The sequence below is a fragment of the Williamsia sp. D3 genome (assembly GCF_000506245.1).
Classification (GTDB): Bacteria; Actinomycetota; Actinomycetes; order Mycobacteriales; family Mycobacteriaceae; genus Williamsia; species Williamsia muralis.
The window spans coordinates 113,995-155,370 of sequence record NZ_AYTE01000015.1 but is presented as its reverse complement, the minus strand read 5'-3'; the positions used below and the strand labels follow the sequence as shown (position 1 = coordinate 155,370).

30 protein-coding genes and 5 pseudogenes (1 of these 35 only partly in view) are annotated in these 41,376 nt (G+C 64.9%); 24 read left to right on the top strand and 11 right to left on the bottom strand.

Going from position 1 to position 41,376, the window contains the following annotated elements; translation table 11 throughout:
* Window positions 1-44: 44 nt before the first annotated feature.
* Together W823_RS40790 and W823_RS59265 are read right to left on the bottom strand one after the other, a co-directional pair.
* Window positions 45-404, bottom strand: coding sequence for a hypothetical protein (locus tag W823_RS40790; protein ID WP_023957360.1), 360 nt, complete (start codon window positions 402-404; stop codon window positions 45-47).
* Between the two features lie 13 nt (window positions 405-417).
* Window positions 418-1,640: pseudogene (locus W823_RS59265) on the bottom strand (Rieske 2Fe-2S domain-containing protein).
* A gap of 226 nt (window positions 1,641-1,866) precedes the next feature.
* Between W823_RS59265 and hsaA the strand changes: the two are divergent.
* The 8 genes from hsaA to W823_RS40745 all read left to right on the top strand — a co-directional run bounded on the left by hsaA (window position 1,867) and on the right by W823_RS40745 (window position 10,050).
* On the top strand, window positions 1,867-3,048 hold the full coding sequence (gene hsaA / locus W823_RS40780; RefSeq protein WP_023957358.1) for a 3-hydroxy-9,10-secoandrosta-1,3,5(10)-triene-9,17-dione monooxygenase oxygenase subunit: 1,182 nt from the start codon (window positions 1,867-1,869) through the stop codon (window positions 3,046-3,048).
* A 103-nt stretch (window positions 3,049-3,151) separates the two neighbouring features.
* Window positions 3,152-4,072, top strand: coding sequence for an iron-dependent extradiol dioxygenase HsaC (gene hsaC, locus W823_RS40775; RefSeq protein WP_023957356.1), 921 nt, complete (start codon window positions 3,152-3,154; stop codon window positions 4,070-4,072).
* Window position 4,073: 1 nt separating this feature from the next.
* The gene (gene hsaB / locus W823_RS40770; protein ID WP_023957354.1) at window positions 4,074-4,646 is read left to right on the top strand and encodes a 3-hydroxy-9,10-secoandrosta-1,3,5(10)-triene-9,17-dione monooxygenase reductase subunit; all 573 of its coding nucleotides are present in this window, start codon (window positions 4,074-4,076) and stop codon (window positions 4,644-4,646) included.
* Window positions 4,647-4,670: 24 nt separating this feature from the next.
* A complete protein-coding gene (locus tag W823_RS40765) occupies window positions 4,671-5,858 on the top strand; it encodes a hypothetical protein (RefSeq protein WP_023957352.1) in 1,188 nt (395 codons plus the stop codon).
* Complete coding sequence (locus W823_RS40760; RefSeq protein ID WP_023957350.1) at window positions 5,855-6,652, top strand: SDR family oxidoreductase; 798 nt, start codon at window positions 5,855-5,857, stop codon at window positions 6,650-6,652. The genes W823_RS40765 and W823_RS40760 overlap by 4 nt, the downstream gene beginning before the upstream one ends.
* A gap of 8 nt (window positions 6,653-6,660) precedes the next feature.
* Window positions 6,661-7,797, top strand: a complete 1,137-nt coding sequence (locus tag W823_RS40755) for a sulfotransferase (protein ID WP_031332032.1) — start codon at window positions 6,661-6,663, stop codon at window positions 7,795-7,797.
* 130 nt (window positions 7,798-7,927) lie between these two features.
* Window positions 7,928-9,400, top strand: a complete 1,473-nt coding sequence (locus W823_RS40750; RefSeq protein WP_023957347.1) for an MFS transporter — start codon at window positions 7,928-7,930, stop codon at window positions 9,398-9,400.
* A gap of 8 nt (window positions 9,401-9,408) precedes the next feature.
* Complete coding sequence (locus W823_RS40745; RefSeq protein ID WP_235189497.1) at window positions 9,409-10,050, top strand: TetR/AcrR family transcriptional regulator; 642 nt, start codon at window positions 9,409-9,411, stop codon at window positions 10,048-10,050.
* Window positions 10,051-10,090: 40 nt separating this feature from the next.
* Here W823_RS40745 and W823_RS40740 read toward each other — a convergent pair whose 3' ends face one another.
* Window positions 10,091-10,969, bottom strand: coding sequence for an IclR family transcriptional regulator (locus W823_RS40740; protein ID WP_023957343.1), 879 nt, complete (start codon window positions 10,967-10,969; stop codon window positions 10,091-10,093).
* A 74-nt stretch (window positions 10,970-11,043) separates the two neighbouring features.
* Here W823_RS40740 and cysD point away from each other — a divergent pair, with 74 nt between their 5' ends.
* The 3 genes from cysD to W823_RS40725 are packed head-to-tail and all read left to right on the top strand — an operon-like array spanning window position 11,044 to window position 14,608.
* Window positions 11,044-11,958, top strand: a complete 915-nt coding sequence (gene cysD, locus W823_RS40735) for a sulfate adenylyltransferase subunit CysD (RefSeq protein WP_023957340.1) — start codon at window positions 11,044-11,046, stop codon at window positions 11,956-11,958.
* Complete coding sequence (cysC, locus tag W823_RS40730) at window positions 11,958-13,841, top strand: adenylyl-sulfate kinase (RefSeq protein WP_023957339.1); 1,884 nt, start codon at window positions 11,958-11,960, stop codon at window positions 13,839-13,841. The genes cysD and cysC overlap by 1 nt, the downstream gene beginning before the upstream one ends.
* Entirely contained in the window at window positions 13,838-14,608 is a 771-nt protein-coding gene (locus W823_RS40725) for a 3'(2'),5'-bisphosphate nucleotidase CysQ (RefSeq protein ID WP_023957337.1), read from the top strand. The genes cysC and W823_RS40725 overlap by 4 nt, the downstream gene beginning before the upstream one ends.
* A 17-nt stretch (window positions 14,609-14,625) precedes the next feature.
* On the opposite strand, the gene eccA is transcribed toward W823_RS40725, so the two are convergent.
* Window positions 14,626-16,458: a type VII secretion AAA-ATPase EccA gene (gene eccA, locus W823_RS40720; RefSeq protein ID WP_023957335.1), complete on the bottom strand. Its 1,833-nt coding sequence runs from the start codon at window positions 16,456-16,458 to the stop codon at window positions 14,626-14,628.
* Window positions 16,459-16,609: 151 nt separating this feature from the next.
* On the opposite strand from eccA, the pseudogene purL reads away from it, so the two are divergent.
* The 4 genes and pseudogenes from purL to W823_RS40700 all read left to right on the top strand — a co-directional run bounded on the left by purL (window position 16,610) and on the right by W823_RS40700 (window position 21,981).
* Window positions 16,610-18,887 (top strand): annotated as a pseudogene (purL, locus tag W823_RS40715) (phosphoribosylformylglycinamidine synthase subunit PurL).
* Window positions 18,888-19,010: 123 nt separating this feature from the next.
* Window positions 19,011-19,487: a MarR family winged helix-turn-helix transcriptional regulator gene (locus W823_RS40710; RefSeq protein WP_023957333.1), complete on the top strand. Its 477-nt coding sequence runs from the start codon at window positions 19,011-19,013 to the stop codon at window positions 19,485-19,487.
* 2 nt (window positions 19,488-19,489) lie between these two features.
* Entirely contained in the window at window positions 19,490-20,767 is a 1,278-nt protein-coding gene (locus W823_RS40705) for an MFS transporter (protein ID WP_031332029.1), read from the top strand.
* Window positions 20,768-20,901: 134 nt separating this feature from the next.
* Window positions 20,902-21,981, top strand: coding sequence for a diacylglycerol kinase (locus W823_RS40700; protein WP_023957328.1), 1,080 nt, complete (start codon window positions 20,902-20,904; stop codon window positions 21,979-21,981).
* 18 nt (window positions 21,982-21,999) lie between these two features.
* On the opposite strand, the pseudogene W823_RS40695 reads toward W823_RS40700, so the two are convergent.
* Window positions 22,000-23,030, bottom strand: a pseudogene (locus W823_RS40695) (NAD-dependent epimerase/dehydratase family protein).
* Window positions 23,031-23,243: 213 nt separating this feature from the next.
* Here W823_RS40695 and W823_RS40690 point away from each other — a divergent pair.
* Complete coding sequence (locus tag W823_RS40690) at window positions 23,244-24,092, top strand: phytanoyl-CoA dioxygenase family protein (protein WP_023957326.1); 849 nt, start codon at window positions 23,244-23,246, stop codon at window positions 24,090-24,092.
* Between the two features lie 25 nt (window positions 24,093-24,117).
* Here W823_RS40690 and W823_RS40685 read toward each other — a convergent pair whose 3' ends face one another.
* From W823_RS40685 to helR, 3 genes are all read right to left on the bottom strand, one after another.
* Window positions 24,118-25,626 (bottom strand): glutamate-cysteine ligase family protein, encoded by a 1,509-nt coding sequence (locus W823_RS40685; RefSeq protein WP_023957324.1) that lies wholly within the window; start codon window positions 25,624-25,626, stop codon window positions 24,118-24,120.
* Between the two features lie 63 nt (window positions 25,627-25,689).
* Window positions 25,690-27,327 (bottom strand): ABC-F family ATP-binding cassette domain-containing protein, encoded by a 1,638-nt coding sequence (locus W823_RS40680; protein ID WP_031332027.1) that lies wholly within the window; start codon window positions 27,325-27,327, stop codon window positions 25,690-25,692.
* A gap of 82 nt (window positions 27,328-27,409) precedes the next feature.
* On the bottom strand, window positions 27,410-29,638 hold the full coding sequence (gene helR / locus W823_RS40675; RefSeq protein WP_023957320.1) for an RNA polymerase recycling motor ATPase HelR: 2,229 nt from the start codon (window positions 29,636-29,638) through the stop codon (window positions 27,410-27,412).
* 335 nt (window positions 29,639-29,973) lie between these two features.
* On the opposite strand from helR, the gene W823_RS40670 reads away from it, so the two are divergent.
* From W823_RS40670 to purM, 3 genes are all read left to right on the top strand, one after another.
* Window positions 29,974-30,354, top strand: coding sequence for a sterol carrier family protein (locus W823_RS40670; protein ID WP_031332026.1), 381 nt, complete (start codon window positions 29,974-29,976; stop codon window positions 30,352-30,354).
* Window positions 30,355-30,472: 118 nt separating this feature from the next.
* Window positions 30,473-32,026 (top strand): amidophosphoribosyltransferase, encoded by a 1,554-nt coding sequence (gene purF, locus W823_RS0128785; protein ID WP_030173945.1) that lies wholly within the window; start codon window positions 30,473-30,475, stop codon window positions 32,024-32,026.
* Window positions 32,027-32,241: 215 nt separating this feature from the next.
* Window positions 32,242-33,336 (top strand): phosphoribosylformylglycinamidine cyclo-ligase, encoded by a 1,095-nt coding sequence (purM, locus tag W823_RS40665; protein ID WP_023957310.1) that lies wholly within the window; start codon window positions 32,242-32,244, stop codon window positions 33,334-33,336.
* Window positions 33,337-33,494: 158 nt separating this feature from the next.
* On the opposite strand, the gene W823_RS57200 is transcribed toward purM, so the two are convergent.
* From W823_RS57200 to W823_RS40655, 3 genes are all read right to left on the bottom strand, one after another.
* A complete protein-coding gene (locus W823_RS57200; protein WP_081729715.1) occupies window positions 33,495-33,674 on the bottom strand; it encodes a DUF3073 domain-containing protein in 180 nt (59 codons plus the stop codon).
* A 136-nt stretch (window positions 33,675-33,810) separates the two neighbouring features.
* Window positions 33,811-34,449: an MOSC domain-containing protein gene (locus tag W823_RS40660; protein ID WP_152538038.1), complete on the bottom strand. Its 639-nt coding sequence runs from the start codon at window positions 34,447-34,449 to the stop codon at window positions 33,811-33,813.
* A 58-nt stretch (window positions 34,450-34,507) separates the two neighbouring features.
* Window positions 34,508-35,632 (bottom strand): folate-binding protein YgfZ, encoded by a 1,125-nt coding sequence (locus W823_RS40655; RefSeq protein ID WP_023957304.1) that lies wholly within the window; start codon window positions 35,630-35,632, stop codon window positions 34,508-34,510.
* A gap of 38 nt (window positions 35,633-35,670) precedes the next feature.
* Between W823_RS40655 and W823_RS40650 the strand changes: the two genes are divergently transcribed.
* The 5 genes and pseudogenes from W823_RS40650 to cydC form a co-directional block, all read left to right on the top strand.
* Window positions 35,671-36,582 carry an aminodeoxychorismate lyase gene (locus tag W823_RS40650; RefSeq protein ID WP_023957303.1) on the top strand — a complete coding sequence of 304 codons (912 nt, stop codon included), beginning with the start codon at window positions 35,671-35,673 and terminating at the stop codon, window positions 36,580-36,582.
* 128 nt (window positions 36,583-36,710) lie between these two features.
* A pseudogene (locus tag W823_RS40645) lies at window positions 36,711-38,227 on the top strand (cytochrome ubiquinol oxidase subunit I).
* Between the two features lie 17 nt (window positions 38,228-38,244).
* Entirely contained in the window at window positions 38,245-39,306 is a 1,062-nt protein-coding gene (gene cydB, locus W823_RS40640) for a cytochrome d ubiquinol oxidase subunit II (RefSeq protein ID WP_023957301.1), read from the top strand.
* The gene (gene cydD / locus W823_RS40635) at window positions 39,303-40,997 is read left to right on the top strand and encodes a thiol reductant ABC exporter subunit CydD (RefSeq protein ID WP_023957299.1); all 1,695 of its coding nucleotides are present in this window, start codon (window positions 39,303-39,305) and stop codon (window positions 40,995-40,997) included. The genes cydB and cydD overlap by 4 nt, the downstream gene beginning before the upstream one ends.
* Window positions 40,984-41,376: pseudogene (gene cydC / locus W823_RS40630) on the top strand (thiol reductant ABC exporter subunit CydC) (it continues 1,310 nt past the right edge of the window). The gene cydD and the pseudogene cydC overlap by 14 nt, the downstream one beginning before the upstream one ends.

Genomic DNA, 41,376 nt, shown 5'->3' with positions numbered 1-41,376 from the left:
CGATCGATCGCGAGTGGTGTTCTTGTCTCTACGAGTTGTCCGGGTCAGTAGTAGCCGTCCGGGTCGACATCGGGTGATTCCTTGGGGATGATCCCTTCGCTCACACCATGATCGATGCTGGCCGAGAGTCGGGGGCATGTCGGCAACATTGCGGGGTTTCCCCCTTCCGCCCGGATCCGGGTGAGTTCAGGACATTGCTCTCGTGCCTGTGCTGTCCACTGGACACTCGTGTGGTGGGGGCTGTACTTCTTCACCATCACGTGGGCGTGGCAGGTGCGGCACTCGATCTCCCGCAGCCCACCGCGTAGGTAGTGCTCTTTGTCTCTCGACGTCGCTTCCCGAACCGCTGGGCCGCGCTCCGGATCCTTGCTGAGATCCGGAGCCTTCGACCAACTGATGCTCATGACCGGGCGGCGATCATGTGGCCGAAGCCGTCTCGGGCGTCGAGGCATTCGCGGCTTCGCGCTCCGCCTTGAGTCGAATGTTCTCCTGGACCTCGATGTTCCAGTTCTCGACGGCCTTGGTGGTGTCGATCTCGTATTCGTAGCGCTGTGTCATCTCCTCGGTCACGTCGGCGACGTCGACATAGAACTGTTCGTACCAGCGGCGCAGCTGGTAGACCGGACCGTCCTCTTCCACCAGCAGCGGATTGTCGATGCGGCTCTTGTGCTTCCAGATCTCGACGTCTTGCAAGAACCCCACCTCGATACCGGCGGTGATCTTCGTCGCCATTTTGTCGGCCTGGTCGGCGGTGAGTCCCTCGGGGATCTTCGCGATGACGCCGTACATGAGGACAAACGAATTGTTGTCGATGGGGTAGTGGCAGTTGGTCAGGATCGTCTCGATCGCATAGCCGCCGTAGTACTGCACCATCGGGTTGAGCATGTAGGCAGGACCGTAGTAGGCGGCGATGGACTCGAGTTTGGTGTCGCCGTAAGCCGTCATGATGTCGACGTCCGGACGCCCATGCGAGTTCATGTACTGCGCAGCGGTCTCGCCTTCGAAAAACGTTCTTGAAGTAGTCGGGCAACGAGTAGTGCACGTAGAAGAAGTGCGCCATGTCGACGACGTTGTCGATGATCTCGCGACAGTTCGAACCCTCGATGACGATCTTGTTCCACGTCCAGCCGGTCCACTGGTCGCTGTTCAATTCGTCGAGCTCGGGGATGATCACGTCGTCGGGGGGGCGGGTTGCCCTCGGGGTCGTTGTAGACGAAGATCTGCGCGTTGCGGATCATGCCCGGCCACGAACGGGTCTTGGCCAGTTTGGGTGCCCGTTTGGCATAGGGGACGCCGGCGCAACGTCCATTGGCCTTCCATCGCCAGTCGTGGAACGGGCAGGCGACGTTGCCGTCCTTGATCGAGCCCTGTGACAGGTCGCCGCCCATGTGCCGGCAGTACGCGTCGAGGATCTTGAGTTCGCCGTCGGCGACCCAGACGACCAGTTTGGTGCCGAACACGGTGACCGGATGGGGCTTGCCGTCATCGAAATCGGCAAGAAGGCCGAGGCAATGCCAACCGCGTGCAAATCGGGTCGGCGGCGTGCCGGTGTCGATCTCGCGTACCGCGCCACCGTCTGCGCTGGTGTCAACCGCTGTCAGGCGGGCCCCCTGCTCCAACTCCGACTCCGTACTCGTCATGTCTGCTCCCTAGTTCATCGATGCCGGCTGTGGGGCGGCATGTGCCGGGCCGCGTGGTTTAAGCGTTCCCGCTTACTAGAACATGTTACAAAACTTGCCAGGCACTCGCCAGGGAAGTGATCAAAACGGCATGAATCGAGGTAAACCTGCAGTACTCGACATAAATGAGAACGTGTTCTAATCTTGCCGGAGAAGACTTTGTGGAACGAGAGTTAGGAATCGCGCGATGAGCGACCGCAGCCAAGAGGGCGCGCAGGTACTGGACAAGATCAGCGCACTGCTCCCCGAGATCGAACAGCGGGCACAGGAAGCAGAGGATCTGCGTCAGATTCCCGACGAGACGATCGCGTCGCTCGAGGACATCGGATTCTTCAAGCTCATGCAGCCCGAGCAGTGGGGTGGCTACCAGGTCGACCCGGTGACGTTCTACGAGGCAGTGCGTCGGATCGGCTCGGCGTGTGGCTCCACCGGATGGGTCTCGGGCATCATCGGCATCCACAACTGGCACCTGGCTCTCTTCCCGCAGCAGGCGCAGGAGGACGTATGGGGCAAGGACACCTCAGTCCGTATCTCCTCGTCCTACGCCCCGATGGGTATGGGTGAAGTGGTCGAAGGTGGCTACAAGGTCAACGGTTCGTGGGCATGGTCCTCGGGTTCGGGCCACGCGAGCTGGGTTGTCCTCGGCGGACCGGTGATCAAGAACGGAAAGCCTGTCGACTTCGTGAGCTTCCTGATCCCGCGCGAGGACTACGCCATTCGCGACGTGTGGAACGTGGTCGGGCTCAAGGGCACCGGATCCAACACCATCGACGTCAAGGACGTGTTCGTACCGAGCCACCGGATGCTCAGCTTCCGGGCGATGAGCACCGGCGAGGCTCCGGGCCTGGAGAAGAACACCGCGCCGGTCTACAAGATGCCCTGGGGCACAATCCATCCGAGCACCATCTCGGCGCCGATCGTGGGAATGGCCTACGGCGCCTACGCCGCGCACGTCGAACACCAGGGTAAGCGCGTCCGCGCGGCCTACGCCGGTGAGAAGGCGAAGGACGACCCATTCGCCAAGGTTCGCATCGCCGAGGCCGCCAGTGACATCGACGCGGCGTGGACCCAGCTCTCGGGCAACCTGCAGGCCGAGTACGACCTGCTTCTTGCGGGACAGGAAGTCCCGATGGAACTCCGGTTGAAGGCCCGTCGCGATCAGGTCCGCGCAACCGGCCGGGCCATCGCGTCGATCGACCGGCTCTTCGAGAACTCCGGAGCCCACGCCCTCGACAACGACACACCCATCCAGCGGTTCTGGCGCGACGCACATGCCGGCCGCGTCCACGCGGCCAACGATGCCGAACGGGCCTACGTCGCCTACGGCAACGGCGAATTCGGGATCCCCATCGGTGACACCATGGTCTGACCCGCAAGCGGTCAGGACACCGAAAGCCTGACCCGCAAGCGATCAGACGCGGACACGATGGTCTGAGTTCACCACCGACATCTCGCAAAGGAGCAGATCGACAATGACCGAAACCCTTGGCCCGATCCGTTCACTCGGCTACATGCGTATCGAGGCCACCGACATGCCGGCCTGGCGTGACTACGGTCTCAAGGTGCTGGGTATGCCCGAGGGCAGTGGCCCCACGGAGGGCGCCCTGTACCTGCGCATGGACGACTTTCCCGCACGTCTCGTGATCACGCCAGGAGAGCACGACCGTCTGGTGTCCTCTGGCTGGGAATGTGCCAACGCCGCTGCACTGCAGGAAGTCCGAGATCGATTGTCGGCAGCCGGCGTGGTCTTCCGCGAAGGCAAGGACGAGGAACTGGCCGACCGTCAGGTCGTGGAGATGGTGGTCTTCGAGGACCCGAGCGGCAACGTTCTCGAGGCGTTCCATGGTGTGGCACTGCAACATCGCCGGGTGGTGAGCCCCTATGGCCACAAGTTCGTCACTGGCGAGCAGGGTTTGGGACACGTGGTGCTCACCACCGACGACGACGCAGCCTCGCTGCACTTCTACCGCGATGTGCTCGGTTTCCGTCTGCGCGACTCGATGCGGCTCCCGCCGGAACTGGTCGGGCGGGAACAGGGCGACGAGCCGCCATGGCTTCGGTTCTTCGGCTGCAACCCACGCCACCACAGCCTGGCGTTTCTGCCGATCCCGAACGACACCGGCATCGTCCACCTGATGATCGAGGTGGAGAACACCGATGACGTGGGCCTCGCCCACGACCGGGCGTTGCGCAAGAAGGTCCCGATGTCGGCCACCCTGGGCCGCCACGTCAACGACCTGATGTACTCGTTCTATATGAAGACACCCGGCGGATTCGACGTCGAATTCGGCTGCGAGGGCAGGCAAGTCGACGACACCGACTGGGTGGCTCGCGAGAGCACGGCGGTCAGTCTCTGGGGGCACGACTTCTCCATCGGATTCAAGAACGCCTGACATGTCCCCTCATCCACGCGGTTCAGATGATTTCGACCCGCGGCAGTTCCGGACGGCCATGGGTCAGTTCTGCACCGGGGTCACCGTGATCACCACGATGACCACCGATGACGTCCCAGTGGGGTTCGCCTGCCAATCGTTTGCAGCCCTGTCGCTCGATCCACCACTCGTGCTGTTCTGCCCGATGAAGACCTCCCGCAGCTGGAAGGTCATCGAGCAGAGCGGAAAGTTCTGCGTCAACGTGTTGTCGACCAACCAACAGGACGTCAGTGCTGCATTCGGCGCACCGGGTGATGACAAGTTCGCCGGGATCGACTGGGATCCCTCGCCTCTCGGCCTGCCCGTCATCCGGCACTCGTTGTCCTGGGTGGATTGCACGCTGGAGCGCGTCGATGACGGCGGCGACCATTTCATCGCGATAGGCCGGGTGCAGACTTTGGGAGAAGTGCTGCAAGACAAGCCTTTGCTGTTCTACCGTGGTGGTTATCTGTCCACCGAACATCCGCGGGTCACTCCGGCCCAGGCGGAGCTCGAGAACTTCCTCACCTGGACCGGCGGGGACACCTGGCTGTAGTTCCGGCCATCACAAGGGAGTGAGATGACAACAACCGTCACGAACGATGTGACCGCCCCTTTCGCCGCGGCCATCGCCGACGCCGAGAAGCTGATCACCTCAGCTGATTTCATCCGCAACGAGCAGGATCTGGCCGAGGGATACGACTACCTCGGCGGCAGCATCCGCGCGAGCCTGCAGATGGCATGGGCGTATGGCAAGACCCACCCGTTCTTCGTCACGTCCACGGGCCCCTACACGAAGATGGGGCTGGACAATCCCGATACGCTGTACTACCACGCGAACGTGCAGGCCGACGCGGAGTATCTGATCACCGGAAAGCGCGGCAACACAGCAGATCTCAGTTTTCAGGTTCTCAAAGGTGACTACACCGCGACCGACGTTCCCGGTGGCGACGACGCCTTCGACGACCGTCGACTGACGATCGAAGCGGACGGGACCTACACGCTCCGCTTCGGACCGCCCAAGGCCGACCCGGGACCCAACTACTTCGTTCTCGGCGAGGGGTCGTCGATGCTCGCGGTGCGCGAGGTGTACAGCGACTGGATGCAGGAAAAGGGACAGATCCGGATCGAGCGGGTCGACACAGTGGGCAGCGCGCCGGTGGAGCCCGACCTCGCGCAGATCACCCGCCGCTATCAGGTGGCCGGCAAGATGTTGCTGTCGCGGATCAACACCTGGTTCAACTTTCCGAAGTGGTTCTACCTGGACCTGCCGGTGAACACCTTGACCGCGCCCCGTCTGACGCCGGGTGGGCTGAGCACCCAGTACTCATCGGTGGGTCACTACGACCTCGCCGACGACGAGGCGATGGTGATCACGGTGCCGAAATCCGATGCGCCGTACCAGGGTTTTCAGCTGGGCAGTATGTGGTACATCTCGCTGGACTACGTCAATCACCAGACCAGCCTCAATTCTGCTCAGGCGCAGGTGGATCCGGATGGGATGATCCGCCTGGTGGTCAGCAGGCAGAATCCGGGCATCGCCAACTGGATCGAGACAACCGGTAAACAGCGGGGTATCGCGCAGTTCCGGTGGCAGCGGGTCGACCGCGAGCTGACCGAGTCCGATGGGCCCACCGTCGCGATCGTCAACGTGGCCGACGTGCCCGACCATTTGCCGCACTTCGAGTCCAACACCATCGACGAGACAGGCTGGCGTGACCGGATAGCCGCACGCCAGCGCGGATTCGCGCAGAGGATGCTGGGATGACCGCCACCGTGTCCACCGGCCTGCTCGAGGGCAAGGTCGTCGTGGTCGGGGGAGTGGGGCCGGGTCTCGGCCGTTCGATCAGCGTGCAAGCCGCTGCTGCCGGCGCCAAGGTGGTGCTCGCGGCCCGGACCGAGAGCCGGCTCGCCGAGGTGGCCAAGGAGATCGATGCCGCCGGCGGCGTCGCGTTGCAGGTCCCCACCGACATCACCGATGACGCGGCTGTCGATTCCCTCGTCGCGGCAACGGTTGCCGAGTACGGCCGTGTGGACGTACTGGTGAACAACGCCTTCTCGCTGCCTTCGATGAAGTCGTTGGCACGCACCGACTTCGACCACATCCGGTCGAGCCTGGACCTCACGGTCCTGGGCGGCCTGCGCATGACCAAGGCCTTCACCGACGAGTTGGCCAAGGTGTCCGGTTCTGTGGTGATGATCAATTCCATGGTCCTGCGGCACTCGGAGCCGCGTTACGGCAGCTACAAACTCGCCAAGGCGGCCCTGCTCGCCATGTCGCAGACACTCGCCACGGAGTTGGGCGACAAGGGCGTTCGTGTCAACAGCGTGCTACCCGGTTACATCTGGGACGACCAGCTGAAGTGGTATTTCGGTGAGGTCGCCAAGAAGTACGACATCACGCCGGAGGCCGTCTACGAACAGACCGCCTCCAAGTCCGACCTCAAACGTCTGCCCGAACCCGATGAGATCGCTCGGGCGGTGGTGTTCCTCGCCTCGGATTGGGCCAGCGCCATCACCGGCCAGACGCTGGACGTCAATTGCGGCGAGTACCACACCTGAGGAGCGAGATGACCATTCCGAGAACGAATGTGGGCACGGTCGAGGATCTGCATGCGTCGGCGACGAAGGCGTGTGGACTCGACGACTTCGGTCAGGATGACTACACCGAGGCTCTTGGTGTCCTGCTGGAGTCGTACGAGCGCGATGCGGGGCTCACCGAGCTCGGCAGCAAGATGAACCGCTTCTTCCTTCGGGGTGCGCTGGTCGCCCGATTGCTCAGCGAGGCATCGTGGAAAGCCAATCCCGAGTATGTCTCTGCGCCGGTGGAACGCCCCATCTTCGTTACCGGGTTGCCCCGTACGGGCACCACCGCCCTGCATCGGCTGCTCACCGCAGATCCGGGCCATCAGGGTCTGGAGATGTGGCTTGCCGAGTTCCCGCAGCCCCGGCCTCCGCGCGACACCTGGGAGGCGAATCCGGTCTTCCAGCAGATCCAGGCCGGACTCGAACAGCACCATGTTGAGAATCCGGAATTCATGGGGCTGCACTACATGAGTGCCTCCGACGTCGAAGAGTGCTGGCAGTTGCTGCGCCAGACCATGAAGTCGATTTCCTACGAATCCTTGTCGTACCTGCCGACCTACTCCCAGTGGCTGCAGAAGCAGGACTGGACCAACGCCTACACGCGGCACAAGAAGAACCTCCAGTTGATCGGGCTGAATCAGCCCGATCGTCGCTGGGTGTTGAAGAACCCCAGTCATCTGTTCGCGCTCGATGAATTGATGGCCGTCTATCCGGACGCGTTGATCATCCAGACCCACCGGCCACCCGCGACGATCATCCCGTCGATGTGCAGTCTCGCTGAGCATGCGGGCGAGGGATGGTCAACCGTGTTCACGGGTGAACTGATCGGCAAGACGCAACTCGAGTTGTGGTCGCGAGGGCTGCACGCGTTCAATGCGGCCCGGTCCAAGTACAACCCGGATCAGTTCATCGACATCGACTTCCGCGACTTCCGCACCGATCCCATGGGCACGATCGAAACGATCTATCGCACGTTCGGACTGGACCTCACCGAGGATGCGGCGTCGGCGATGCGAGCACTCGACGAGGAGAGCAAGTCGGGCGACCGCAAACCCGTCCACAAGTACTCCTTGGAGGACTACGGCCTCACCGAGGTCGAGGTGAACGCGGCTTTCGACTGACCGGACCGGCATTGTCGCGGTCGCGTGCGGTATCTCACTGTGTGAATTTTGCGGAGTCTTGACTCCGCTTGTGGTGCTAGCTTCAGAGCAGCATACGGAGTGACCACTCCGGTTCGAGCTCAGGAGTTGTATGGACATCGCACCCAAGCGGACGCATTATCGGGTCACGTTCGCCGTCCTCACCGTGGGAGTGGCAGCGTTTGCGCTCCTACAGTCTTTGGTGATCCCGGTACTGCCGACGATCCAGGTGTCCCTCGGGACGACACAAACCGACGTGACGTGGGTGCTCACCGCCTACCTTCTCTCCGCGTCGGTGTTCACGCCGATCATGGGTCGCCTCGGGGACATGTACGGCAAGAAGCTGTTGTTCGTGGTCGCGCTGGCCGCGTTGGGAATCGGCTCGTTGCTGGCTGCCGTGGCAGGGACGTTGTCGGTGATGGTGGTCGCGCGTGTGATCCAGGGAGTCGGTGGCGGCGTCCTGCCCTTGGCCTTCGGGATCATCCGTGACGAGTTTCCCGAGAAGAAGGTGCCCGGTGCCGTCGGGATGGTGGCGGCACTGACATCGCTGGGCGCAGGTCTGGGAGTTGTGCTGGCCGGGCCGATCGTCGATGTGCTCACCTACCATTGGCTGTTCTGGATTCCGCTGATCATGACCACCATCGCGGGTCTGGCGGCCTACGTCTTCATCCCGGAGTCGAAGGGCCGGGCCCCGGGCAGGGTCAACTGGGTCACCGCGTTGTTGCTGTCAGCGTGGTTGGTGGCTCTGCTGCTCGGTGTCAGCCAGGCACCGAAGTGGGGCTGGACCTCACCCGAGGTCGTCGGATTGCTCGTCACTGCTTCGATCTTCCTGGTGGTGTGGATCGGTGCCGAAGCACGATCGGCCAACCCGCTCATCGATATGAAGATGATGCGGATGCGCACTGTGTGGGCTGCGAACCTGGTGGCGCTCATGATGGGTATCGGCATGTATGCCGGGTTCGGATTCATCCCGCAGTTCGTCCAGACCCCTACATCCGCCGGCTATGGATTCGGTGCATCGGTCAGCGAGTCGGGCTTGATGATGTTGCCGAGTTCGGTCTTCATGTTCATTCTCGGGCTCGGGGCCGGGCGTCTGTCTGCGCGCTTCGGCTCGAAGAACTTGTTGACGGTGGGAACCATCGTCAGCGCCGCGGGATACTTTTTCGTCGCCTTCCGTCACTCCAGTGAAGCGGACATCTTCGTAGCCATGTGCCTTTCCGGAATCGGTATGGGACTTGCGTTTTCGGCCATGGCCAATGTCGTCGTGGCAGCGGTTCCGCCGCATCAGACAGGAGTCGCCAGCGGTATGAACGCCAACATCCGAACCATCGGCGGTTCACTGGGCGCAGCATTCATGGGGACCGTGGTCACCGCGGGAGCCGCACCGTCGGGACTGCCGAAGGAATCGGGCTACACCCACGGCTTCATCATGCTGGGGGTCGCCGTGTGCCTGGGAGCTGTTGCCACACTTCTCATCCCGTCGGTCAAACGTGGAGGGGCGGCGTTGAACGAGACCGCAGACCTCGCACACGCCGAACTCGCGATGGTTGCCGGCGGTACCCTCGCCGGCGACAAGTCCGAATGAGGTCCGCAGTGGGTGTGCACGCCACCGCAGACGGTGGGAAGGTGCTGCGGCGAGACGCCGCGGAGAACCGCCGGCGGCTGCTGGATGCGGCGGCGAGGGTGTTCAGTGAACGCGGACTCGATGCCGGGGTGGATGAGATCGCCCGGGCGGCAGGAGTCGGGATGGGCACGCTCTATCGGAGATTTCCCACCAAGGATGCCCTGATCAGTGAACTCGTGCGGGAATTGTTCACCGACCTGGTGGCGATGGCCAGGGTCGCGCGAGACGTGACCGACGGTTCCGGGTTGGAGCAACTGCTGTTCGGAACCGGTGCCATTCAGGCGTCGCATCGCGGCTGTGTGTCTCGGATGTGGAATGACGAACACACAACCGCGCTCAAGGATGAGTTCCATGAGATCCTCGTCGAACTCCTGGCCAGGGCGCAGGAGGCCGGCAGGATACGTATCGACGCCACCGTCACCGACCTCGACCTCGTCTTCTGGGCGGTCAGGGGTGTCGTCGAGACCACGCGCAGTGTCAGTGACACGGCATGGCGACGGCACCTGGCGATGGTGATCGCCGGACTGCGGCCAGGGTCCGAGGAACTGTCGGAGGAGCCGGTCGGTGAGAGCGAGGTCGCGTTGGCGAAGAAGCGGATATCACCCGGCTGAACGGGCCCGTCATGAGCGCCGAGGGCCGCGACAGATGCATTCAGCGTGCGAGCGCGTGGGCGACGCGATCAGCGGCAGCCGCCACAGACGTGCCCAGGTGCGCCATCTCGTCCGCACTCATCTCGCGGTTGGGGCACACGACGATCGACGCGATGACTGTGCCCTCGGAATCGATGATCGGGGCGCCGATCGTGACCACCGCGACAACTCCGACCGATTCCTCCGGCAGATAGTCGATGGTGGTCAGTTCGGCCAGCAACCCCGCCACCCGTGAGCGCACCGTGTCCGAAACCGGTGAATCTCGCAGTGACGCAAGCGCATCGATCATCTCGGCATGGTCACCGGTGAGACGCTCCACCGCGTACCCGCGGTCGCAGATCACTTCCAGCACGTCGTGCAGTCGGTCGCGGGCACCCGGCGGTGCCGAGTCGATCCACCGCTGCCGTTCGGCTTCAGGCGCCCACGCGACGAACTCTCGGCACACGGGTGGGCGTAGCGCGATTCGCCGGCCGGGTCTGATCCACTGCATGTCCGGCACCCCGACGAGTTCTGTGACAGTGATCTGTTCAGCCACCCTCTCGGCGAGGAACGCCGGCATGTCGAGGTCCGCAGCGAGTTCGTGGATCATCGGAGCTGCCAAACGCCGCAACGGATAGCCGCGTTCGGCCTGCCGCGCCAGGGCGACGAAGCCGGCACCGATGGCGAACTGGCCGTCTTCTCGCGACACCCAGCCGTCGATGGTGAGTTGGGTCAGCACCGCGTGGGCGGTGGCTCTGGAAAACCCTGTGCGACGGACTATTTCCGCCAGTGTCAGGCGGCCGCCGGTCTGTTCGGCCAGCAGTTCGATCACCCGGACAACCCGCTGCGTGGGTGGCGAGGGTTGACCCACGGGCATGCTGTCGCCTACCGTCACTGTCATATTTTCAAACACTAGTGTCGGATAATCGACAGGTCAAGTCCTGGCGAGGCGAACGACGCGAGAGGACTCTCACGGTGCTGACAACGGGGTACGAGCTCACCCATCTGGCCGCCCTCGAGGCGGAATCGGTCTTCATCTTCCGAGAGGTCGCCGCGACGGCGCAGCGGCCGGTGCTGCTGTTCTCCGGCGGCAAGGACTCGGTGGTGATGTTCCACGTGGCGCGCAAGGCGTTCTGGCCTGCGCCCGTTCCCTTCCCGCTCATGCACGTGGACACCGGGCACAATTTCCACGAGGTCATCGACTACCGGGATCGGGTCGTCGACAAAACCGGTGTCCGGCTGGTGGTTTCGAGTGTCCAGGACGACATCGACGCCGGTCGGGTGGTGGAGCAGACCGGTCCCGGTGCCAGTCGTAACCGGCTGCAGACCACATCGCTGCTGCGCGGGATCCGGGAGAACAATTTCGACGCCGTCTTCGGTGGCGCGCGACGCGACGAGGAGAAGGCTCGCGCCAAGGAGCGGGTCTTCAGCTTCCGAGACGAGTTCGGCGCCTGGGATCCACGAGCGCAACGGCCCGAATTGTGGAACCTCTACAACGGCCGCCACAACAAAGGGGAGCACATCCGGGTGTTCCCCCTGAGCAACTGGACCGAACTCGACATCTGGCAGTACATCGCCGCCGAAGAGATAGAACTGCCGAGCATCTACTACGCGCATCGGCGCGAAGTGGTGCCCCGGGACGGGATGCTGCTGGCCAAGACGCCGTACGTGGAACTCGCACCGGGCGAGACGGTGTACACCGAGCAGGTGCGGTTCCGGACGGTCGGCGACGCGACGTGCACCGGATGTGTGCTCAGTGACGCCGTCACGGTCGAGCAGGTCATCGATGAAGTGGCCGCCACCAGACTCACCGAACGCGGTGCAACCCGAGCCGACGACCGAATCTCGGAGTCCGGCATGGAAGATCGCAAGAAAGAAGGATACTTCTGATGACCGTCGACCAGGAACTGATCATCGGCGAGCCCGTGCGGCGCGGACGGAAAGAGTTGCTGCGGTTGGCAACTGCCGGAAGCGTCGACGACGGCAAATCCACACTGATCGGCCGGCTGCTGTACGACTCGAAGAGCATCTTCACCGACCAGATGGAGTCGATCGAGCGCACCAGCTCCGAACGCGGCGACGAATACGCCAACCTCGCGCTGCTGACCGATGGCCTTCGTGCAGAGCGCGAGCAGGGCATCACCATCGACGTGGCGTACCGGTACTTCGCAACACCCAAGCGCAAGTTCATCATCGCCGACACCCCCGGGCATGTGCAGTACACCCGCAACATGGTGACCGGGGCATCCACCGCCGACGTGGCACTCGTTCTCATCGACGCCCGCAAGGGAGTACTCGAGCAGACCCGCAGGCACGCCTTCCTGTCGTCGTTGCTCGGCATCGCGCACATCGTCTTGTGTGTGAACAAGATGGACCTGGTGGATTGGTCGGAAGAACGATTCACCGAGATCAAAGACGAGTTCAGCGCATTCGCCAGCAAACTCAACGTGACCGACCTCAGCTTCATACCGGTGTCGGCGCTGCTCGGGGACAATGTGGTCGATCCGTCGGTACACATGCCCTGGTATCGGGGTACTTCGCTGCTCGGACACCTCGAGGACGTCCACATCGCCTCGGACCGCAATTTCATCGACGCCCGGCTGCCGGTGCAATACGTGATCCGTCCTCAGGTCAGCGACGGATCGGACCATCGCAGCTACGCCGGAACCATCGCCAGCGGAACGTTCAAGCCCGGCGACGAAGTGGTGGTGCTGCCCAGCGGATTCAGCACCACCGTGGCCGAGATCTGGGGCCCCGGCGGCAGCAAGCTCGACGAGGCATTCGCGCCGATGGCCGTGTCCGTCTCGCTCGCCGACGAGATCGACATCACCCGCGGAGAGATGCTCGCCCGTCCCAACAATCGACCGTACGTAGGTCGCGACATCGATGCGATGGTGTGCTGGTTCTCCGAAGACACCGAGTTGAAGCCGGGTAACCGCTACACCATCCAGAGCTCGACCCGCGAGTCGAAGGCCGTGATCGGCGACCTCACCTATCGGCTCGACGTCAACTCCCTCCATCGTGAGGAGGGGCCACAGGAGTTGCGGCTCAACGAGATCGGGCGCGTCCGTCTGCGCACCCAGCAACCCATGATGTTCGACTCGTACCGCCAGCATCGCTTCACGGGTAGCTTCATCTTGATGGACGAGGCGACGAACAAGACCGTCGGCGCCGGGATGATCAACGGTCCGGTCAGCAACGACTCCCACGTGGTCTGGCACAGCTCGTCGGTGACCAGAGAGCAGCGCTCCCATCGTGGGGCGACCATCTGGTTGACCGGACTGTCCGGTTCCGGGAAGTCGTCGATCGCATCGGAACTGGAACGATCGATGGTGGCCGAAGGCCGTCCGGCTTACCTGATGGACGGTGACAACCTCCGCCATGGGCTGAACTCCGATCTCGGGTTCGGAGACGACGATCGCCGGGAGAACATCCGGCGCACCGCCGAGGTCGCGGCACTCTTCGCGGACTCGGGTGCGGTTGCGATCGTTTCGCTGATCAGCCCCTTCGCCGCCGAACGCGAGCGGGCGCGCGAGGTCCATGCCGAACGCGGCCTGCCGTTCTTCGAGGTGTTCGTCGACACGCCGCTCGAGGTCTGCGAGGAACGCGACCCGAAGGGGCTGTACGCGAAGGCGCGTCGCGGTGAGGTCGCACACTTCACCGGCATCAGTTCGCCCTACGAGCGACCGGAAGCGGCGGACGTCGTCATCACCCCCGGTGACGGTGCGCCTGCCGACGTCGCGGAGGCCATCCGCCGTAACCTGGGCGTGTGACTGTGACCTCATCCGATGCAGAGCTCGCCGGTCGTCTTGCCACCGAGGCCGGGAATCTGCTGGTCGAACTCCGATCAGACCCATCGCTGAACGGCAAAGAGCTGGGCAAGGCCGGGGATCTGCGCTCCAACGACTTCCTGCTCGACGCGCTCGCGCGTGAACGGCCGGGCGACTGCGTGCTGTCCGAGGAATCGGCTGACGATCTGTCCCGGCTCGACGCCGACCGCGTGTGGATCGTCGACCCTGTGGACGGCACAAAGGAATACGGTCTGGACGACCACACCGACTGGGCTGTGCACGTTGCACTGTGGGAAAAGGGGTTGGGGCTGACTGTCGGCGCGGTCTCGCTGCCGGGGCTCGGTGTCACCTACGTCAACGATGGGGCGCCGGTGCCACCCACCACCGGTCTGGCGAGAACACCGCGGGGCGACAAGCCGCGCGTGGTCATCAGCGGCTCGCGGCCTCCCGCTTTCGCCGAGTCGGTCGCCACGGCCATCGGTGGTGAGCTGCTCCCGATGGGATCGGCAGGCGCCAAGGCGATGGCAGTGGTTCGGGGTGAGGCCGACGCGTATGTGCACGCCGGTGGACAGTACGAGTGGGACTCGGCCGCGCCGGTGGCTGTGGCGAAGTCACATGGGTTGTGGTGCAGTCGGATCGACGGACTGTCGCTGGAGTACAACCAGCGCGACGTCTATCTACCCGATCTCGTCATCTGCAGGCCTGAACTCGCCGAGTCGATCTTGGAAGTGACCCGAGCTGCCGGCTGAGGATTCGCGGGGCCGGTCTACCGGACCCGACCTTGTCCGCTCCGCAATCCGCCGAGCACACCGGCCAATGCGGCCTGCATGTCCGAGGCCTCGATGCGCATGAGTGCGTCGTCGTCGAGGTCGGCGAGTTCGATGGTGCCGCTTGTCAGACGGTGTTCGCGTTCTTCCTCGGCGTTCTCGACCACGTTGCGGACGAAGCGCCCGTTGCCCGCGAGGTCGATCATGCGACGCTCCCGGCCGAACTCGTCGAACTCGACCTGATGACACAGGGGAGCGCACGCCATCTCGAGTTCCCGGAGCGCTTCCGCCGACAGTAACGAATCACGTTTGCGGGCAAGAAGATCCGCGATCTGGGTGAGTTCGGTGGGACTGTAGGAGTCGAATCTGATGCGCTTGGAGAATCGTGACGACATTCCCTCGTTCGCGGCGAGCAGCCGGTCGATCTCTGCGTCGTAGCCTGCGATGATCACCACCAGCCGGTCGCGGTCGTCCTCCATCCGCGCGAGCAAGGTGTCGACGGCTTCGCGACCGAACGCGTCGCCGCCGGAGAGGCCACTCTGCACCAGCGTGTAGGCCTCATCGATGAACAGCACGCCGTCCATCGCACGGTCGATCACCTCCGATGTCTTGATGGCCGTGCTACCGAGGTGTTCGCCCACCAGATCACGACGTGAGACCTGCACCACCGCATCGGTTTTGATGAGACCGAGCCCGCAATAAATCTTGGCGACGATGCGCGAGATGGTGGTTTTGCCGGTGCCGGGTGGACCGGTGAATGCCAGGTGCAGACTGCGTGGGCCGGTCGCGAGGCCCTTGTCCGATCGGATCTTCGCCAGGGTGGCTGCCGACTGCAGCTTGGTCACCTGGTTCTTGACCGATTCGAGGCCGATCTGCTCGGCGAGTTCGGCCTGTGCCGCCGCGAGCAGATTTCCCTCGGAGTCGTCCGGAGCAGAGGCCGAGGCCGCGACTGTCTCTGCTGCAGCGGCCGGGTCCCAGCGGTCGCTACGAGAGTCGATCGTCTCGGCGGTGGTGATCACCAACCGGAAGCGCTGGTCCGAGAGGGCCTTGGAGTTGGCCGCGAACGAGGGGTCACGGGAATACACGGCCTCGAACCGTTCACGCGCCGGCGCCTCCATGCCCTGCTCGCGTAGTGCCAGCCCGTGGGTGAACATCGCCGCCGTCGCGGCGGCGGGGATCGGCCCATTCGCGGCGGCTTCGAGTCGCCGCACACCTTCGGTGAACAGGCCCATCTGCACGCACGCCGATCCGGCCATCAGGTCGGCGCCTGCGTTCATGTACTCGTCCGTCCACGCGGTCGACGGAGCCAGTGCGGTGAGCACGTCTGTCCAGCGCTGGGTGCGGAAGTGCAGGCTGGCCCGTAGGTAGTCCACGATCGGTGGCCGGCCTCGGCCGGCACATTCGTCGGCCGCCTCGTCGAGGGCGTCCTCGGCTCCCTGATAGTCGGCGCCGGCGATCAGGGTGGCCGCGTACGCCACGATGGCCTCGGTGCGGTCGGCCAACGGATAGTCGATGTACAGGCCGGTGGAGAAGCGGCCGGACAACGTACGCGGCGGAAGTCCCAGTCGACGCTGCTCGGCGCCGATCGTCGCCCGGCAGCGGTACAGCTGAAGCACCACGGACGCAGAGCTGTCCCCGGACGCCACCCGCCCCAGCCACGCGTCGGCCATCATGGGCGCCCACTCGGTGGCCCGGGTGAAGGCGAGCGCGGCCTTGGCCGGATCGGCCGGATACTGCTCGCCGTCGATCGGTATCCCCGACGACCGGACCGCGAAGTCGAACAACTGGCGTGCCTTGGCGGCAGACGAGCGCGACTGCCCTGCGTCGATCATTGTCGTTTCCCCCTGTGTACCGACCAGCCGAACGACGAATCAGCTGGTCTGGCCCCCCGCGCACAGTTCCCACTCCCGCTGCGCTGCCCGAGACACTACCGCGAGGAGGACGAGATCACCCCGCCTGTCGGCCTCCGCCTAGACTGTCACCGTGAGTGCAGACGTAGATACCGTTTCCGTCGCCGCCGATACCCCCGACCAGCCCCAGCCGTTTCGCGAGCTGGGCCTCAAGGACGACGAGTATCAGCGGATCCGTGAGATCTTGGGCCGCAGGCCGACCGCCGCCGAACTGGCCATGTATTCGGTGATGTGGTCCGAGCATTGCTCGTACAAGTCATCCAAGGTGCATCTGAGGTATTTCGGCGAGACCACCACCGACGAGATGCGCTCCTCGATGCTCGCGGGCATCGGCGAGAACGCCGGTGTGGTCGACATCGGCGACGGCTGGGCGGTCACCTTCAAGGTCGAATCGCACAACCACCCGTCGTATGTCGAGCCCTACCAGGGCGCCGCGACCGGGGTGGGCGGCATCGTCCGCGACATCATGGCCATGGGGGCGCGCCCGATCGCCGTGATGGACCAACTGCGATTCGGTGCAGCGGACGCGCCGGACACCCGCCGGGTGGTCGACGGTGTGGTGCGCGGTGTCGGCGGGTACGGCAACTCCCTCGGTTTGCCGAACATCGGCGGCGAGACGGTGTTCGACGCGTCGTACGCCGGGAACCCGTTGGTGAATGCACTCTGTGCTGGTGTCATGCGGGTTGAGGACCTGCACCTGGCGTTCGCGTCGGGGACCGGTAACCGGATCATCCTGTTCGGTGCCCGCACGGGTCTCGACGGGATCGGCGGTGTGTCGGTGCTCGCGTCGGAGACCTTCGACGACACGGGTGGTGGGCGTCCGAAGAAGCTACCCGCGGTGCAGGTCGGCGATCCCTTCACCGAGAAGGTGCTCATCGAGTGCTGCCTTGATCTGTACAAGGCGGGCATCGTCATCGGCATCCAGGACCTCGGCGGTGCCGGATTGTCTTGTGCCACCTCCGAATTGGCTGCTGCCGGTGACGGCGGGATGCGCATCGAGCTGGAGAAGGTCCCGATGAGGGCCACCGGGATGACCCCGGCCGAGGTGCTCTCGAGCGAGTCGCAGGAACGCATGTGTGCCGTGGTGGCGCCGGAGAACGTCGAGGCGTTCATGGAGGTCTGCCGCAAGTGGGACGTGCTGGCCACCGACATCGGCGAGGTCACCGACGGTGAGCGTCTCGAGATCACCTGGCACGGCGAAACCGTGGTCGATGTTCCGCCGCGGACCGTCGCCCACGAAGGGCCGGTCTACGAGCGTCCCGTCGCGCGGCCGGAGTGGCAGGACGGCGTGATCGCCTCCACGACAAAGGATCTGAAGCGGCCGGCCTCCGGCGACGAGCTGCGTGACACGCTGCTGCAGATGATCTCCTCGCCCGCGTTGTGCAGCCGACGGTTCATCACCGAGCAGTACGACCGCTACGTGCGGGGCAACACCGTGCTGGCCGAACATGCGGACTCGGGGATGATCCGGATCGACGAGGCGTCGGGCCGCGGTATAGCGCTCTCCACCGACGCGTCGGGTCGCTACACCTACCTCGATCCCTATCGCGGCGCGCAGCTCGCGTTGGCCGAGGCATACCGCAACGTCGCGGTCAGCGGCGCGAGCCCGAAGGCCGTCACCAACTGCCTGAACTTCGGGTCGCCCGAGGACCCCGCCGTCATGTGGCAGTTCCAGCAGGCCGTGCGCGGATTGGCTGACGGCTGTGCGCAATTGGGTATCCCGGTCACCGGCGGGAACGTGAGTTTTACAACCAGACCGGCGCCACGCCCATCCTGCCGACGCCGGTTGTCGGTGTTCTCGGTGTCATCGACGACGTGCGTCGACGCATCCCGACCGGTTTCGGTACCGAGCCGGGGGAGACCCTGATCCTGCTCGGTGACACCCATGACGAATTCGATGGATCGATCTGGTCGCAGGTGGTGCACGACCACCTCGGTGGCACGCCGCCTGCTGTCGACCTCGAGCGTGAGCGTTTGCTGGCCGCCATCCTCACCGCAGCGTCGCGCGATGGCCTGGTGTCCGCTGCGCACGACCTGTCCGAGGGTGGCCTCGCGCAGGCCGTCGTCGAGGGAGCACTCGCGGGCGAGACCGGTTGCCGGATCTTGCTCCCCGAAGGCGCTGACCCGTTCGTCTGGCTGTTCTCCGAGTCGTCGGGCCGAGTTCTGGTCGCGGTGCCGCGTACCGAGGAGACCCGGTTCACCGGCATGCTCGACGCGCGGCAGATGCCGTGGACCCGCATCGGCGTGGTGGATCAGGGCAGCGATTCGGTCGAGATCCAGGATCAGTCTCGATCCCGCTGACCGAATTGCGCGAGACCTTCGAAGCAACGCTCCCAGCCCTCTTCGGCTAGCCCGATTTTGGTGGGTTTCGGCGGCCGCGACCTGCGGTTTCGGTCGCCGTAACCCACCAAAATGGGGTACTGGAGCCGCGGTTCTACTTGATAGTTCGAAGTCCTAAGTATTACCCTTGCTAAGTGTTTGACAACGAGCTGACCAACCTGGCCGACGCCATCCGCCCGACGATGGCTCGGGTGTATCTGACGATTCGCCGACGGTCGCCGTTCGGCGAATACACCGCGGCGCAGGGCTCCACCCTGGCGACCCTGGCAGAGCACGGACCGATGCGGATGGGAGAACTGGCCCGCCGCGAGGGCGTGCGGATGCCGACCGTGACAGCGGCCGTGGATGTGCTGGTCGGTCACGGGCTGCTGCGTCGCGACCCCGATCCCGATGACCGTCGGGCGGTGCAGGTGAGCATCACCGACGACGGGCGGCGCGAGATGGCGCAGCTGCAGTCGGCGCGCAACGAGGTGCTCGCCCGAGCGATGGCGGGCATGACCGACGACGAGTTGCGAGCCCTCCGAGCCGCTGTCCCCGCATTGCGGTCGCTGCGCGCACAACTGGAGAGTCTCGATGAGTCGAGTGCCTCACGATTTGAAGAAGAGGAGTGAACATGACAACAGGGCAAGGTGATTCGTCACAGGTTGCCGAACACCAGGGATTTTTGGACGCAGTTCGCGGGCAGCCGGTTGCGGTGTGGGCCACGGCATTCGCGGCCGTCATCGCATTCATGGGTATCGGTCTCGTAGACCCGATCCTGCCGGAGATCGCCAAGCAACTCGATGCAGGCGCCGACCAGGTCACTTTGCTGTTCGCGGTGTACATGGGCGTGCAGGTGTTCGCGATGCTGATCACCGGATACAGCTCGTACCGCTTCGGGCCGAAACGCACACTCATCGCCGGGCTCGCCTTCATCGTTGTCGCAGCGGGTGTTTCGGCAACCGCCAACGGAATCGGCGAGCTGATCGCCCTGCGCGTGGCGTGGGGGTTGGGCAACGCCCTGTTCATGGCGACAGCACTTGCCTTCATCGTGGGATCGGCTCGCGGCGGTCAACACGGCGCGATCCTGCTCTACGAGGCAGCCCTCGGGGTCGGGCTTGCGGTCGGGCCGCTGCTCGGTGCGATTCTCGGCGAATGGACGTGGCGCGCCCCCTTTGCCGGTACGGCGGTCCTCATGGCGATCGGCGCCTTGCTCTGCGCGATGAAGCTGTCGAAGGATGGTCCGGCCACGGCGCGCCCCAAGGTGGGTATCGCAGACCCGTTGCGCGCGTTGCGAAATCGTAGGCTCCTGGTGACAGGTATCGGCTCGGCGTTCTATACGGCGGGGTTCTTCACCGTGATCGCCTGGGCGCCGATCGTTCTGGACATGCGACCCATCTTCCTGGGGCTGGTGTTTGTCGGATGGGGCCTCTGCGTCGCGCTCAGCGGCGTGACGCTCGCACCCCGGGTGGTCGAGGCCCTCGGCGAACGGCTCGGCGTGATCACTGCTGTCGGTGTCTTCGGCATCGTGATGGCTGTTGCGGCCATCGGAACGGCCGGTGACCTGAAGCCGTTGGTGATGGCCGCGATCATCGTCTCGGGGATCCCGTCTGGTGTGCTGAACACTGCGCTGACCGGCATGGCGATGGCGGCAGGAACCGGTCCGCGGTCGGTGTCGAGTGCCGGATACAACTTCTTGCGCTGGATGGGTGCGGCGGTGTCGGCGCTGTTGGTGGCTCATCTCGCGGAGTGGTTCGGCACCAACGCAGCCCCCTACTGGTTTGCCGTGGGCTACAGCGTGGTCGCCATCGCCGCCATCGCAGTGGTGGGGACGCAATCGGAGCCCGAACCCGCTGCCGCCACCGACCGCCGTCTCGAAGAAGCCGCGCTGGTCGGCGCCGAAGAGATGTAGTCGTCTTCCACCCTCGAAAGTGGTGGGTTTCGGGGACGGCGACCAGCAGGTTTGCTCCACCGAAACCCGCCACTTTCGGGGTGGGCGGGGTCTAGGGTGAAACGTGTTCTAGTTTCTGTCCTGGAGGTCATGAAGTGGCGTTACGTGTAGTGGTCTGGTCAACCGGCACGATCGGGAAGCTGGCGATAGCGGGTGTGCTCGCCCGCCCCGAACTCGAACTCGTCGGGGTCTGGGTGTCGAATCCCGACAAGGTCGGCAAGGACGTCGGCGAGCTCGCCGGTCTGGGCCGCGAACTGGGAATCGCTGCCAGCGGAGACAAAGAAGAACTGCTGGCGCTGCGCCCCGACTGCATCGTTCACGGCGCCATGACCGACGACCGCATCATGGAATCGGTCGAGGACCTGATCAGCTTCCTGGAAGCAGGGGTCAATGTGGTCTCGTCCGGACCGGTTGCGCTGGTCTATCCGGACGGTGTGTTCCCCGACGACTTCAACGAGCGCATACGCGCGGCAGCACGAGCGGGCAACGCCAGTCTTCACGTCAACGGCATCGATCCGGGTTTCGCCAACGACGTCCTGCCGCTGGCGATGACGTCGTTGTCCAAGCGGATCGACGAACTGCGAGTGGCCGAGATCGCCGACTACTCCACGTACTACCAGCCCATGACGATGACCGAGCTGTTCGGCTTCGGCAAACCCATGGACCATCAGTCGATGCTCTGGATGCCGGGGGTGCTGTCGCTGGCGTGGGGTCCCGTCGTGCGGCAACTGGCTGCCGGTCTCGACCTCACCCTCGATGAGCCCCTCGTGGAGCGGATCGACCGCCGACCTGCCGAAGAGGATTACGACATCGCGTCGTGCCACATCGCCAAGGGGACGATGGCTGCGGTGCGGTTCGAGGTCATCGGCACCGTCAACGGATCTGAGCGCATCATTCTCGAACACGTCACCCGCACGAAGGCCGATGCCCAACCCGAGTGGCCGATCCCCAGTCACGGCGACGGCTGCTACCGCATCGAGATCACCGGCGATCCGGTGATGACGGTCGACTTCGTGCACCACGGCGAGAACGGCGATCACAACGATTCCGGAATGCTGGTCACCGCAATGCGTTTGGTGAACGCTGTGCAGGCCGTGGTGGAGGCCCAGCCCGGTCTGCTGACCGCGTTGGACCTCCCACAGATCACCGGTCGGGGATTGGTCACCAAGGACTGAGGTGACCACCGGCGACCATCAGATGGCCGCCGGGGTGGCGCCGGTGTCGGCCGAAGCCTTGCTCCCGGCGACCTTGAGCTGTCCCTCGGCCACCATGAAGGTCACGAAGTCACGCATCGTCTCGGCGACCGGCCTCGGCGAGTGGCCGAGCTCGGTGCGGGCCTTGGTGCCATCGACCACCGGGGAGGCCTCGAGGGACCCGAGCGCCGCCTTCGATATCAGATCGGATTTGAAGAGTCGGCAGATGGGCTCGGCGACCGGCAGGATGGCCTTCACCATGCTCATCGGGAACGCGAATGCCGGTCCGCGACGCCCTGCTTCTCGGGCGACCATCTGGAATGCCTTGAGCATGGTGACCATCTGCCCGGTGAGCAGGTAGTTCTCACCGGTCCGGCCGTGCTCGGCCGCGGCGATCAGGCCGGCCGCGACATCACGCACGTCGATGAGATCGAATCCTCCGGTGACCAGTGCGGGCACGCGGCCACGCGCCGAATCCAGCAGCATCCCGTTGATGCGTGAGAACGGGGTGTGGTCCACCGGGCCGATCACGGCTGTCGGGTTGCAGACCACCCCGTCCAGTCCGCGGTCGATGACCTTGCGCAGCTCTTGTTCACCTGCCCATTTCGACCTGTCGTAGACCGGCAGCTCGGCGTTGTCCGATCGGCTGGATGTCTCGTCGATGACACCACCGCAGGTGTACTGGTCGTACGAGTGGATCGAACTGCAGTGCACCATGCGCCGGGCGCTACGGCCAGGGCTGCCTCTGCGACGTTGCGGACACCTTCGGTGTTGATCCGCCAGGCGTTCTCGTCGGTGTGGCGCAGCGTGATCACCGCGACCAGGTGGAACACCACGTCCACTCCGGTCAGTGCCTCGGTGATCGATTCGGGATCGAGGATGTCGGCGCTCACCCAGCTGACCGCACCGTGGTCGGCGACATCGACGGGGTGGTGCCTGTCGATGGCGACGACGGAATGACCGTCGGCGACCAGACGGTCGACGAGATTGCGACCCACAAATCCTGCGGCTCCGGTGACTGCTGCTTTCATGACGATCACTTTCGTTGTGGCGGGGCTCGGCTTCAGGCCGCTCCCCGGCGGTTCGGCACCACACTAGAACATGTTCTAATTTTGATGAACCGTCCAGTTACGTCGCCTGGGTGGGGGGACTGGCCACGGGCTCGTATTAAGACCACGTGACAACTTCGACGAGAGCACGCGCTCACCCTGAAAGAACTCCTGACCAGCGCTAACGTCTCGTGAATGACAATTGTGACCGCAGGCCCCGGCGTATACGGACCCGACGACATCGAGGGTCTCCTCTGGTTTTACGACATGCACGGCTACGTCGTGTTGCGGGGGATGCTCGCCGAAGCCGACACCGCGGCCATCGAAGCGGAATGCGTCGACGCCCAGCAGAAGGTGGTGTCCGGGGAACTCGACGACCGCTACGGCTCGACGGTGTTCCTCGATGAGGCGGCCAAGGCCGACAAGTTCGCCAACTACGTGGAGTACATCAGCGAGCTGTCGCCTGCGGTCGACGCCGCGATCACCCACCCCGTGCTGATCGACATCATGAAACAGCTTGTCGGCGAATCATGTTGGATCCGGGCGCACGAACAGAACGGCGTGGTGTACCAAGATGCCCGGCCCGGAAAGGAGTCGGGCTACACGCGTATCGGCTGGCACTCCGATTGGCAGGCGAGCCCCAGCCTCGACGTCTGGCCGAGCACGGCTTTCACCGTGCACATCGACGGCACCAGCCCGGCGAACGGATTCCTGCGGGTGGTGCCGGGAAGTCACCTGTGGGCGACCCCTGCGCCGTATCGCAACGCCAACGGGGTGTCGGTGCCGTCGACGGCGCGACCCTCGGGCGGCCGCACCGACCGCACACCACCGTTCGAGATGCCGCTCGGATTCGAGAAGATCCGCGGTGAGGTGGGCGTCTACGCCGAACGCGGCGACATCATCTTGCACGACGCCTATCTGTGGCATTCCGCCGCCCGGGCCACCGACGATGCCGCACTGCGCAGGCACGTGCGTGGCGGTTACTTCGGCGGCGTGAAACCTGCTGCCGGCGTCGAGGAATTCATCAAGAACGCGGCACGGTAGGCAACCCGGCCGAGACTCGCGACCGCTACAGATCCCAGGTGTGCACCGGCGCGCCGTCATGCATGCGTTCTATGTACTCGCGCAGCATCCCAGCCAGCGCCTCCTCACGGCTGTCGCCGGCCTGCTCGCGTGCCTGCACCGAGGCACGTTGCCACACCGAACCGGTCTGCCGATTGAGGGCACGTCCCTCGATGACCGAGAGATAGCGGTCGCGGGCGTCGGCGCTCACACCGAACGCCTGTAGTCCTTCGTCGGCCAGCGGCAACAACTTTCGCAGAACGAGCTCGTCGGGTCGCACCCAGCCGAGTGTCGGCCAATACAGTTGCGAGTCGATCCCGTCACGTGAAGCCGCCTGCAGGTTCTCGGCCGCGGCATCAAACGACATCTGCGACCACAGCGGCCGTTCGGCGTCGACCAGGCCACGCAGCACCCCGTAGTAGAACGAGGCATTGGCCATGATGTCGACAACGGTCGGTCCTGCAGGCAACACCCGGTTCTCGATGCGCAGATGTGCGTGGCCGTCGACCACGTCGTACACCGGACGGTTCCAGCGGTAGACGGTGCCGTTGTGCATACGCAGCTCTGTGAGTTCCGGGATGGTCCCCGCCTCGAGCTGTTCGAGTGGATCCTCGTCGGAGACCACCGGCAGCAGGGACGGGAAGTATCGGGTGTTCTCCTCGAAGAGGTCGAAAATCGTTGTGATCCAACGCTCTCCGAACCACACGCGCGGACGGACGCCCTGATTGATGAGTTCTTGTGGCCTGGTGTCGGTGGCCTGCTGGAACACCGGGATGCGGCTTTCATGCCAGAGTGCCCGGCCCGCCAGGAAAGGCGAATTGCCTGCCAGTGCCACCTGGACACCTGCGATGGCCTGTGCCGCGTTCCAGTGATCTGCGAAATCCTCAGGTGCCACCCGCAGATGCAGCTGCAGTGACGTGCAGGCCGCCTCGGGCAAGATCGAGTCGATCGAGGTGTGCAGCCGTTCGGATTCGCCACCCGGGGTCAGCGGGACTCCGGTGATGTCGAGTTCGATGTCTTCGCCGCGGGCGGCGAAGATCTGCTGGTTCAGCAGATCGTACCGGGGGTTGGCCGAAATCCATTGATGCGCAAAGTGTTCCTGGCGCAGCGTCGGCAGCATGCCGATCATCACCAGGTGGTTGTCGGTGCCGGCCGCGCGTTCCTCGGCGCGGTTGAGTGAATCACGCAGAGCCTGCTCGAGCGACACGGTGTCGCCGCCGACGAATGGGCGGGGCGACACGTTGATCTCGATGTTGAACTGGCCCAACTCGGTTTGGTAGTCGGGGTCGGCGATCGCCTCGAGCACAGTCGCATTCGACATCGCCGGGTTCATCGCCCGATCGACCAGATTGAGTTCGACCTCCATGCCGAGTAAGGGCTGGGGTGGATTGCCCTGATCGGTGAAGAGTCCGTTCGCCAGCATTCGGGCCACCGCCTCGGTGCATCGCCCGACCTGTTCGCGGAACAGTCGGCGGTCCTCGCGGCTGAACTCTTGGGTGTTCACATCCGTGCCCATTGATTCATGGTGTCACGGACTTCCCGTGATGTTCTCGCCGACGGGGCCTGTGCAGAACTGCCGTCAGGCCAGAGTCTCCGACAACCGGCCTGCGTCGAGGCGCCATTTGCGTGTCGAGCGCACCGTGGCCAGCATTCGTCTGTCGTGCGTGACCAACAGGACTGTCCCGGAGAACGACTCGACTGCCTGCTCCAACTGCTCGATGGCCGGCAGGTCCAGGTGGTTGGTCGGTTCGTCGAGTACCAGCAGGTTCACCCCGCGGGCCTGCAACAGCGCCAGGGCGGCGCGGGTGCGTTCACCGGGCGACAGCGAATCGGCCGGCCGCGTCACGTGGTGACCGCGCAGACCGAACTTGGCGAGCAGGGTGCGCACGTCGGCCTCGGTGAGGTCGGGAACCTGCACGGCGAAAGCGTCGGCCAGTGGGGTCTCGCCGGTGAACAACGCACGCGCCTGGTCCACCTCACCCACGAGGACTCCCGCGCCCAATGCAGCCGTGCCCTGGTCAGGGGTGACGGTGCCCAGGAGTAGCCCGAGAAGCGTTGATTTGCCAGAACCGTTGGCTCCGGTGATCACGATGCGGTCGCCGACGTTGACCTGTGTGCTGATGGGTCCGAGGGTGAAGCCGTCCCGGATGACGGCCGCGTCGTTGAGGGTGGCCACCACGGTGCCCGACCGTGGAGCGGTGGCGATCTCCATCCGCAGCTCCCACTCTTTCCGGGGTTCGGCCACCTCGTCGAGGCGTTCGATGCGGCGCTGCGTCTGCCTTGCCTTGGCCGCCTGCTTCTCGGTCGACTCCAACCGGACTGCGCGACCCATCTTGTCGTTGTCCTTGGACTTACGGCGCGCGTTGCGCACACCGTGCTCCATCCAGCCGCGCTGCATCTGTGCACGTTCGGTCAACGCGTTCTTGGTGTCGGCGTATTGGTCGTACGCGTCGCGGGCATGCTGACGGGCCACCTCGCGTTCGACGAGGAACGCTTCGTAACCGCCGGAATACACCGATACCTGCTGCTGGGCGAGGTCCAGCTCGATGATGCCCGTGACGGTCCGGGCCAGGAACTCCCTGTCGTGGCTGACGATCACCAGCGGTGTGCGAGCACCGCGGACGAAGTTCTCGAGTTGATCGAGCCCGTCGAGGTCGAGGTCGTTGGTCGGTTCGTCGAGAAGGAGGATGTCGTAGCGGGACAACAACAACGCCGCCAGGCCGACCCTGGCCACCTGCCCACCCGACAGGGTGGTCATCGGTGCGTCCAGGTCGATCGTCAGGCCCAGCTCCGAGGTGACCTGTTCGGCGCGCTCGTCGAAGTCCGCCCCACCCAGGTGCAGCCAGCGTTCGAGTGCCGGCGAATACAGGTCGTCGCCGCCGTCCGCCAGTGCGGCGGCGGCCTCGTCCATCGCCGATTGTGCCTGCGCCACCCCCACCCGCCGGCACAGGAAGTGCCGGACCGACTCCCCGGAGACGAACTCGGCCTCCTGGGCCAGGTATCCGACCTCGGCATCCGGAGGACTGAGCGTGATCGTGCCGTCGAAGTCGGCTGTGCCCTGGCCGGCGAGCAGCGTCAGCAGCGTCGACTTGCCGGCACCGTTGGCGCCGACCAGCCCGAACACGTCGCCTTCGGCAACGGTCAGGTCCAGATCGGAGAACAACGTCCGCTCACCGTGACCTGCGGACAGTCCGGCGGCATGCAGGGTGGCGCTGATGGTGGTGACGCTCCTTCTCGGGTTCTGGGCTGTCCGCAGGATATCGCCTCGACGCGGCGGCCCGGTTCTGCCGGTCGTGCCGTCACGAACCGGTGAGCACCACCAGTCGCTGCGTCGCGCGGGTCATCGCGACGTAGCGATCCACCGCGCCCTCGACACCGACACCGAACGACTCCGGGTCGATCAGGATGACCAGATCGAACTCGAGCCCCTTCGACAGCTGTGGCGTCAACCATCGGACGCGCGTAGGCTCGTCGAATTTGCTTGTGTCCACCTCGTTGTCATCGATGACACAGACCGTGCCGTCCGGGTTCTCCGTCAGCCAGGGCTCGATGATGGGGCCGAGGTCGATGATGGGGTCGAGGTCGGTGACGGATCGGTGTTCCACCGGGAAGCCGCTGCGACGGACCGACATCGGCACATTGGCATCGGGCACTACGGCCCGGATCACGGGTTCGGCCTCGGTCATGACCTCCTCGGGCGTGCGGTAGTTGATGCCGAGCGTCGCGACGTCGATGCGGTCGAGTCCGACGCGTTCGAGTCTTTCCCGCCAGGACTCCATCCGAACCTCGGACGATCCAGGGTCGGTCACCGTGAAGCCGTGCCGTGCCTGCGCGCGGTCGCCGACGATGGTGAAACTACGAGAAGGGCACCGTAGCAACAACATCTGCCATTCGGCGTCGGTCAACTCCTGTGCTTCGTCGACGACGATGTGGGCAAACGGGCCCGCGTGGGGATCGCTCGGGTCGTCCTGCCGGTCGGTGTCGTCGACCAGAGCCCGGCTCAGGTCGTGGCCGCGCAACATCGACATCACGCGCAGTTCGGAGTCGTCGGATGCGATGAGGTCGTCGACCACCCCGGATCGGCGTTCGTGTTCGGCCCGCAGGGCTGCACGTCCGCGGCGGATGCGTGAGGCGGCCTCCGGGTCGCCCAGTCGGTGTCGGGCGGCGTCGAGAAGAGGCAGGTCGGAGACAGTCCACGCCCGGGGATCGGGCCGTTGCAGTGCGGCGACCTCCTCGGCATCGAGCCAGGGCGCGCACATGCGGAGGTAGGCGGGAACAGACCACAGATCCCCGACGAGGTCGGTGGCATCCACCATCGGCCAGGCCCGATTCAGCGCGGCGCGCAGATCGTCATTCTCCCGCAGCGAGTTTCGAACCTGATCGGTTCCGACGTCACCCCGGTACCTGTCGATCAGGATCTCGATCAGTTCGTCCATGATCGCCTCGCGTGCCTCGTTGTGGGGTGTGCCGCGGTCCGGTGACCGGAAAGCCGCCGCCCAGTCCTCGGCGCTCAGCCAGATCTCGCTCCAGTCGGTCTCGACGGTCATGCCCTTCACCGGCGGTTTTTCATAGAATCGGACGGCCACCTCGACGGCGTTCACCAGGTCCGCCGATGCCTTGAGTCGCGCCACCGCGGGGTCGGCTTCAACCGTCGCCTTCGCACCCTCCGGCACAAGGTCTCTCAAGGTGCATGTCCGCACTCCTTCTTCTCCGAGACTGGGCAGGACATCGGCGACGTAAGCCAGGTAGGGCTCGTGTGGGCCGACGAACAGCACGCCGCCCCGTTGATGGCCCAGGCGCGGGTCAGAGTAGAGGAGGTAGGCGGTTCGGTGCAGTGCGACAACGGTTTTGCCGGTGCCCGGTCCACCGTCGACGACGAGTGCGCCGCGCGATCCGCCGCGGATGATGGCGTCTTGATCCGCCGCGATCGTGCCCAGGACGTCGCGCATCTTGGCCGATCGGTTCTGTCCCAGACTTGCGATGAACGCCGACTGGTCATCGAGCGCTGCGCTGCGATCCGAGTCTGCGGCCACCTGGCCTTCCGTGATGAAGACCTCATCCCAGTAGTCGGTGATCTTCTCGCCGGACCATCGGTAGCGACGGCGCCGGGTCAGGCCCATCGGATCGGCATGGGTGGCACCGAAAAATGGCTCGGCGACGGGGGAGCGCCAGTCGACCATCAGTTGCCGCCCAGAGCTGTCCGTCAGTCCCAGTCGCCCGACATACACCGGTTCGGAACCGTCCGCGCCCACCATGTGCCCGAGACACAGGTCGACGCCGAACCGCTGCAGTGTGCGCAGACGCGCAGTGAGCCGGTGGACCTCCATGTCCCGGTCCATGGCCGCCCGGCCCTCGCCTCCCGGCGCCTTCCGTTCCGCGTCGATGCGATCCCGCAGGTTCGATATCGACTCTTCCAAACTCCTCGCGACCTCGGTGAAATGGTGCTCATCGTGCGCGATCAGTGCGGGGTCGGCTTTGCGCGCCAGGTGGTGGGGCAGGTCGAAAACACTGGTGGACAACGGGTTCAAGCGCTCATCTCCTCTGACGGCTTCGCATCGCGACGGCTTGCTGCCACCGCACGGAAGGGCCGAATGTTGGCCGTGGACAGTGAGTTTGCGCCCTCAACCGGGTCTTGCCGCAAGCCCCTGGGTGCGCTATAAATTAGAAGGGGCAAGGACACGTGCCCTCTCATCTCGCCCCAAAACCATCACGCCGGGAACTTCGTTCTGGAACCGTGACGCCGGCGCCTCGCACACATCGACTCGGCCGAGTCAGATGACTCGGGAGCCTTGGAGCTGCCCGCAGCACACGACCCGACGACCACGCGCCCATCGGTGCATCGGCGGGCGTGCCACGATTGGGTGTGCCTTCTCGTAAGCCGGTCGACCCGGCAGCCATGCGTGCCGCGGTGGCGCTGGTCGAACCGTGGCTGAACGATCCCGCCGCCGCCGAGCCGACACGAGCCGAACTGGCCGATGCCGTGCGAACCTCTGCCCGCACCCTCGCTCAGGTCGCACCTGGTTCGTCGGTCGAGGTGCGGGTTCCCCCGTTCGTCGCGGTGCAGTGCATCGAGGGGCCTCGGCACACCCGGGGCACGCCGCCGAATGTCGTGGAAACAAATTCGCGCACGTGGCTGTTGTTGGTGACGGGACAGCTCGAACTCGTCGACGCGATCGACTCGGGGATGGTCACCGCATCGGGGAGTCGCGCCAGAGAGATAGATCACTGGCTACCGCTCGTCTAGATTCCAGTGCTGGTGAGACAGTTGTGACAGACACACACTCCGGCGATTCGCTAACGCGTTTCGGCTGCCCGTAGACTTGAGCCCACGCCCTCCACCAGCCCACCTCATGGGAGTGCCAGTGACCGAGCTGTCGATCAACAGCAAGAACCTGTTAGACGCCGACGAGCCTGAGAACGAGCCACGCGAAGAATGTGGCGTGTTCGGTGTCTGGGCACCCGGTGAGGATGTCGCAAAGCTCACCTATTACGGCCTGTATGCCTTGCAACACAGAGGCCAGGAGGCTGCGGGCATCGCCGTGGCCGACGGCTCGCAGGTCTTGGTGTTCAAAGACCTGGGGCTCGTCTCGCAGGTGTTCGACGAGCAGACCCTCGGCGCCATGCAGGGCCACGTGGCCATCGGCCACTGTCGCTACAGCACCACCGGATCCACCACCTGGGAGAACTCCCAGCCCATCTTCCGTACCACCGCCGCGGGCACAGGCGTGGCGCTCGGTCACAACGGAAACCTCGTCAACACCTCCGACCTGGCCAGCAAGGCCCGTGATTTCGGGTTGATGGATTCGCGTCGCGCCGGCGGCGCCACCTCGGATTCCGACGTCGTCGGGGCGCTACTGGCCCATGGCGCGGCGGATTCGACCATCGAGCAGGCCGCGATGGAGTTGCTCCCGACCCTTCGGGGTGCGTTCTGCCTGACCTTCATGGACGAGCACACGCTGTACGCGGCGCGCGATCCGCACGGCGTCCGGCCACTGTGCCTCGGTCGTCTCGACCGTGGGTGGGTGGTGGCGTCCGAGACCGCGGCCCTCGACATCGTCGGCGCGTCCTACGTCCGTGAGATCGAGCCGGGTGAACTCCTCGCCATCGACGCCGACGGCGTCCGCAGCTCCCGTTTTGCCGAGGCCACGCCCAAGGGTTGCGTCTTCGAATACGTCTACCTCGCCCGGCCCGACAGCGTCATCAACGGACGCTCGGTGCACACCACCCGGGTGGAGATCGGTCGCCGGCTGGCGCGCGAGTTCCCGGCCGAGGGCGACCTCGTCATCCCCGTACCCGAATCGGGCACGCCTGCCGCGGTCGGATACGCCCAGGAATCAGGCATCCCCTACGGCCAGGGGCTGATGAAGAACGCCTACGTGGGACGCACCTTCATCCAGCCGTCGCAGACCATCCGTCAGCTGGGCATCCGGCTGAAACTCAACCCTCTCAAAGAGGTCATCCGCGGGAAACGGCTTGTGGTCGTAGACGATTCGATCGTCCGCGGTAACACGCAGCGCGCGTTGATCCGCATGCTCCGCGAGGCAGGCGCGGCCGAGGTGCACGTGCGTATCGCATCGAGCCCCGTGCGCTGGCCGTGCTTCTACGGCATCGACTTCGCATCGCCCGCCGAACTGATCGCCAACGGCACGGACTCCGAAGAGCATCTCGTGGAAGGCGTTCGGCACGCCATCGGGGCAGACTCCCTCGGCTACATCAGTACCGACGAGATGATCGCCGCCACCGAGCAGCCCGCCGACAACCTCTGCGCCGCATGCTTCACCGGTGAGTACCCGATCGAGCTGCCCAAGGAGACATCCATGGGCAAGGCGGTTCTCGAGACGATGCTCAAGAATGCCGCGACGGGCTCCGACGTGCTCGCCGACAACGACAACGTGAGCGCGATCCGCCGGCCCTAGGCCACAGTCGCCGTTCCCGGTCGCGAGTCATCCCTGGCGTGAGGATGACTCGGTACCCCGTCGAGTGTCCGCCTTGCGCAGTTCCCTGTTGTCCGCCGATGTAGGCAATGCACGTCGCCAGAACTCATCGGGTGCACCTCGGGTAGCGTGAGACCGGATTATTCGCCACCACGCAGCCCCGGCTGCCGGACTTCGAGAACGGGAACCACACGCCGATGACCGACAACGAGCCCAGCAACGCCTCATATGCTGCGGCGGGAGTGGACATCGATGCCGGTGAGCGAGCAGTGGAGCTGTTCGCCCCGCACGCGAAGCGCACGCTGCGTCCCGAGGTCATGGGTGGACTCGGAGGCTTTGCCGGCCTGTTCAAGCTCAAGGGCGGCTACCGCGAGCCGGTTCTCGCGTCGTCCACCGACGGTGTGGGAACAAAGATCGCCGTGGCACAGGCCATGGGCAAGCACGACACCCTCGGCCGCGATCTCGTGGCGATGGTGGTCGACGACCTCGTCGTCTGCGGTGCCGAACCGCTGTTCCTCCAGGACTACATCGCCGTCGGCAAGGTTGTGCCCGAGGTCGTCGCAGAGTTGGTCAAGGGAATCGCCGATGGTTGCGTCGAGGCCGGGTGCGCGCTGCTCGGCGGCGAGACGGCCGAACACCCGGGTTTGATGGCAGAGGGCGACTACGACCTGTCTGCCACCGGCGTGGGCATCGTCGAGGCCGACGCAGTGCTCTCACCGGACCGCGTGCGGCCCGGTGATGTCGTGATCGCGATGGGCAGCAGCGGCCTGCACTCGAACGGATACTCGCTGGCGCGCAAGGTGTTGCTCGAGTGGGGCCACATGGACCTCGGCGGGCACGTCGAAGAGTTCGAGCGCACCCTCGGCGAAGAGTTGCTGGAGCCCACCCGTATCTACGCCAAGGACTGCCTCGCCCTGGCTGCGGAGACCGACGTCCGGACGTTCTCACACGTCACCGGTGGCGGGTTGGCCGACAACCTGGCCCGCGTCATCCCCAGCGGCCTGGTCGCAGAACTCGACCGCGGCACCTGGTCGCCGGCGCCGATCTTCCAGATGATCGCCCAGCGCGGACGCGTGGAGCGTATCGAGATGGAACGGACCTTCAACATGGGCGTCGGGATGGTCGCCGTGGTGGCGCCCGAAGACACCGACCGGGCACTGGCCGTCCTGACCGCTCGCCACCTGGATTGCTGGGTGCTGGGATCGATCAAGAAGTCCCACACGACAAGCCCGGGGGATCACAAGAAGAAGACCGGGGTTGCCGAGCTGATGGGCGAGCACCCGCGGTTCTAGACCCGGAAGGGAGCTGCGGCCTGATCGGGGATGTGCCCGATCAGGATTGCGACCCGATCACGGATATGCCGAGTGGCCCGCCCTGGACCGGGAGTCGCCTCAGGGGGTTGTCAAGAGTGGTGGTCCGAACCAGATGGCCCGAACCCCCGGCTCGCCTGTCAGGCTCGCCGCCAACTCTCCTCATCGGACCACCGATCGTCCGTGAACCCATCGTTCGGTTCAGCGGAATCGCCACCCGACAGCTCTCGCTGCAAGCTGTCGAAGTCGGTGTTCGGTGAGCTGTACTTAAGTTCACGAGCAACTTTAGTTTGCTTCGCCTTCGCCCGGCCGCGGCCCATAGGGGACCCCCTCGCGCAATGAAGGGGCGGCCAAACACGTGGCGGCCCCATTCTGTGTTTACAAATATGGTCGTGAAACACAGTCTAGCGTGCTCGCAAGCGTGATGCGGACCGGCTCGTCGGGGGCCCGCTGAATTTACCTGCTCTTCTTGCGAAGCCACCGCTCTGCGTCCCGCACGACCTTCGGCGGAAGACTGTCGGCGGCCAGCAGTTCCACCAAAGCATCACGGTCGGGGCCGGTGATCAGATGCCGGACCAGAACCCCGTGATCCGGCCGGGAAATGACCCTGACCACATCACCCGCTGTCACGGCACCCGGCTGGACCACACGGAGATAACAGCCCACGTCGGCCTGGGCGTTGAAGCGCTTGATCCAGTTCTCCTCCTGCGCCCAGTCGGCGAAGGTGCGACATGGGGTACGCGCAATCGTGACCTCCAGTTCGAGAGTGTCACCGACCTTCCAGCGCTCTCCGATCACTGCATCGGTTGTGGCCACGCCTGCGATCCTGAGGTTCTCGCCGAACCATCCGTACGGCAGTTCTCGATCCAGTTCCGTTGCCCATCGCTGGGCCTCGTCTTCGCTGTAGGCGTAAACAGCCTGATCCAGTCCGCCGTGGTGTTTGACGTCGCAGACGTGGTCGATGTCGAGGCCGTTCTCGTTCACGTCCACCGGACCGTCGATCGCCCGCTTGTCGATGGCGCTGATCCCGACACCACCCGCCAGGCGATGCTCCTCGTGCACCGCGCACACGGCCAGCACCGTGCCAACGGCCAGGCTCACCTGCCCCTCAATTTCTCGCTGTGCCGGCCGACCAGGCAGGTACTCACCGTCATCATCTGCCCCTCAATTTCTCGATTGCAGCACGTCCGGCCTGCACCCGGTCATCAGCCGGCACCGAAGTGGGATCAATGGCCGCGGTGGTGCCGCCGGTCTCGAGGACTGTGTCGGCTGGCACACCCCGCTTGACCAAAGCGAGCGCGATCGGCCCGTACTCGAAGTGTTCGACAACGGTGCCGATCCGACCGACTGCGCGTCCACCCGCGGTGACGGGGTCACCGGTGACGGGACGGCTGTCGGCACTGCCGTCGAGGTGGAGCAGGAGCAGTTGCCGGGGAGGTTTGCCGAGATTGTGCACCCGGGCGACGGTCTCCTGACCCCGGTAGCACCCTTTGTTCAGGTGCACCGCACCCATCTCGTCCGGCGACCCGATCCAGTTCACCTCATGAGGGATCGCGCGCTCGTCGGTGTCGATGCCCAGCCGGGGTCGCAGAGCCGCGACCCGAAGAGCTTCGTGAGCCCACGAACCTGCGGGGCGCACACCGACCGCGGTCAGGCTCGACCACCACGTGATCAGCTGATCGACCGGGATGACCAGGTCGATGGCCTCGACGGAGGCATGCTCACCGAGAGCAGGCATCACCCGCCAGAACCCGCCGTCGGCCAACGGCCCGGCGTCGTAGACCGATGCTGTCGGGGGTACGCCGAGCAACTGTGCGACGGCACCTCCACGGGTTTGCGGCCCCAGCAGGCTCAGCACGGCCATGTCCGGGCGCCTGACAACCTCGACCTTCGCCCAGAAGACCATCTTCGTCAGGAACGCGGCCAACGGCTCGCCGCGATGCGCCTCGGTGTCGATCCACGTGGTGCCGTCGATGTCGGTCTGGATGAAGTGATCCTCGATCCGGCCGTTCCCGTCGAGGCTGAGGTTCTCCGCGCTGCGTCCGTCCGCGAGGTCGGTGACGAACTGACTGGAGATGGTGTTGAGCCAACTGAGCCGCTCGTCGCCGGTGAGGGCGATGACGCTGCGATGCGAACGGTCGATCACCACCGCAGAGGTGGTCGCGGCACGTTGCTCACCGAACGGGTCACCGAAGTGCCACGCCACTGCTTCGTCTGGGGAATTTTCCGGGCCACCGACTGCGCCTGAGGCGCGTAATGAATCCAACAAAACAGTCACGTCATCATCGTACGAGCGTGCTCGCTACTCTTGCCGTCATGGCTCAACCGATCTTGGTGACTGTCGACGGCGCGGTACTCGACCCTGACGTGCCGATCCTGCATGCGGACGACCTTGCTGCGGTCCGAGGCGACGGGATCTTCGAAACCCTGCTCGTCCGCGATGGGCGGGCTCGCGTGGTCGATCTGCATCTGCAGCGGCTCTCGCGCAGCGCCAAGGCGCTCGATCTGCCTGCTCCCGACGAGGAGAAATGGGCCGACGCGATTGCGACCGGTGCCAGGGTCTGGGCGGAGGCCAACGGCAACGCCGAGGGGCTCATGCGGCTGGTCTACTCACGCGGACGGGAGTCGGCACCCGTCGACGCCGCGCCTCCGCGGGACCGCGACGAGACCGGGCTCACCCGTGAGGCGAACGCGGCCACCGAATATCTGACCGTCGGACCCGTTGCCGAGCGGGCCGCCAAGGTCCGCGAGAACGGGGTGAAGGTCATCACCGCTCCCCGTGGATACTCGGTCGATCTCGCCGCGGTGGCCCCGTGGCAGTTGCTCGGTGCCAAAACGCTCAGCTATGCCACGAACATGGCTGCGCTGCGGTACGCCGCCGAGCAAGGCGCCGACGACGTCATCTACACCAGCAGCGAGGGCTATGTGCTCGAGAGCCCGCGGTCGACGGTCATCGTGGTCGAAGGAAAACGGTTGATCACACCGCCACCCGAGATCGGCATCCTCAGTGGCACCACCCAGCAGGCCCTGTTCGCCCAGGCCGACAAGGACGGCTGGGACACCGAGGTTCACGCCCTGCGTCCGGCAGACCTCATCTGTGCCGAATCGGTGTGGTTGGTGTCCAGCATCACGTTGGCCACCCGCGTCATCGAGCTCAACGGTTATTTGATGACGACTCCTGCTCGCCCACAGGACTTTTCGGCTCTGGTAGACCGCGCAATCGGCTGATTCGACCCGCCGTTCGGCATCGGTGAAGGTGCCCGGCGCCACACCGATTTTGCTTGTTCGTCATCTGCGCCCGGGCGTACGCTGCATCTACTACCTCTCGTAGTAGCGACTCGGCGAATGAGGCAAAAATGGACGCTCTTGACGTCTCGCGGTGGCAATTTGGGATCACCACCGTCTACCACTTCATCCTGGTACCGCTGACGATCGGACTCGCTCCGATGGTTGCGGTGATGCAGACGGTGTGGGTCGTCACCGGCCGTGAGCAGTGGTATCGCGCCACCAAATTCTTCGGGAAGTTGCTGCTGATCAACTTCGCCCTCGGCGTCGCCACCGGCATCGTCCAGGAGTTCCAATTCGGGATGAACTGGAGCGAGTACAGCAGATTCGTCGGGGACGTGTTCGGCGGTCCGCTGGCACTCGAAGGCCTCGTCGCCTTCTTCATGGAATCGACATTCTTGGGTCTCTGGATTTTCGGCTGGGATCGCCTGCCCAAGAAGATCCATTTGCTGACGATCTGGATGGTTGCCATCGGCGTCAACGCGTCCGCGTGGTTCATCGTCGCTGCGAACTCGTGGATGCAGCACCCCGTCGGGGCGCAGTGGAACGAGGAAAAGCAACGTCCAGAGCTCAAGAGCCTGTGGGACGTGATGACCAACAGCACCACGTTGGCGGCTTTCCCTCACACCATCGCCGGCGCGTTCCTCACCGCCGGCACCTTCGTCGCGGGGATCGGCTGCTGGTGGATGGTGCGAAACATGCGGCAGGCCAAGCGCTCCGAAGGTGCCGAGGCGGACCGACTGGAGGCCGATGCGCGGACGCTGTACCGCCCGGTGACCCGCTTGGCCCTGTGGGTGATGATCGTCAGCGGCGTGGCGCTCGCCATCACCGGTGACGCGCAGGCCAAGCTCATGTTCGAACAGCAACCGATGAAGATGGCGTCGGCCGAGTCGTTGTGCGAGACCGAAAGCGGTGCAAGTTTTTCCGTCCTGGCCATCGGCACCCAGAACAACTGCGAGTCCGTCACGCATCTGATCGAGGTGCCCAAGGCCTTGTCGTTCCTGGCCGACTACGACTTCAACTCCACCCTGCAGGGTGTCGAAGACCTGCAGGCGCAGCACGAGGCGAACTTCGGTCCCGGAAATTACAAGCCGAATCTCTTTGTCACGTACTGGGCGTTCCGTGCCATGATCGGATGGGCCCTCGGCTCGGCGGCGCTGGCTCTTCTCGCACTCTGGTTCACGCGCGGTGGTCGTATCCCCGATTCGAAGCGCTTCGGGACATTTGCCATCTGGATGATCCCGACCCCGTTCTTGGCCAACAGTTCTGGCTGGATCTTCACCGAGATGGGGCGTCAGCCTGGATGGTGGCACCCAATCCGACGGGTCTGTCGCAGGTGCACCTGACCGTGCAAGAAGGCGTCAGCCGACACTCGGGCTACCTCGTCCTCACGTCGTTGATCATCTTCACCCTCCTCTACGGAGTGCTCGGCCTGATCTGGTTCACGTTGTTGCGCAAGTACACCCGCGAAGGTCCACAACCGTCCGACTCCGGGCCCCCGGTCGGTGGGTCGGGTGACGACGGCGACGGCAGTGGTCGCGATGACGACGATGCCGATGACGTCAAACAACTCTCGTTCGCTTACTGAAAGGCCGAGGTGACGTGATGAGCCTTGCTGAGTTCTGGTTCGCACTCGTCGGAGTGCTGTTCCTCGGCTACTTCGTACTCGAGGGTTTCGACTTCGGGGTCGGGATGCTCATGCCTTTTCTGGGCCGGGCGAAGGACGGGGTGTCCGGGGACACCAGGCGACGGGTCATGCTCAACACCATCGGCCCGGTGTGGGACGGCAACGAGGTGTGGTTGATCACCGGCGGTGGCGCCTTGTTCGCGGCCTTTCCTGCCTGGTACGCAACAATGTTCAGTACCTTCTATCTCCCGTTGCTGCTCATCCTTGTCGGGCTGATCACCCGGGTCGTCTCCATCGAGTGGCGTGGGAAGATCGACGACCCGCGGTGGCGTCGGTGGGCCGACGTCGGGATCGGGCTCGGCTCGTGGCTGCCGGCCGTTCTGTGGGGCGTCGCGTTCGCCAACCTGGTGCGCGGACTTCCCATCGACGGTGAGGAGCAGTTCACCGGCAACATCCTCGACCTGCTGTCGCCGTACGCACTGCTCGGCGGCGCTGCCACCGCCTTGTTGTTCATCACCCACGGCGCGGTGTTCCTGGCACTCAAGACCGGCGGCGACATGCAGCGTGAATCCATGAGGACCGCAGCCTGGCTCGCCGTTCCGACCACCATCGTCGCCGCGGTGTGGGGTGTGTGGACCCAGCTGGCCTACGGCAAGGGATGGACGTGGGCAGCGCTGGCGGTCGCCGCGGTGGCCGTCGTCGCCGCGACGGCGCTGGCCTGGATGCGGAGGGAGGGATGGGCATTCGTTGCCACGTGCTTCGCCATCTTCGGTGTGGTGGTCCTGATCCTCGGGTCGATGTTCCCCAACGTCATCCCGTCCACCACCGACCCGGCCTTCCACATGACCATCGAGGGGAGTGCGTCGAGTCATCACACATTGGTGGTGATCACCTGGGCGGCAGCGTTCATCACCCCCGTGGTGCTCGCCTACCAGGGGTGGACGTATTGGGTGTTCCGGCAGCGCATCTCGACATCACAGATCCCCCCGTCCATCGGACTGTCACTTCGCGAACGAAAAGCCGCCGAGGCACCGAGATGACCGCGTCGCGGCGGCGGCGACAGGCCAGACCGCCGATCGATCCGCGCCTGTGGAGATACTCACGGACCTCGCGCCGCTACCTGGTGATCACGGTGCTCATGGCCGTGGTGTCAGTCGCGACCGTCATCGTCACCGCGGCGATGGTGGCCTCGATCCTGTCGGAACTGATCGTCTCTCCGGGGCTGCGCAGCCTCGATGCGCAAGCGTCCCATCTGAGCTGGCTGGCGGCGTCTGTTGTGATGCGGGTTGCCGCGACCTACCTCCACGACCGCTACGCCCATCGCGCGGGCGCCCAGGTGATCGCCGAGTTGCGCGAGGCGGCCCTGGCCGTGGTGTCAGATCCAGCTCGTACCGCACCGCGTGATCTGCTCACCCGTCGCGAGCGTCTTGCCACCATCCTCACCCGCGGCATCGAGGCGTTGGGGCCGTACCTGACCGGATACGTCCCCGCCCTTGTGCTTTCGGTGGTGGTGATCCCGGTGCTGATCGTGGTGATGGCGATGGCCGACATGACGTCGGCGATCATCGTGGTCATCACACTGCCGCTGATACCGATCTTCATGATCCTCATCGGGGTGATGACCCGCGATCGCACGGCTGACCGGCTGGCGGCGATGAGTCGGCTCTCGTCCCAATTGCTCGACCTCATCGCCGGGATACCCACACTGCGCGCACTGGGGCGCGAGCTGGAGCCGGCCGGTCGTATCGGTGAGTTGGGGCAGGCTCATCGGCGCAGCACCATGAAGGCGCTTCGGATCGCCTTCCTGTCGGGTGCGGTGCTGGAATTCCTCGCCACCTTGTGCGTTGCATTGGTCGCCGTGAGCATCGGACTGCGCCTGGTCTTCGGTGATATGGGGCTGTACGGGGGTGTCCTGGCCCTGGTGCTCGCACCGGAGATCTACCTGCCGCTACGGGCCGCGGGGGCTCAGTTCCACAACTCGGAGGCCGGGACGGCCAGCGCTGATGAGATATTCGACATCATCGAGGCGGAATCTGCTGCGCCGACAACAGTCGGCCGGTCGGTACCGGTCGCCGGAGCCGCCATCACCTTGTCCGGCGTCGGCGTCGAAGGTCGCGACGGCTGGGCCCCGGACGATGTGACGGCGACCATCCGGCCGGGCCGCCTGACCGTGGTCGTCGGGCCCAACGGGACAGGGAAATCGACTGTCCTCTCAGCGATCCTGGGTCTGCAAGCCCTGGACGCCGGCTCCATCCTGATCGGTGACGTGCCGGTGGCCGACTTCGACCGGGAAGCGTTGTGGGAGCAGGTCTCTTGGCTACCACAGCACCCGGTGCTGGTACCGGGCACCGTGAGGGACAACTTTCTCCTCGGTGGGCCGGTCTCCGGTGCGGATCGCGAGTCGGCGTGCCGAGCAAGCGGTTTCGACGAAGTGGTCGCCGGCTTGCCGCAGGGGTGGGACACCCAGCTCGGGCACAGGGGAGTGGGGCTGTCGGCGGGTCAGCGGCAACGCCTGGCGCTTGCCCGTGTGCTGGCATCGCCCGCGCCGCTGCTGTTGCTCGATGAACCGACCACTCACCTCGATGCGGTGGCCGAGACCGAGGTGTGCCGGGTGCTGCAGGACCGCGCCCACGCCGGTGACACCGTTGTTGTTGTCGCTCACCGTCCGGCGTTGCTCGTAGCAGCCGACGACGTGGTCGAGATCGGAGCGCATGTCCATGTCCGTCGTTGAGAAGTGGTCGGCGGTGCGTGAGGATCCACTCTGGCGTGCGATGGGTCTACTCGGCCTGCGGAGACAGTTGGTGGCGAAGTCGCTGCTGCTGGGAATGCTCGGTGCCGGTAGCGCACTGGCGCTTGCCGCGCTGTCGGCATGGTTGATCACCCGCGCCTGGCAGATGCCGCCGGTTCTCTATCTGTCGCTCGCCGTGACAGCTGTGCGAGCGCTCGGCATCTCGCGGGGGCTGTTCCGCTACCTCGAGCGGCTGGCCACACACGATGTGGCCCTCGATGCGATGTCGACTGCGCGCCGCCGACTGTACGTCGCCCTCGCGGGTGGACCGTCTGGTTACTCGGTGGGATTGCGCCGCGGAGAGTTGTTGTCGCGCACGGGT

Bases quoted from the DNA above. Each gene is read 5' to 3' on its own strand.
- W823_RS40790 (WP_023957360.1), bottom strand. From the start codon at position 404: ATGAGCATCAGTTGGTCGAAGGCTCCGGATCTCAGCAAGGATCCGGAG.
- hsaA (WP_023957358.1), top strand. From the start codon at position 1,867: ATGAGCGACCGCAGCCAAGAGGGCGCGCAGGTACTGGACAAGATCAGC.
- hsaC (WP_023957356.1), top strand. From the start codon at position 3,152: ATGACCGAAACCCTTGGCCCGATCCGTTCACTCGGCTACATGCGTATC.
- hsaB (WP_023957354.1), top strand. From the start codon at position 4,074: ATGTCCCCTCATCCACGCGGTTCAGATGATTTCGACCCGCGGCAGTTC.
- W823_RS40765 (WP_023957352.1), top strand. From the start codon at position 4,671: ATGACAACAACCGTCACGAACGATGTGACCGCCCCTTTCGCCGCGGCC.
- W823_RS40760 (WP_023957350.1), top strand. From the start codon at position 5,855: ATGACCGCCACCGTGTCCACCGGCCTGCTCGAGGGCAAGGTCGTCGTG.
- W823_RS40755 (WP_031332032.1), top strand. From the start codon at position 6,661: ATGACCATTCCGAGAACGAATGTGGGCACGGTCGAGGATCTGCATGCG.
- W823_RS40750 (WP_023957347.1), top strand. From the start codon at position 7,928: ATGGACATCGCACCCAAGCGGACGCATTATCGGGTCACGTTCGCCGTC.
- W823_RS40740 (WP_023957343.1), bottom strand. From the start codon at position 10,969: ATGACAGTGACGGTAGGCGACAGCATGCCCGTGGGTCAACCCTCGCCA.
- cysC (WP_023957339.1), top strand. From the start codon at position 11,958: ATGACCGTCGACCAGGAACTGATCATCGGCGAGCCCGTGCGGCGCGGA.
- eccA (WP_023957335.1), bottom strand. From the start codon at position 16,458: ATGATCGACGCAGGGCAGTCGCGCTCGTCTGCCGCCAAGGCACGCCAG.
- W823_RS40705 (WP_031332029.1), top strand. From the start codon at position 19,490: ATGACAACAGGGCAAGGTGATTCGTCACAGGTTGCCGAACACCAGGGA.
- W823_RS40690 (WP_023957326.1), top strand. From the start codon at position 23,244: ATGACAATTGTGACCGCAGGCCCCGGCGTATACGGACCCGACGACATC.
- W823_RS40685 (WP_023957324.1), bottom strand. From the start codon at position 25,626: ATGGGCACGGATGTGAACACCCAAGAGTTCAGCCGCGAGGACCGCCGA.
- purM (WP_023957310.1), top strand. From the start codon at position 32,242: ATGACCGACAACGAGCCCAGCAACGCCTCATATGCTGCGGCGGGAGTG.
- W823_RS57200 (WP_081729715.1), bottom strand. From the start codon at position 33,674: ATGGGCCGCGGCCGGGCGAAGGCGAAGCAAACTAAAGTTGCTCGTGAA.
- W823_RS40650 (WP_023957303.1), top strand. From the start codon at position 35,671: ATGGCTCAACCGATCTTGGTGACTGTCGACGGCGCGGTACTCGACCCT.
- cydB (WP_023957301.1), top strand. From the start codon at position 38,245: ATGAGCCTTGCTGAGTTCTGGTTCGCACTCGTCGGAGTGCTGTTCCTC.
- cydD (WP_023957299.1), top strand. From the start codon at position 39,303: ATGACCGCGTCGCGGCGGCGGCGACAGGCCAGACCGCCGATCGATCCG.